General features: G+C 50.4%; 62 protein-coding genes and 1 pseudogene (1 of these 63 cut by a window edge). 18 read left to right on the top strand and 45 right to left on the bottom strand.

What is annotated here, in order from left to right; all coding sequences use genetic code 11:
- Positions 1-272 carry the 3' portion of a hypothetical protein gene (locus ACO0LN_RS23220; RefSeq protein WP_422977921.1) on the top strand. Its footprint begins 166 nt before the window's first position, so 272 of the gene's 438 nt are visible here — the last part of the coding sequence; the start codon falls outside the window, past its left edge; the stop codon is at positions 270-272.
- Positions 273-384: 112 nt separating this feature from the next.
- Here ACO0LN_RS23220 and ACO0LN_RS23215 read toward each other — a convergent pair whose 3' ends face one another.
- From ACO0LN_RS23215 to ACO0LN_RS23125, 19 genes are all read right to left on the bottom strand, one after another.
- The gene (locus ACO0LN_RS23215; protein WP_422977919.1) at positions 385-963 is read right to left on the bottom strand and encodes a hypothetical protein; all 579 of its coding nucleotides are present in this window, start codon (positions 961-963) and stop codon (positions 385-387) included.
- A 113-nt stretch (positions 964-1,076) separates the two neighbouring features.
- Positions 1,077-2,015 (bottom strand): hypothetical protein, encoded by a 939-nt coding sequence (locus ACO0LN_RS23210; RefSeq protein WP_422977917.1) that lies wholly within the window; start codon positions 2,013-2,015, stop codon positions 1,077-1,079.
- Positions 2,016-2,215: 200 nt separating this feature from the next.
- Positions 2,216-3,250 carry a contractile injection system protein, VgrG/Pvc8 family gene (locus ACO0LN_RS23205; RefSeq protein WP_422977915.1) on the bottom strand — a complete coding sequence of 345 codons (1,035 nt, stop codon included), beginning with the start codon at positions 3,248-3,250 and terminating at the stop codon, positions 2,216-2,218.
- Positions 3,250-3,699 carry a phage tail protein gene (locus ACO0LN_RS23200; RefSeq protein WP_422978035.1) on the bottom strand — a complete coding sequence of 150 codons (450 nt, stop codon included), beginning with the start codon at positions 3,697-3,699 and terminating at the stop codon, positions 3,250-3,252. Before ACO0LN_RS23200 ends, ACO0LN_RS23205 begins: the two co-directional genes overlap by 1 nt.
- A 21-nt stretch (positions 3,700-3,720) precedes the next feature.
- The gene (locus tag ACO0LN_RS23195; protein WP_422977913.1) at positions 3,721-6,588 is read right to left on the bottom strand and encodes a phage tail tape measure protein; all 2,868 of its coding nucleotides are present in this window, start codon (positions 6,586-6,588) and stop codon (positions 3,721-3,723) included.
- A 5-nt stretch (positions 6,589-6,593) separates the two neighbouring features.
- Entirely contained in the window at positions 6,594-6,707 is a 114-nt protein-coding gene (locus tag ACO0LN_RS23190) for a GpE family phage tail protein (protein WP_422977911.1), read from the bottom strand.
- An 8-nt stretch (positions 6,708-6,715) separates the two neighbouring features.
- Positions 6,716-7,048: a phage tail assembly protein gene (locus ACO0LN_RS23185; protein ID WP_422977909.1), complete on the bottom strand. Its 333-nt coding sequence runs from the start codon at positions 7,046-7,048 to the stop codon at positions 6,716-6,718.
- Positions 7,049-7,116: 68 nt separating this feature from the next.
- Entirely contained in the window at positions 7,117-7,626 is a 510-nt protein-coding gene (locus ACO0LN_RS23180; protein ID WP_422977907.1) for a phage major tail tube protein, read from the bottom strand.
- Between the two features lie 57 nt (positions 7,627-7,683).
- The gene (locus ACO0LN_RS23175) at positions 7,684-8,859 is read right to left on the bottom strand and encodes a phage tail sheath protein (protein WP_422977905.1); all 1,176 of its coding nucleotides are present in this window, start codon (positions 8,857-8,859) and stop codon (positions 7,684-7,686) included.
- A gap of 116 nt (positions 8,860-8,975) precedes the next feature.
- A complete protein-coding gene (locus ACO0LN_RS23170; RefSeq protein WP_422977904.1) occupies positions 8,976-10,103 on the bottom strand; it encodes a hypothetical protein in 1,128 nt (375 codons plus the stop codon).
- A gap of 1 nt (position 10,104) precedes the next feature.
- The gene (locus ACO0LN_RS23165) at positions 10,105-10,326 is read right to left on the bottom strand and encodes a hypothetical protein (protein ID WP_422977902.1); all 222 of its coding nucleotides are present in this window, start codon (positions 10,324-10,326) and stop codon (positions 10,105-10,107) included.
- Between the two features lie 8 nt (positions 10,327-10,334).
- Positions 10,335-13,526, bottom strand: coding sequence for a DUF4815 domain-containing protein (locus ACO0LN_RS23160; protein ID WP_422977900.1), 3,192 nt, complete (start codon positions 13,524-13,526; stop codon positions 10,335-10,337).
- An 11-nt stretch (positions 13,527-13,537) separates the two neighbouring features.
- Positions 13,538-14,035, bottom strand: coding sequence for a hypothetical protein (locus ACO0LN_RS23155; protein ID WP_422977898.1), 498 nt, complete (start codon positions 14,033-14,035; stop codon positions 13,538-13,540).
- A 9-nt stretch (positions 14,036-14,044) separates the two neighbouring features.
- Positions 14,045-14,989 (bottom strand): phage tail protein, encoded by a 945-nt coding sequence (locus ACO0LN_RS23150; protein ID WP_422977896.1) that lies wholly within the window; start codon positions 14,987-14,989, stop codon positions 14,045-14,047.
- Positions 14,986-15,837 carry a baseplate assembly protein gene (locus ACO0LN_RS23145; protein ID WP_422977894.1) on the bottom strand — a complete coding sequence of 284 codons (852 nt, stop codon included), beginning with the start codon at positions 15,835-15,837 and terminating at the stop codon, positions 14,986-14,988. Before ACO0LN_RS23145 ends, ACO0LN_RS23150 begins: the two co-directional genes overlap by 4 nt.
- Positions 15,834-16,187, bottom strand: coding sequence for a GPW/gp25 family protein (locus tag ACO0LN_RS23140; protein WP_422978033.1), 354 nt, complete (start codon positions 16,185-16,187; stop codon positions 15,834-15,836). Before ACO0LN_RS23140 ends, ACO0LN_RS23145 begins: the two co-directional genes overlap by 4 nt.
- A gap of 19 nt (positions 16,188-16,206) precedes the next feature.
- Positions 16,207-16,476: a PAAR domain-containing protein gene (locus ACO0LN_RS23135; protein WP_422977892.1), complete on the bottom strand. Its 270-nt coding sequence runs from the start codon at positions 16,474-16,476 to the stop codon at positions 16,207-16,209.
- Complete coding sequence (locus tag ACO0LN_RS23130; protein WP_422977890.1) at positions 16,473-16,943, bottom strand: phage baseplate assembly protein V; 471 nt, start codon at positions 16,941-16,943, stop codon at positions 16,473-16,475. The genes ACO0LN_RS23135 and ACO0LN_RS23130 overlap by 4 nt, the downstream gene beginning before the upstream one ends.
- 105 nt (positions 16,944-17,048) lie before the next feature.
- Positions 17,049-17,948 (bottom strand): hypothetical protein, encoded by a 900-nt coding sequence (locus tag ACO0LN_RS23125; RefSeq protein ID WP_422977888.1) that lies wholly within the window; start codon positions 17,946-17,948, stop codon positions 17,049-17,051.
- 49 nt (positions 17,949-17,997) lie between these two features.
- On the opposite strand from ACO0LN_RS23125, the gene ACO0LN_RS23120 reads away from it, so the two are divergent.
- Positions 17,998-18,534 carry a hypothetical protein gene (locus tag ACO0LN_RS23120; RefSeq protein ID WP_422977886.1) on the top strand — a complete coding sequence of 179 codons (537 nt, stop codon included), beginning with the start codon at positions 17,998-18,000 and terminating at the stop codon, positions 18,532-18,534.
- On the opposite strand, the gene ACO0LN_RS23115 is transcribed toward ACO0LN_RS23120, so the two are convergent.
- The 10 genes from ACO0LN_RS23115 to ACO0LN_RS23070 form a co-directional block, all read right to left on the bottom strand.
- A complete protein-coding gene (locus tag ACO0LN_RS23115; RefSeq protein ID WP_422977884.1) occupies positions 18,531-18,995 on the bottom strand; it encodes a phage virion morphogenesis protein in 465 nt (154 codons plus the stop codon). The two genes, ACO0LN_RS23120 and ACO0LN_RS23115, sit on opposite strands and share 4 nt — an antisense overlap.
- A complete protein-coding gene (locus ACO0LN_RS23110) occupies positions 18,992-19,483 on the bottom strand; it encodes a phage tail protein (protein WP_422977882.1) in 492 nt (163 codons plus the stop codon). Before ACO0LN_RS23110 ends, ACO0LN_RS23115 begins: the two co-directional genes overlap by 4 nt.
- Positions 19,467-19,970, bottom strand: coding sequence for a lysis system i-spanin subunit Rz (locus tag ACO0LN_RS23105; RefSeq protein WP_422977880.1), 504 nt, complete (start codon positions 19,968-19,970; stop codon positions 19,467-19,469). Before ACO0LN_RS23105 ends, ACO0LN_RS23110 begins: the two co-directional genes overlap by 17 nt.
- Positions 19,971-19,986: 16 nt before the next feature.
- Positions 19,987-20,484 (bottom strand): lysozyme, encoded by a 498-nt coding sequence (locus tag ACO0LN_RS23100; protein ID WP_422977878.1) that lies wholly within the window; start codon positions 20,482-20,484, stop codon positions 19,987-19,989.
- On the bottom strand, positions 20,481-20,690 hold the full coding sequence (locus ACO0LN_RS23095; RefSeq protein WP_422977876.1) for a hypothetical protein: 210 nt from the start codon (positions 20,688-20,690) through the stop codon (positions 20,481-20,483). The genes ACO0LN_RS23100 and ACO0LN_RS23095 overlap by 4 nt, the downstream gene beginning before the upstream one ends.
- Positions 20,691-20,692: 2 nt before the next feature.
- Positions 20,693-20,896: a tail protein X gene (locus ACO0LN_RS23090; RefSeq protein ID WP_422977874.1), complete on the bottom strand. Its 204-nt coding sequence runs from the start codon at positions 20,894-20,896 to the stop codon at positions 20,693-20,695.
- Positions 20,897-20,909: 13 nt separating this feature from the next.
- Positions 20,910-21,389 carry a head completion/stabilization protein gene (locus tag ACO0LN_RS23085; RefSeq protein WP_422977872.1) on the bottom strand — a complete coding sequence of 160 codons (480 nt, stop codon included), beginning with the start codon at positions 21,387-21,389 and terminating at the stop codon, positions 20,910-20,912.
- A 115-nt stretch (positions 21,390-21,504) separates the two neighbouring features.
- Positions 21,505-22,236: a phage terminase small subunit gene (gene gpM, locus ACO0LN_RS23080; RefSeq protein ID WP_422977870.1), complete on the bottom strand. Its 732-nt coding sequence runs from the start codon at positions 22,234-22,236 to the stop codon at positions 21,505-21,507.
- Positions 22,237-22,238: 2 nt separating this feature from the next.
- Positions 22,239-23,240 (bottom strand): phage major capsid protein, P2 family, encoded by a 1,002-nt coding sequence (locus ACO0LN_RS23075; RefSeq protein WP_422977868.1) that lies wholly within the window; start codon positions 23,238-23,240, stop codon positions 22,239-22,241.
- A 60-nt stretch (positions 23,241-23,300) separates the two neighbouring features.
- Positions 23,301-24,131: a GPO family capsid scaffolding protein gene (locus tag ACO0LN_RS23070; protein WP_422977866.1), complete on the bottom strand. Its 831-nt coding sequence runs from the start codon at positions 24,129-24,131 to the stop codon at positions 23,301-23,303.
- 150 nt (positions 24,132-24,281) lie between these two features.
- On the opposite strand from ACO0LN_RS23070, the gene ACO0LN_RS23065 reads away from it, so the two are divergent.
- Genes ACO0LN_RS23065 through ACO0LN_RS23055 form a run of 3 tightly spaced genes read left to right on the top strand, consistent with a single transcriptional unit; the run spans position 24,282 to position 27,393 of the window.
- On the top strand, positions 24,282-26,111 hold the full coding sequence (locus ACO0LN_RS23065) for a terminase ATPase subunit family protein (RefSeq protein WP_422977864.1): 1,830 nt from the start codon (positions 24,282-24,284) through the stop codon (positions 26,109-26,111).
- Positions 26,108-27,175, top strand: coding sequence for a phage portal protein (locus ACO0LN_RS23060; RefSeq protein ID WP_422977860.1), 1,068 nt, complete (start codon positions 26,108-26,110; stop codon positions 27,173-27,175). Before ACO0LN_RS23065 ends, ACO0LN_RS23060 begins: the two co-directional genes overlap by 4 nt.
- Positions 27,172-27,393, top strand: a complete 222-nt coding sequence (locus ACO0LN_RS23055) for a hypothetical protein (protein WP_422977858.1) — start codon at positions 27,172-27,174, stop codon at positions 27,391-27,393. Before ACO0LN_RS23060 ends, ACO0LN_RS23055 begins: the two co-directional genes overlap by 4 nt.
- A 104-nt stretch (positions 27,394-27,497) precedes the next feature.
- Here ACO0LN_RS23055 and ACO0LN_RS23050 read toward each other — a convergent pair whose 3' ends face one another.
- Positions 27,498-28,073 (bottom strand): PIN domain-containing protein, encoded by a 576-nt coding sequence (locus ACO0LN_RS23050; RefSeq protein ID WP_422977856.1) that lies wholly within the window; start codon positions 28,071-28,073, stop codon positions 27,498-27,500.
- A complete protein-coding gene (locus ACO0LN_RS23045) occupies positions 28,073-28,543 on the bottom strand; it encodes a helix-turn-helix domain-containing protein (protein WP_422977854.1) in 471 nt (156 codons plus the stop codon). The genes ACO0LN_RS23050 and ACO0LN_RS23045 overlap by 1 nt, the downstream gene beginning before the upstream one ends.
- A gap of 286 nt (positions 28,544-28,829) precedes the next feature.
- On the opposite strand from ACO0LN_RS23045, the gene ACO0LN_RS23040 reads away from it, so the two are divergent.
- The 6 genes from ACO0LN_RS23040 (at position 28,830) to ACO0LN_RS23015 (ending at position 33,413) form a co-directional block, all read left to right on the top strand.
- The gene (locus ACO0LN_RS23040; protein ID WP_422977852.1) at positions 28,830-29,132 is read left to right on the top strand and encodes a DUF3892 domain-containing protein; all 303 of its coding nucleotides are present in this window, start codon (positions 28,830-28,832) and stop codon (positions 29,130-29,132) included.
- 1,178 nt (positions 29,133-30,310) lie between these two features.
- Positions 30,311-30,925 (top strand): hypothetical protein, encoded by a 615-nt coding sequence (locus tag ACO0LN_RS23035; protein WP_422977850.1) that lies wholly within the window; start codon positions 30,311-30,313, stop codon positions 30,923-30,925.
- A gap of 46 nt (positions 30,926-30,971) precedes the next feature.
- Complete coding sequence (locus ACO0LN_RS23030) at positions 30,972-31,454, top strand: hypothetical protein (protein ID WP_422977848.1); 483 nt, start codon at positions 30,972-30,974, stop codon at positions 31,452-31,454.
- Between the two features lie 62 nt (positions 31,455-31,516).
- Positions 31,517-31,690, top strand: coding sequence for a putative quinol monooxygenase (locus ACO0LN_RS23025; protein ID WP_422977846.1), 174 nt, complete (start codon positions 31,517-31,519; stop codon positions 31,688-31,690).
- 273 nt (positions 31,691-31,963) lie between these two features.
- A complete protein-coding gene (locus ACO0LN_RS23020) occupies positions 31,964-32,740 on the top strand; it encodes a hypothetical protein (protein WP_422977844.1) in 777 nt (258 codons plus the stop codon).
- A 10-nt stretch (positions 32,741-32,750) separates the two neighbouring features.
- Entirely contained in the window at positions 32,751-33,413 is a 663-nt protein-coding gene (locus ACO0LN_RS23015) for a hypothetical protein (protein WP_422977842.1), read from the top strand.
- Positions 33,414-33,509: 96 nt separating this feature from the next.
- Here the strand turns inward: ACO0LN_RS23015 and ACO0LN_RS23010 are convergent, their stop codons facing one another.
- Positions 33,510-33,722, bottom strand: coding sequence for a hypothetical protein (locus ACO0LN_RS23010; protein WP_422977840.1), 213 nt, complete (start codon positions 33,720-33,722; stop codon positions 33,510-33,512).
- A 664-nt stretch (positions 33,723-34,386) separates the two neighbouring features.
- A complete protein-coding gene (gene metE, locus ACO0LN_RS23005; RefSeq protein WP_422977838.1) occupies positions 34,387-36,687 on the bottom strand; it encodes a 5-methyltetrahydropteroyltriglutamate--homocysteine S-methyltransferase in 2,301 nt (766 codons plus the stop codon).
- Between the two features lie 114 nt (positions 36,688-36,801).
- Here metE and ACO0LN_RS23000 point away from each other — a divergent pair, with 114 nt between their 5' ends.
- From ACO0LN_RS23000 to ACO0LN_RS22990, 3 genes are all read left to right on the top strand, one after another.
- Positions 36,802-37,722, top strand: coding sequence for a LysR family transcriptional regulator (locus tag ACO0LN_RS23000; protein WP_162042392.1), 921 nt, complete (start codon positions 36,802-36,804; stop codon positions 37,720-37,722).
- 178 nt (positions 37,723-37,900) lie between these two features.
- A complete protein-coding gene (locus ACO0LN_RS22995; protein WP_422977836.1) occupies positions 37,901-38,962 on the top strand; it encodes a DUF5694 domain-containing protein in 1,062 nt (353 codons plus the stop codon).
- A 298-nt stretch (positions 38,963-39,260) separates the two neighbouring features.
- The gene (locus ACO0LN_RS22990) at positions 39,261-39,872 is read left to right on the top strand and encodes a hypothetical protein (RefSeq protein WP_422977834.1); all 612 of its coding nucleotides are present in this window, start codon (positions 39,261-39,263) and stop codon (positions 39,870-39,872) included.
- Positions 39,873-40,024: 152 nt separating this feature from the next.
- Here the strand turns inward: ACO0LN_RS22990 and ACO0LN_RS22985 are convergent, their stop codons facing one another.
- The 12 genes and pseudogenes from ACO0LN_RS22985 to ACO0LN_RS22930 all read right to left on the bottom strand — a co-directional run bounded on the left by ACO0LN_RS22985 (position 40,025) and on the right by ACO0LN_RS22930 (position 50,719).
- A complete protein-coding gene (locus ACO0LN_RS22985; RefSeq protein WP_422977832.1) occupies positions 40,025-41,248 on the bottom strand; it encodes a DUF2325 domain-containing protein in 1,224 nt (407 codons plus the stop codon).
- A 77-nt stretch (positions 41,249-41,325) separates the two neighbouring features.
- Positions 41,326-41,598: a hypothetical protein gene (locus ACO0LN_RS22980; RefSeq protein WP_422977830.1), complete on the bottom strand. Its 273-nt coding sequence runs from the start codon at positions 41,596-41,598 to the stop codon at positions 41,326-41,328.
- Positions 41,599-41,617: 19 nt separating this feature from the next.
- Complete coding sequence (locus ACO0LN_RS22975) at positions 41,618-42,445, bottom strand: ChaN family lipoprotein (protein WP_422977828.1); 828 nt, start codon at positions 42,443-42,445, stop codon at positions 41,618-41,620.
- Complete coding sequence (locus tag ACO0LN_RS22970) at positions 42,438-42,821, bottom strand: VOC family protein (protein ID WP_422977826.1); 384 nt, start codon at positions 42,819-42,821, stop codon at positions 42,438-42,440. The genes ACO0LN_RS22975 and ACO0LN_RS22970 overlap by 8 nt, the downstream gene beginning before the upstream one ends.
- Positions 42,822-42,852: 31 nt before the next feature.
- Positions 42,853-43,668, bottom strand: a complete 816-nt coding sequence (locus tag ACO0LN_RS22965; protein ID WP_422977824.1) for an ATP-binding cassette domain-containing protein — start codon at positions 43,666-43,668, stop codon at positions 42,853-42,855.
- Positions 43,669-43,691: 23 nt separating this feature from the next.
- Complete coding sequence (locus ACO0LN_RS22960) at positions 43,692-44,777, bottom strand: FecCD family ABC transporter permease (RefSeq protein ID WP_422977822.1); 1,086 nt, start codon at positions 44,775-44,777, stop codon at positions 43,692-43,694.
- Positions 44,774-45,700 carry a heme/hemin ABC transporter substrate-binding protein gene (locus tag ACO0LN_RS22955; protein WP_422977820.1) on the bottom strand — a complete coding sequence of 309 codons (927 nt, stop codon included), beginning with the start codon at positions 45,698-45,700 and terminating at the stop codon, positions 44,774-44,776. Before ACO0LN_RS22955 ends, ACO0LN_RS22960 begins: the two co-directional genes overlap by 4 nt.
- The gene (locus tag ACO0LN_RS22950; protein ID WP_422977818.1) at positions 45,688-46,800 is read right to left on the bottom strand and encodes a hemin-degrading factor; all 1,113 of its coding nucleotides are present in this window, start codon (positions 46,798-46,800) and stop codon (positions 45,688-45,690) included. Before ACO0LN_RS22950 ends, ACO0LN_RS22955 begins: the two co-directional genes overlap by 13 nt.
- Positions 46,801-46,812: 12 nt before the next feature.
- Entirely contained in the window at positions 46,813-49,011 is a 2,199-nt protein-coding gene (locus ACO0LN_RS22945) for a TonB-dependent hemoglobin/transferrin/lactoferrin family receptor (protein WP_422977816.1), read from the bottom strand.
- 324 nt (positions 49,012-49,335) lie between these two features.
- Positions 49,336-50,010: pseudogene (locus tag ACO0LN_RS22940) on the bottom strand (CHASE domain-containing protein).
- A 48-nt stretch (positions 50,011-50,058) separates the two neighbouring features.
- The gene (locus tag ACO0LN_RS22935) at positions 50,059-50,409 is read right to left on the bottom strand and encodes an MASE1 domain-containing protein (protein WP_422977814.1); all 351 of its coding nucleotides are present in this window, start codon (positions 50,407-50,409) and stop codon (positions 50,059-50,061) included.
- Between the two features lie 43 nt (positions 50,410-50,452).
- Positions 50,453-50,719, bottom strand: coding sequence for an MASE1 domain-containing protein (locus ACO0LN_RS22930; protein ID WP_422977812.1), 267 nt, complete (start codon positions 50,717-50,719; stop codon positions 50,453-50,455).
- A gap of 691 nt (positions 50,720-51,410) precedes the next feature.
- On the opposite strand from ACO0LN_RS22930, the gene ACO0LN_RS22925 reads away from it, so the two are divergent.
- From ACO0LN_RS22925 to ACO0LN_RS22910, 4 genes are read left to right on the top strand one after another with little or no spacing between them, the layout of a single operon-like run.
- Positions 51,411-51,827 (top strand): hypothetical protein, encoded by a 417-nt coding sequence (locus tag ACO0LN_RS22925; RefSeq protein WP_422977810.1) that lies wholly within the window; start codon positions 51,411-51,413, stop codon positions 51,825-51,827.
- Complete coding sequence (locus ACO0LN_RS22920) at positions 51,824-52,144, top strand: hypothetical protein (protein WP_422977808.1); 321 nt, start codon at positions 51,824-51,826, stop codon at positions 52,142-52,144. Before ACO0LN_RS22925 ends, ACO0LN_RS22920 begins: the two co-directional genes overlap by 4 nt.
- On the top strand, positions 52,134-53,381 hold the full coding sequence (locus ACO0LN_RS22915; RefSeq protein ID WP_422977806.1) for a PBSX family phage terminase large subunit: 1,248 nt from the start codon (positions 52,134-52,136) through the stop codon (positions 53,379-53,381). Before ACO0LN_RS22920 ends, ACO0LN_RS22915 begins: the two co-directional genes overlap by 11 nt.
- A gap of 8 nt (positions 53,382-53,389) precedes the next feature.
- Positions 53,390-54,007, top strand: a complete 618-nt coding sequence (locus ACO0LN_RS22910) for a portal protein (RefSeq protein WP_422977804.1) — start codon at positions 53,390-53,392, stop codon at positions 54,005-54,007.
- Positions 54,008-54,118 lie beyond the last annotated feature (111 nt).

Genomic DNA, 54,118 nt, shown 5'->3' with positions numbered 1-54,118 from the left:
TCGGAGGTATATTGAATTTCCAACTTGGAGAATTCGGGCAAGAATATGCGCGAGGCGCTATGTCTTTAAGGTTTCATTTTCGTGAGCCAAGTAAAATTTATATCAGTATTAAATCTCAGGGATCGTTCGAAGATTTCGGGACTCAAAAGGTAGCAAACGAAGCGGCATTTTTTTTGATTTCCGAGCCTGTTTTACTTGATAATTTTATTGACGATTTAAAAGCCTTAATTGCGAATGAAAAAAATGACGCGGCATTTGAAACGATAAATTAGTTGGACTCTCATTGAAAGCTATTTATTTGGATTTTTTCTAGCAGTAAAAAAATGCCGCGATTTAAAGCGCGGCTTAAAGAATAATCTAAGGAAATTAAAAAACTATGTAGTACTATTTTTTAATGCCAACGCAGCCTGATTCGTAAGAGGTTTTAATTTTCATTTGAAAAACTTCTTTTGTAGCAACGTTAAACATATAATGTACTACGATTTTTAATCTCGTTGTGTCCGCATCTCCTTGAGTCCAGTACGATTGAATTGATGTGGCTTCATACTTAAACCATTGCCCATCTGGAAAATTTGGATCAGATATTGGTATGGAAAGAAAAGTGCCTTCTGCTACACCAGTTTGCGCAATTTTCGAAGCAATTTCTTGCAGATATAACTGTTCTCTTAAGCATTGTGGTGGACGATTATTATTTTCACTTTTACCTGTTGATCCATCTCCCGCTGCGCCAGAACCACCACCACCACCATTGCCACCGCCACTGTCTCCCGGTATATAGATTGGTCCATCCGGCCATCCACACAGGGCCGAATAGTGATCTGAGCAATCTACATGATCAGTTATCGTTACCGTGTCAGTTGCATAAGTAATCGGTGTGGATATGCACATCGATATCAAAAGAACGGTGCTTAGAAGGAATCTAGTTCCTTTGCTTCTTACCAGTGAATCGAACAATCGTTTCATATGGAACCTTCCGTATTAAAGATTTAATTTTTGTGTAAATTTCCTTCTGAGGCATTTAAACTGATTTTTTTTTGCGCATTATTTCCTTTCTTTCAAATTATGCAGAGGTGCTTTTAAATTTGAGAGGTGAACGGATTTACTGTAATGCTGTTGTCGATTTTTTTTGGACATCCAAAAGCCATTTGCCGGGCAATTTGAATATCATTTTTCGATAAATTTCTGCTTAATGAATTGACGTATTCATTTGATTGATCAGATGGATTGATTTTCTGAATGGGAAGGGCATATGCGTATGCAAGTAGCGGGTTGCGGCTTCCAAACATACCTAATTGATATGCGCGAACCATGAAATGATAGGCTTCCTCTATCCCACCGGTTGCAGCTTCCGCGCCATATACTTCAGATTTTTTAATGATATCCGCAGCATATGAAGTTGCTTCATTCGTACCCAATGTTCTATAGTACTGTGCCAATGGTATGGCATTCATTGCATAAGTCAATTTGGCACTAGAATCACCCTTTTTTGAGGCGGCATCCAGTAACCATAACCTATCGTTCAATGTGTCTTTGGGAAACGCAGTACATCCAGATTTTTGCTGCGATTCAGCCTTACTTTCTTCAAAAATTTTAGCGGCTTTAGAATCTCCCAATGGGAAACACGAAGCAAATATTTTGTATGCAGCAATTGCCGCTGCACCATCGCCAGCTTGGGCTGATTGGATTAGCTTAGTGGGATCTGTGAAGTTATCGTCGACTAATGCGCTTATTTTCCCATCGCTCTTTGCTATGGATTGAATTGGTTTCTGGGATGAAATATGCAAAACCTTTTTTTCATCACATCCTTGTTCAGGTAATGAGTTATCTGATACTACTGGCGATTGATATTCATTTTGTTTAACTGATGGCGCGGGTAGTGATAATGCCGGCTTCTCAATATTGTTAGAAGGCAATTCTTTAGGGGCTGTTAAATAAAACGTGTAGTAAATACCATATGAAAAGATAATTATTAATATGAGAAATGCCAGCGTATGTCTAGTGTATTTATTTTTCAATTGTTTTACCCATTCAAAAAGTGGCAATTAAATCAATTGATATATAGTCTAGATTGCCTTAATGTAAATTTCAAGATTATTAACAAAATTATTTTTTTTTTCGCAGGCACCGTGCTTGTGAAATGTGATCATTCGGTTTGGTAGTAGTGTTGGAGTAAGAATTGGGTTGATATCGATTTTTTTATCGCGTAATCAAGTATTCAATGTTGTTGACCAGATTCATCTAAAGTCCCGGCATCGTTCTGATTCGGCCCTTTTTTCGTTTCCATCTCCAATTGAGTAGTGAACCCCTGCGCCGTGACACTGTGCGTGGTTTTGATAATGATCCAGTTTGTGTCTCCGATAGGTGCTTTCAGGCTGGGAGTGCGCACGCCCATCATGGGGGTGATATCTGGCCTGCCCAGGGCCAGGGTAAATTGCAAGGTGGCCTTGCCACGTTTAACCCGGTTCAACTCTGCTTTTGCTGCTTGCTCTGCTGCTTCCTGGTTTGGGTAGGTATGGCGTAGGCGTTTTGGGTTGTCGTCTTCGCCTATCAGCTCGCTTTTTTCCTTCGCGTCATTGGGGTCATGCCATTGGGCGCGTACGCCACTGTAAGCGTCGCGGCTGGCGGTGTGGTAGCGGTGTTTGTCGCCGTCGCGGCGTTCCAGGGTGATGGTGGGTAAGCTTTCGCCTTTGCTGTTACTGCCTTCATCAATACGCAAAAAAAGCAAGCTGTCTTTTTTGATGGTGGCAACAGCATCAAAACGCTTGCCTAGCCGGTTTAAAAAATTCACGTCTGATTCGTTAGTCTGGTCGATGTGGTCAATGGTCTTGCTTTGCAGGGATTGGCTGACGCGAGGCATTAGACCGTTATCATTGGCGATCTGGCCCACGATATCGGCGACTGTTTTTTGATCAAAACTGCGATCTTTTCGGGTGCGTACCTGCTTTGCCATCTGAGCACTACGGGCGCGTAGTACCAGCATATCCGGCGCGCCTTCGTGCTCCACTTCGTCCACCACAAAGGTGCCTTTGTCCACCATGGGGCTACCTTGCCAACCTAGCTGCAAAGTTATCTTGACGCCTTTACTCGGTATCGCCACACGGCCATCACTATCATCAATGGTAATATTTAATTCGTCCACGGCGTCTTCTCGTGATTCTGTTAGCGTCAGACTGACCAGGCGAGAATATATTTTGCTGGTGATATCTTGGCCGTCCAGCGTCACGGCAAATGCAGGTTTTGGAGTTTTCATTATTCTAATTCGATGTCTTCCCAGTTAATAACGTCTTCGCCCTGGCCTGGGCCGCCTGCATGCGGGTCCACCTGGTCACCCAGGTCGCACCGCTTCAAGCTGATAGAAAACTCTATCCGGCGCGGCAAGCCATCCACATAAAACAGACTTTTGCCTTTTGTCAGGTGAGTGATGAGAAATTGCCCATAAATGCGGCCTGTGCCTTCTACAAGTACATAAGCATCGCCAATGTTGCCCATTTCCTCCAGATCATCCAATGAAGCCGGGTCACCGGCAAAGGCAGGTGCCATCCAGCCGCTTAAGTTGATGGTGTTATCACCTGGCCCGGTGAACTGGTAGGCGTCCCGTTCGCCCACCCGGCTGGTGTTGGGGTGCTTCCACTCTATTTGCTGCTGAAAATCTTGATAGGTCGCTGTAGACATGCTGAATACAAACTGACTTAAACACATCATCATTTTTATAGTCCTTAATCAATATTCGTCATAGTCATGCATGGCAGATCGTTTTTGCTGGGCCTTCTGGCGTTCGCGCTTATCCAGTTCTGCGGCCACGGCTTTGGCGATTGCTTGCGGGTCCGTGCCTGCCGGAGGGTTGATGATTATCTGTATGCTGTCTGCACTATGGTATTGATTTGCCGGTGCATTGCCAGCCTGGGCCACTGGCGGGCGACGGTCAAACTGGATAGGCGCAGCCTGGCCCGGTGCCTCTGTTGCCAGGCGTGGCGCTGCAAATTGCATCATGGCGACTTGCTGCGGGTTAAACAGTGGCTGTGGCATGTCCATGGCAAAAGCAGGCGTCATAGCTGCGCTGAAGGCCAAGCCTGTGCCAAGGGCTGTCATTTGCTTTGTGACAGCGTTCAACTTGTTTAAGGGCATCAACTGGCCGCGCTCGATGCCGATGGCCAGTCCTTCCATACTGAATTGCCCTAACTCTGCAAACACAACGCTGGGGCTATGGATACCTAATTTTTCTTTAAACCAGGACACTACGTTATCTGCCATGCTGCTGATGGTATCGCGCACTGTGCTGGCTGCATTGGTAATGCCGTTGACCAGGCCTTGCATCATGAAGCTGCCAAACTCGGTAAACTTGGCCGGGATATCGATGCCGAAATAACCCAGTACGCCAGCCATGGCACGGTGAAACAAGCCTAAAGGACTCCAATTCACCAGCAATGCAGCTACGCCAGATATACCGCCGTTAAATGCTTCCTTGATTGATGACCATATACCGTCAAAAAATTGCTTTGCTGGTGCCCAATGGTGGTACAGGTAATACGCACCGGCGGCCAGCGCGGCAATGGCCGCAATTGCCAGGAATATGGGGTTAGCCATCAAGGCAGCACCAAACGCTAAGGATGCACGGCCAGCCACCATCAGCGCAGTACCAACAAGGCGCAATGCTGGCAGTAAGCCGCGCAACCATCCAAGCATACGGCCTATGAATGGGCCTATTCTGGCAAAGCCCGCACCTACCCTGGCGAAAGTACCAGCAAGGAAAGCACCTTTGATGCCTATCATTGCCATGCCAAAGCGCAGCAAGGCGAACGGCCCCAGCAAGGAAGCCAGCGCCAGTGTCAATGTCCCCATGACAACTAGGCTACCTGCCAAGACAGCAACACCAATACTTAAGGCCTTGGCAGTGGTGCTATGTTCTCGGAAAAATTCTGTGACTGTTTTTATGGTGGACGTGAGCATTTGAAGCCCAGAATTAACAATAGGCAATATATGTTCGCCTAATTCCTGTTCTAAGGTATTACGGCGCGCTATCAGATCAAGATATTTGCCATTCACGCCAGCGCCAGATTCTTGATTCAACTGGTCAATACCAAATGCACCTTTGGCCGCAACCCTATGCTTTTGTATATTGGCGCGTTCCAGATACATGGATGACATCAAGTTTGCAGCATTGCGGCTAGAAAACAGCGTCGTGATTTTGCTGACTACCTGGTTGTCTGTCATTCCCGGTTTTTGAATTTTTGGTAGTACATCTTCCATCAGATATAAAAATGGATCTGATTTGTATTTTTCCGCGTTTTTGAGTGCATCCGGCATCAGTTTGGTAACGTGGCCAGTCTTACCGTATTTAATTGAATCTGGATTGATTAAACCGTCTTTGTGCAGTTCTTCTGCTGTTTGCTGAGTGGTCCGGCCTACAGCCCAGTTTTGATATGCGCTCATCATGGCCGTGCCGGTGCGGTCGCCACCCATTTCTTGAATGCTGTGCAACATGCCAAAGAAAAAACTATCATCCGACAATTGTTTTGCAGCTACACCGCCGGTTTTGATCATGTTGAGCAAGTCTTCTGGCTTGACCAGGCCACCAGAAGCGACATAGGCTTTTGTAGAAAAATCCAGCACGCGTTTAAATGTGTCCATGTCTTTCAATGCGCCGCGCAGCTCGGCCACTTTGATCAAGTCCATGAACATGCGTTCTGCTGCTTCGCCGTGTCCTTCGCCACCACCGCGTTTTTGCATAACGCCCTCAATGCCAAATTTCATTTGCGCCAGCATGGGTGTCACGTCTTTGGCGTGATGAAAATCTCTCAATATCGATTGCGCCTCTGTCAGCAGCTTCAGGTTTTCAAGGCTGCTGCTGCCCATGATGTCCATGCCTTTGGCGAACTTGACACCTTCATTCACCATTTCGTCACCAATGCCCAGGGCGCGCAGGCGGGATACTTGCTGCTGGAACTGGGCGGCCTGGTCTATGCTTTTAACGACTGGAAAGCCCATTGTGGTACCGGCCATGGTCATGCCCATGCCGGATACCGCCATGTCACCAGCGCTGCCGCGTGTTTTCTTCATTCGGTTTTGTGCTGCGGCCACCTTGTCATTGACGGCGGCGAGTTCTGCTAATTTTCGCTTTTGGGCATCTATCTGACTATTCGTAGATGACATATTGCTGCGCAAGCTGCGTTCATGGCTGCTCAGGTTGTTGGTGCTGATACCGGCGGCGTTCAGTTTGTCGCGCAGGGCTTGCAGTTGCTGGCCTTGCTGCTGGTGCTGTTCTTTGATGAGCCGGGCCGCTTTGGTTGCCCGGTCAAATTCCCGCGTCATGGTGCGCGTGGGGTTTTCTGTGGCCTGTAGCTGTTCAGCCAGACTCTTTGCCCGCTGGCGGGCTTCTTCCAGCCTGCCAGCGGTGTGTTTGATGTCGGTATGCAAATGCCTGAACGATGACAGGTTTTTTTGCTGGCTGTCCAGGTCCTTCAAACGATCACGCAAGGCCTTCAAGGCTTTGCTGCTGGCGGTTGATTCGCCAATGATGCGTTTTAGGGGCGCTGTAATGCGCTCTATCATGTTAAAAACGACTTGCAGTTTCAGGTCACGTTCAGACATCTGCTTTACTCCGTTGTGCTGCGTACTCTGGCTCGTTCGCGCCAGTCCATTAATTCCAAGACACCTAATTCATCCATGGCAGACGGCGGCCAGTGAAACACTACCGCCACGTCTGCCATGGCGTCTTCTATGAACGGGGGAATGCCATGCGGTCCGCTTTCTTGACTAAAAAAAGCGACACCTCCGAGGCAATCTCTACCAGGTCTGCCGGGTCGAGGTTGGCAACGTCTTGGGCTGTAAGGATAGGCGCGGTGATACGCGGCAAAACCTGCTGCAAGGCAACTACGTTCATATTGCCCAGGTCAATCAAGGACACGCCGCGCAGTTCGCCGGACTTTGGTTTGCGCAATGTGATTTCTGTGATTTCTGTATCGCCGCGTTTCAATGGCTCATCCAGAATGATGACTTTTGTAAAAGGGGCTGCAAGTGATGTTGCTTGTGTTGTTTGAGTGTCGCTCATTTTGTCTACTTTCTAAATGTGTGCAAGGGTGGTTTGTGCTGCGAGTGCTGCTAATGGTGATTTGCTGCTTACATGCCGATTGCGGCGCGTATTTCTGCGGTGCGGTCGATGCCGCCTATAATTTCTACGCCGTTAATGAAGTCCAGTTCAATGATTTCTTCGCCGTTGACGGATAATTTGTAATAGCTGCATGTGGTCTTGAATTTTTGTTCGCTTTTGTCGGCCATTTTTGCATTGCCCATTTCGATTTCTTTATGGCGGCCACGTACCACAATTTCTACTGCATCTACTGCGCCGTCCTGATCGTTCTGATAGGCACCGGCAAAACGCAGCATGATGGCGTCGTGGGTGATAGCACCGTATTGCGCCAGCGCGTCCACCAGCAGGCCACCCGCCGTCCAGTCGAGTTCAATTTTTTCATTGTGGTAGTCGATTTCGATAGGGCCAGACATACCACCGGCAATATAGTCTTCCATCTTGCGGCTAAGCTTTGGCAATGTCAGTTCAGGTACAAGGCCAATGTATGAAGCACCATCGTTGAACAGGTTAAAGTTTTTGAGTTTGCTAGGTAATCCCATGTTTGCTCCTGGTTGTTTGGTGGATGGCCCGCTATGGCAGCGGGCTGAATTCAGTTGTTAGTTATTGATGCGCTTGGCAAAGTCGGCCAGGTACTTGTCTGTAATGCGTTGTTGCAATACCAGGTCTTCCAGTGGTGGCACTGGTGTGTAGTCGTAGTCAATCGTCAGTGAACCGATTTTCAGACTGTCCTTGCCGTTTGCTGCTTCGTCATACCAGGCTTTGCCGTCGATGATCAGCCCGGCTGTTTTGAGTGCGCGGAATTTGGCGTTGATGGCTTCTATCAAGTCACGCACTAAGGACGGATGCAACGGCTTATCTACAAAGCTGAAATGCACTTCTGCAATGGTGTCTGCCAGCACCTGGGCCGTGCGGGTGTAGTTCTCGAAAAAGAAGAATTCAGCTTCTTCAGCGGTACGACTGCCCCAGAAGCGATACCCGTTCTTATTAATCAGGGTGGTGACACCGGCGGCGTTCAATGCACCGGCATCAGTCGCAGGTGATTGCAAGTCCCAGAAAACGTCTCGTGCAATGCCTGTGGGACCATTGACGACGATGTTGGACAGGGATTTATGCCAGCCTATGTCATTGTCTATCTTGGCGCGCAGGCCCAGGGCATACGCTACCGCCGGTATTGACGCGCTGGCATTGGTGGCAGTGTCGAAGTTCACAAAGTCCGGCCAGATCACCATCACTTCACGCTGGCCGAAGTGACCGCGATATGTAATGGCGGCTTCTTTCGTTTGTGCGCCCCAGGCAGATGCGTACACAAAAGCGCGCAGCTTTTGGGCAATGCTTGCAAGTTCTGTGGTTACTGCCTGCGTATCAAGGCCAGGCGCGCCCAGAATACGTGGCTTGATACCGAACTTGGTTTGTGCGGCCAGCAAAGCTTTTGCGCCGGTGTATTGGCCGCTTGGTGTGACTGTTCCCACCACATTGGCGGTTTGCGCTGCTTCGTCGTCTTCCTCTTCTACGCGCACTACAACGGTCAAAGCATTGGTTTGTTTTGAAATGGCATCCAGCACCTTTGCCAGCGTGCCGGTGTGGCCTGCCTTGCCTTTGGCGGCCAGTACGTTGGTAATCAGCACCGGCGTATTCAGGGGGAATACTGTTGCGTCTGCATCGTCAGCGGTGGCAACCAGGCCTATAACGGCGGTAGACACTGAGCGTATCGGACGCGTGCCTTCGTTGACTTCAATAACGCGAACGCCGTGGTGGTAAGTGTTTGTGGACATCGTTTATATGCTCCTGTGGTGATGAAACAATGGTTCCCATGCTTGCAGGCTGTCGTCTTGGCTGTAGCCTGTGATTTGATTGGCTGTGTCAATAATCAGTTGTGTCATGGTGTGCCTTAAATTGCGAGATAGCCGATAGACATATAGAAAATGCCGGTGCTTACATCATTGAAGTACATTGCGCCGTTTTGGCTGCCTACTTGCTTATTGGCAGTCGTCAAAGTGGGGGAAGTGGAACCGTTTGGGGTGGCAGCAAATTGGCTGGTGGTGCTGGTCAAATAGAAATTGCCTGCGCCGCTGTTATACGTGCCTGCCATCGCCAGCGTGAGGAACTTGCCGCCTATACCTGCGCTTTGTTGTGCTGTGTTGGCGTTATAGCTGCGGGATAAGACAGTCATTTTATTAGTGAACAGCCATTGATAAAGTGCCGTTGCTGTAGTGGTCAGCGCTGTAGTAATGCCGGTATTGCCATGCAATGAAGTGCGTATACCAGCATCAGCAAAGAACGCTGTCGGCATCACCGTGCGGCCTGCTGTGATTTCGCTCGATACAAAGTTCCAGGCATCTATCGATGCCGTGGCATCTGCGAACAGATAGACCATGATGCTGGTCAGCTTGGTGTACAGCGCGGTCATGCCAGGACCAGACTTGCCCAATTCGCGCAAGGCAGTCAGGCTGGCCCCTATGGCGTCTTGTGCCGGTGCGTTGGCTGCAATCGCGGTTAACCAGTTGGTAGACGCATAGATCAGCGTCATAGCAGCTTGAACACTGGCAAATTTGTCCATGGTGGTGCGGTTGGATGCGGTCAGAGTGAGGCAACCAGGTATCGCGGCAATGTATGGCACCAGATAGGCTGCTTTGGTCTGTATCCATGTTTGCATGACAGATGATGCAAGGATGTCTGTCCATGCCAAGGCACTGCCCAGCAGCTTAGGGCGCAGTACATCGTCTTGCAAGGCCACTTGTATGGTCTTGGATTCATCACTGCACAGACGCTGCCATACACTGCGGTGGCTTGCGTCTGCCAGCCAGACATCGATATCTGCGCTGGTCATGGCGTCAAACAGGGCCAGGGTGTCGCGGCCTATCAATGGCGCGTTAATGACTTTGTCCAGTGCACCAAACAACGCGCCATTGATGACCATGATGTTTGTGGTGGCTTGGGCCAGGTCCACGCCTTGCAGCAATGCGCGGGCGCGGGCTATGTACTGGTCGCGGAAGTCAGCTAAATTGTTTGAACTCATATCAGATCAATCCTGCAAAAATTAGGGTAGTCAGGTCGTCAAGCTGCGCTTGCAGGTTGTCGGTTGTGGCTTTGCTGGCCTTGGTACCCAAGCCCACATTCAGCGCGGTCACGTCGGCATCTATCGCCGTGAACGCTGTACGCATGCGGTCAACCTCCTGCGCACCGGGGTTTTGGATGTGGGGCAATGGGTATTGCCGGTTAGCGGTCTTTTGATCAAACATGGCAATCCTTAAATGACGATGACGCGTAAATTGCGGTGACGTGGACGGGCTGCGGTGTTGCCGCTTAATTCCAACTTGGCGCGCAGGCGGTCTGCATTGACACCGTTCAATTCATACGTGAGTTCGTGCCAGTCAGCGGCGATGTCCCGGCTGGATAGAAACGGCACTGGTGTGTAGACCGGTACGCCTGCTGCCTCTGGTGCCACGCTGACGGTCAGGGCCGCACCGGCTGGCAAATAGCAATCCACCACAATGCGCACCCGGACGTTTTGCCCGGCGGGTACCAAGGGACTGATGTAGTTGCCCTGGTTGGAAACCGTACCGGCCAGCAGCGTGACGCCAGGGTGAAGCACCGGCGACAGGTTGGCAGCACCGGTTAGTTTAGCCGTCACACTGAATTGCCCGGTCATGGGTGTAGCCAGGCGCACCGGCTGGCCGTCGTCCACGTTTAATACGCTGCCACCTGGCAAAGTGATTTGATATTCAACGCGGGTCTGTGCGCTTGGCGTTTCCGCCAGGCTGAGCAGCATCAGGTCTGTGACGTTGTTCAATGCTGCATTGCCCAGGGCTATGGTGCGCGTGGTGGCGCTGAATTCTGCGGCCAGCAGGCGAAACGCCAGGTCACGGTCTTGGTGCGGTGTCCAGGTAGTGGCGTTGCTCGATGACAGCAGCACGCCCACGGTGTACGGCTGACTTGCTACCCATTGGCCTTTGTGGTCGTCATACTTGCCCAGCTCGGCAATGCTGGTGGCCGTGGTGGCATCGTCACATAAAATAACCAGGGCGTAGTCCACACCACCGGTCAGGCTTACCGGGTAATCAAAATTAATCCTTGTGGCCTGGCCGTCCACGTTGATGGTGGATGCTGCAATACGTGCCTGGGCAACTACTTTTTGATTCGGTACGCCTACGCTGGTTTCACGTATCTGCACGGCCAGCAAAGAACTGCCCTTGGCCGTGAACCACAGGTCAAGCCCGGCAATCTGGCGATCTGCTGCCAGGGTGAATGTCTGGGCCAGCGGGTCTGCCTTCAAAAAAGTTACCCAGCCGGACGCGTGGACTGTCACCAGCTGTTTTACATCCTGAATCTCTACGCCGGTGCCGCTGTAGATGGAAACGCCAAAGCTGCCATGGCTGCCCACGAATTCAACGCGCTTGCTACCTGCTGGCACCTTGGCTGGTATTTGAAACGTGCCGGTGATGGTGCCGGGCGTTGGCGTTGCAATGTTACCTGGTACTACGGTGATGCCATCAAAGCGCAGGCTTTGTATGGTTTCGCCCGCTTCAAAACCCTTTACCGTAAAGCTGACACTGATTTGACGGATGTATTCCGCAGCCTTGCTGGTGTGGCTGATGTCGCGTGTAATCTCGTTGGTGGTGTCGTAGGCTTCGCCGTTTTCCACGATCCAAAGGCCCACGCGCCGGGTAATGTTTTCTGTGATGGTCTCAGTGGTTGGGCTGTTCCATTGCGTATCTACGTCAGTCCAGCGGTCAATTGCCGGGGTCAGGGTTACATCACTTGGCAGCGGGTCGAAGGCATCATAAGGGTTAATCTTCATGCTGCTGGTGCGCCATGGTTGCTCTAGAAGCGTGACCGGGTTGAATGGCAAAGTCTGGGGGGCGGTCAAGGTGATGGACAGCAAGTTAGGCTGTACGGACACAGGCAAGGTCAGTTCACCGCCAAAGATAGCGGCGGTTTGGATTAAGCCCTGGTCGCGCACACTGTCAGACATGAACGGGTCAACCAGCATGCCGCGCTTGGCTGTGGCATCGCGCAATTGGGTATTGCTTACAAGCGTTTGCTGTGCGATCAATTCGCTAAGCGTATCAAGGCGTTTTGCGTAGGCAGCAAGGGTATCCATGGGAACCACGCGCACACTGTCTGTCATGACGGTACGCGGCCCGGTGCGCCAGCTTTGGAATACTGACGCCAGCGGCAACAGGTTGGCCGGTACTGTTGGCGGGCGTGGGTTGCGGTCAGCAGCGACACCAGACAGCCAGATCAGCGCGCCAGTACTGTCCATGCATAAGCGGTCTATGCGCGGTTGCATGCGGTTATAGCTGACCAGTATCGTGGTGCCTGCTACCGCGCCGGTGACGGTGCAGCCGTCTGCATCAAATGCCGTCGCCGGTACGGTGGCCAGGTATTGATATGTCACTTTGTAAGTGCTGCCTGGTGCAGGTTCTGCGCCTGCCGGTGTCCAGTCCATTTGCTGGGCGGTAAATTTCCAGTCCACGTCTTTGGTGTAGGTGGTTGCGCCTTGCTTCACAGACAGTACAGCTAATACAGAACCATCTTCCAGCGGGTCCAGCGCGCCAGTAAAGCCGCCATGTGCCACGTCTATGGTCTTTTGTGCTGTGATGGTCACATGGGTGACGTTCGCGGCTGGTGCGCGGTCAAAGTTCACGCGCTGGGCTGCTGGTCCAGTCGACTGGTGCGGCTCGTTCTCTACAAAGCGCAAATCAGGTGCAGCAGCGCGCACCAGGCGGCGACTGGTGGGGAGTTCTACGGCAAAGCCGGATACCCTGGCGCGGCCTTCGCTGACGGTGTAGACCTGTTCACCGCTGGGCAGGTTATCTGCGGCTGTCACGTTCAGGCCGTTGACCACATAGCTGCCGCCGGATGAATCGCGGTCATAGCGGGCCAGTGCCTGGGTCACGCCATCCAATTGCGGCGGTGGTTCCTTGCTGCGTACTGTGCCGTCTTCTACGGTATAGACCGGGAAAAAATCACCTGTCTTGCCATCACCGGCAAAGCCCCATACAAGCAGCTTTTGCAGGCGGCCTGCGCCTGGCTTGTCTTCACCGCGCACGTTCTTGGCGCGGTTTCTCAGGCTGGGGTCTTCCAGTTCGGTAATGATGTGCGGTTGCAGGTATACACCAACAGTGACCAGGCCGACAATCGCAATAGAGAACATAGTCGGGGCTACACCGCGTATAGCGCCATCAACGTACAAAGCGCCGGATTCGCATGTGGTGGCACCGGTCAGCGGATTAACCACGATGCGGGCATCACGGATAACAGCAGCGTCAGCCATCATTACATCTGCAATCCCTTTGATGCGGGCTTGCAGCAGGCTTTGTACTTCGTTCATTTCATCAGACTGAATTACTTTGTCTGCGCGATACAGCACTGTATCAAACTGCTTTGCTGGGTCGTACCTGTTCAGGTAACCAGGTAAATTAATGTTTTGGTCCATGGATATCCTGTTTAGAAAGGCACAACGTAGCGGTAGACTTGTTCGGTAGCACCGGAACGTATCAGGCGCGGGATATGGTCAAGCATGTACATGCGGCCTGGCGAGGTAACCTGCGCCGGTGTGAAATAGCGTTGACCTACTGGCAGGCCTGCGGCCACTTCTGTGCCTACAAATAAGCCAAGTTCGCGGATGCTTTCGCCGGTGCCGTCGCTGTAGTCAAAAACAAAATCAACAAGAACCCAGCGTGATGGCGTATTGACGATGCGGTAAAGGTCACCGCTTGGCACCTTGATGGTGTTGGCCGCGTTGGGGTCAGTTTCTGGTACGACGAATTGCTTTTGTGATGCCAGGCGGCGGCCTATCTCATCCACCAGGGCTGTGGCGGTGATAGTTTCAGAATCTGGTGCGGCGTCCCATGCAACCAGGCCACGGCCCCAGGCCAGGTGTAATGGACGATTTTTAAAAAGCTCGGCCAGCTCTATGCGGCCTTGGTCTTGCAGGGTTGCCATGTCAGTTCCTTATTGTGGATTCGGTGGAATAGCAATTAATGGGTATGTCACTGCCCAGCCGCTTGTCCATTGGTCTGCCCAGCCATAGACAGGCAATGCAGGTTTACAGACGCTAAGAGACGTGCTTGGTGCAATCGCTTTTATCGGGGCAAGCATTTGCTGGGCGTTCAACACGGCGCAATAGGTCGCGTGATGCGCGTTTCTCAGGGGCTGCAATGCCGGTTGATTGACTATGCCGGTGGACAGGTCGCTGATGCTGACAACGCTGTTTAAGCGGATTTCGCTATCGAGTACCCAGCTATCAAGCTGCATCATTGAATCGTCAACGATGGTGTTTAACTGGCGCGGGCGGTGTGCTGCAATAGGTGCCAATGCTGGCGGCGCGTTGACGGTGGCCGTGTGCGTTTCACCAAATGACAGTTTTACGCCATCAGTTGCAGGGTCACCGGACCAGATGCCAGAATCGTCATCAAACAAGCATTGATCAAAGCTGGTGCCATCAAAGCGGCCAGCGCGCAGGTCCAGGCCGTGATACAGGCGATAAAAACGGCTATGTGCTGGTATGGATGCGTTCACCACTTGCCGTATGCGTGCCAGGTCCAGCGCGGCCAGGGTAGTTCCTGGGTCTATGTGGACATAGAACTCGTCTTCTTCTATCGTCACATTGTCGTAGCCAATCCAAGCCAGGATACGCAACACACTGGCCGCGCTGCCGCGTTCACGCAACCAGGGCAATCCTGCATCGATCAAGTCGGCTGTGCTGTCGAAGTGCAGCGAGAATTGCGATAAATTCCACTCTGCTGCAAGCCATGGCTGAAAACTGGCGGGCAAGCTGGTGAACAGGTTGGCCGGTGCGTCTGCGGCGGTATCCATGACAGCACGCGGGGCGATGCGTACCAGATTGCTTTCCAGTTCGCTGGCGTTGGGTGGCAAAAGTTGGGCAATGTCGGTCATGCGACACCGCCATCAGTCAACTGTATGGCCCCGGCCACAGCGTATTGATCAGCAGCCAGGACCGTATTACCTGCGGGCTGGCCGCTTACTGGAAATTCCACCCGGCTTATGCCTGGTTGCTGCAATTGTGTTGTTACCCAGGACAGCGGCACACTGCGGCCCAGGCTTGCATATGTGGAAAGCGAAGCAGTAAAAGAGGCGGTAATTTTTGTGACGATATCAGCCGGGGCGCTGACATCGCGCCACAGTGTTGCAGTCACATTCAGTGCCAAGGGCTGGGCCACGGCCACAAGTACAGGTATCCCCAGCGGCCTGGCATTGGGTGCATTGAGTGCAGTCAAAACAGCGGCGCTCGTGGCTTGCGCCTGGCTGACATCAATCAACCACAGAACGACGCTTACCACGCCTGCGCTGGGGCTGCTGATGCTGGCGGCTTTTACATTGGGGCTGGCAGACATGGCGATCAGGCGGTATTGCTCAGGAGTGCCATTGCCAGCAAGGGCAGCAATGCGCAACTGGATGCGCAAGCGGTAACGCTCGTCTGCTTCGCCTGGCATGCGGGCCAGGTCATAGAATGCGCCTTTGTGGTCAAGGTCTGTGCCGGTGGCAAATGCCAGCAGGTTGGCGCGTGCGGCCTGGTTGACGCGATTGCGTAAGAGCATTTCACGATAGGCAAATGCTTCTATTTGCTTGACCAGCGGTTCTGATGGCAGGCTCAGCACATTGGCCGCACCTGGCTGGCGTTGCAGAAAGTCTTGCTTATGGGCGGTTACCAGGGCTTCAAAATCTAGTTCTTCAATGATGGCCGGTGCTGGCAACTTAGTTAAGTCAACCTTCAGATCAATCATGCTTGCCCCCGGATGGTCAGCGGCAATGACAAGTTAAAGGCTTTTGATGCGCGCACTAGTTGGCCTTTCAATTCAATGATGACTTTGCCGGGTATGCCGGTGCGATAAATTTTTACCTGCGTCAATTTGATGCGTGGTTCCCATTTGAGCAGTGCTTCAGCGGTGGCGGCATACAGGCGTACTTGTGTCGCGCCGTTGTCTGGTTGGTCGATCAGCTCAAACAGCAAGCTGCCATAGTCTCGGCGCATGACGCGGCTACCTATCGGCGTGGTCAGTATGTCGGCAATGCTTTGGCGCAAATGCGCCAGGCCTGCTATACGTCCACCGGTGGTTAAATTCATGCCTGCCATGATTTTTATATCCCTTGCCTCAGTCTGGAATGACAAACCAGTCACGGCCTGTGCTGGGATGCGTGCAGCTTGCGTGGTGGCCTTCACGGCATGCAGGTATGCCGTTCAAGGTCATCCATGTGGAACCCTCAACCATGACAGGGTTAGCGTGTGGCACAGGGCCATGCGGGACGATGCGATCACCCAGCACCACGACAGGCACGCCATCAACGGCAAAGAAGTCTTGACCACCGGCGCGGTGTGGGCCGCCTGCACGGTCAAGGGTCTTAACTGCGATACCGTGGCTCATGACTTGACGCCCTCAAATTTAGGCGTGCGCAGCATGGTGCCGTCTGTGGTCAGTTCAAGCGTGGTATTGCCCACAACAAAACTGAATTTGCCATCGGCTGGCAATGTGATGGTGTAGTGATGGTCTGCGTGGTTGTAATCAACTGTCGCGCCGTCAGGGTATTGAATGCGGTGATTGTCTGGATTGTCGTCTGGTGCCTGGTTGTGATTGCTGGCTACACCGGGAAACACAACGCCTGCGGCCAGATCACCAGACGGCGAAAAGATGATGCATTGTTCGCCTACTGTTGGCGGGCACCATGTTTTTGTTGCGCCTGCACGCGTGGCAGCAATGGGGATTAATGCGGTAGTGATGTCGCCAAATTTGACACGCGCCAGCGGTACGCGTCCATGCTTTACTTCAGCAATGACGCCGTAGCGAACTATGTTTTCTAAGCGGCGAGAGAGGTCGGCAAGATTGAAATTCATGCTGACTATGTTGAACTGTCAGCAGAACATAGTCATCTAAGAGAGGGTTGTTAATTCGATTAGCAACTTACAGCACTTCTAAAATTAAGGTGTATAACGTGATTACTATTTTAAAGTTTTATATTGTGTCCCACGTGATGAATAGGTTGGAAATACTCCTTTAAAACCAAGCAATCGAAAAAAGTATTCCCTAATGATGTCGTGAATTTCACAATACATTTCAAATTGTTGTCCATGTGTTTTAACTGATAGACCTGAATGAACGATTTCGTTTCTCAGATCAATTATGGTATCAAGTATTGGGTTCATCCCAACTGATTTAAACATCATCTCTAATAGTTCCTCGAATTTATAAGCATCCTCAACCATTCTTTTTGATTTTTTGCTGACACGTGCATTTTTTCTAAAAAACCCTTTTTTAAACGGAATATTTAATTCTTCCGCGTATGTATGCTTTAAATTTTCAAGTGTTACAAACAAGAGAATCAACTTTACTTCCGTTGGCTGTGCTTGCTTATCTGATTCAACTAAATAATCTATTACGACATTCAGTTTTCTAGTTGTCACAGAAAATTTGTAATTATCGAAAACTTGGTCAACGAATTCTCTAATATTTTTTCCCTGCATTATGTCTAGAGAAGGTCTGAAGAAATTTGCCTTACCAACAATTCCAGTACTGGTTTTATGCCCATTTGAAATTTCATAACTTGGGCACCCAATTTTTGATAAGCATGCAAAAGAAAGTAACCAGCAAATGTCATCTAAAGTTCTACCCAATTTTTCTACATCTTGAAGGTCTTCAAATTCTACTGACACCTCAGTAGTAACCGTGCAGGTGTCCCTAAAATCGATTCTGTTTTCAATAATTTCAGGCTTCTGTATGAATGTCAATTTGAAACTATTGCAATTGAAAATTACTTTGTCTCTATAACTTCTTTCGCCATAGGTTGAAATTTCTTCGCCCATCATCAAACAATTCGCCACTGCCGCTTTAAATAGGTACATTAGTTTCTTTCATTTATGATAATTTAATTCGATTGTAGGATAGAATTAAATGCATATCAATGATGACTCTAAAGGCACTTATATGGCTGATACATCCTTTGTACCTGCAATTGCTGCACTCCTAGGCGTGGCGTTAGCGCAAGGTGTCGCAATGTTTCAAGGTTGGCTTGATAGGAAGCATAAACGCCGGATTTTACTAAGGGAGAAGTACGAGGAATTTGCGTTAATTTTTCTTGAGTCGAGAAAACAAAGTGTCAAATTATATAATTGCGCTTCAAGTGCTGAAATTTTAGAAATCATGCTTCTTGATGATGCAAATAAAGCATTGTTGATTGCAAAATTGTACTTTCCTGAACTCTGTGAACCAGTAAAAAGATACATTGACTCATTTTCAATTTTGATTCAACTTACAAATAATTCATATGTGTCATGTGGTACGAGTGCAATTCTTGCGGCAACAACGGGTTATCTACAAACCGAATCGAAAAAAATTAAATATGCAGAAGCCGGTAAAGCCTACGGTGATGCAAGTGATTTCCTAAATGATGAAATTGTTAGAAATTCCAGCACATATACTCAAAACTAAATTCTCAGATGATTGAGTAATAAAGTTTTTATTAGTTGCTTATCTGTTGGAGTAAATCCTAATAATTCCCTCTTAGAGTATTTGATTTCGGGGCCATCCTTACTAACTCTATCGCTTAAACCAAACTGATGCACTCGCGCAATTCTTGCCACCCTGCCGAAAAATCCTATTGCTAATTCGTTGCCGTCAGCCTTCACTTTCAAGTGCGTATTGGTGCGCAGCTTGGCAAACATGGCAGCCTTCTGTTTTTTGATGCGTCCTTTCTTGCCGCGCAAATCCTTACGCGGCTTTCTTGGCGTATAGGCGATGCCCTCCGGCGTCATTTGTGATTTGATGCGCTGCTGCTGGCTGCGGCGCAAATCCTGTGCAACCTGCAAATTCACTTTGCGTCTTTGTGCGGGGGCGAGTTGGGCAAGCAGGACGCTTGCCCATTGTTCCAGGGCTTTAAGGTCGTCACTCATTGTTCTGTGTCTGTTTTGAGTACCTGCCATTCAGCCAGCAACTTGTCACCGTTGAATAGCTGCCAGTATGGTGCGGCATAGTCAGGGGCTGGGGCTATCTCTCCTGCATGGGTGATATCAAGCCGGTTTTGATTTTGCTTGACAATGACGCGTTCAGATAATTCTAATTCAAGCGAGATATCTACAGAGTCGTGATTGTTGAAGTCCACTACAAAGCGAATGCCTTTTTCTCGCTTGTCTGGGTTGCCCAGCAAGTCTGCCTGGTGGACGGCCACCCAGTCCAGCAATGGCACCATCAATCCGTCTTCATCGCCGCCAAAGTCGGTAATGATGACATTGAGCTTGTAGGCGTATTCAAACGACCGGGAAGCTGTACCGGTGCCAATTAAGCGGCCTTCATCAGCAAAGACAAGCAACTTGTCTGGGTTGCGCTTGAGGTCTGGATTTGCTGCGGTGAGGTGGTTGCGCAGGCTATTTGGTTTGTACATTGATGACGGTCCTGATGGCCTGGTAACTGTCTATGCAGGCGTTTAATTGCCTGATTGCGTTGTCGCCGTCTGTGGCGATGGCTGCAAGAGCACTTCCAGCCGCTGGAGTAAGTTCGGCTCGCGCTTCTGGGATATCGCCGGGTCCAGGGGCGGTATTTGCACCGGCACCGGCTGGGCAAGCTTTAACGGGGATTGACAGGCGCACAGTGCCATTGCGCACGCCACTAATAAACTTGTCTTGTTTGTCCTTTTCATCTTGCATTTCCTTTTGGTGGTTGGAGGCTATGGCGGCCAGGCTGCGAGACATCAGCCTTTCGTTTTCCAGTGTGTTGGCTGTTGCTTCTGCCTGGTCCTGGGATATTTGTGCCTTGAGCTTGGTTGTTTCGTTGATAGCGTCTTTGTATTTGACGATACAAAAGAGAACAGCGGCAACGACTGCAAGGGCTATCCATGGGCGTGGGTCAAGCATGGTCAAGAATTTGGGCATGTGTCACCTGATTGTTTTATACGGGTTTCAAACATAGTTCACGTTCTGCGGCCCGGCGTTTGGTCAGGCCTGCATAAACTACGCCGTCTACTGTGTTCCAGAATGGAAACTGGTTGCATGCGCCGGTGTAATCCTTGTTGTTTAGCTTTGTGATCATAGTGGATGGTCTACCATCTTTCAGCACGCAAAAACCATCTTTGACGCCTTTTCTACCTGGCCCCACGTTGTAGACAAAGCTTGTGAATGCGGCGCGCTGGTTGTCGTTCAATGGAACTTTCAGGCAGCTTTCCATAGAGGCTTTGGCAATGAGCAAGTCATCTGCTGTCATGGCGTCGCACTGGTCCATGGTTGCAGTTTGTCCCATTTTGACGCCGCTGGTGTGGCCTCTGCATATGGTGGGGATTTTTACCGGGTCCAGATAGGCGGTTTGCCTGGTGCCCTCAAACAACACGATCAGGGGCAGTGCTGCGGCAATACCGGCGGCAATCAGTCTTTGCTTGATGTTGGTAGTCATATTTGTTGTTTTCCTTTCTGCGCATTTGCGCGACGGTGCAGCCAAGGCTTTATTACCTTGTCACGCACAAAGAAGGTGATTTGCAGAACCGTGTAAATGATCGTGAGAATGAATACCCATTCGTTCAGTGGGATGCCCAGCAGCGTGATGGCGCTGATGGCTACAGGGGGCGATGCTTTCAAAGGTTCCATGACGTTGGTATTCATTGTTAGTCCCACAAATTAATCATTTGCAGCACGGGCGCTGCCGGTGCACGGTCTGGCAGGTTGATGGCTTTGCCCATTGGAAGAAACGCACCCAGGCTGGCGATATCGGGATTGATGGCAAGCACGGCGGCAATGCTGCTGGTGCTGCCCAGATACCGCCATACCAGCAGGTCTAAGGTGTCGTTTTGTTGGGCGCGGACAATCATAGGGTTAGCAAACTCAGATCAGTTCTACAGTGACGTGATGACGGCCCAGCAGATCAGATATAGCCCATTGCGCATTGCGTCGCTGGTCTTCGTGACCATTGGCAAGGAAGCCGACCAGTTTTTTATCGTCCAGTGATGTGGCGGTGGTGTCGTAGTCTGCATAGCGTTCTATCAAGTCTGCTTTTGCTGTGCAGTAGACGGCGCGCAGGTAGTGGGCAACGAGAATGCTTTTGCCGTCCACCTGATCAGCCGGGATATCTGCCAGGCGCGCATTGCCTGCGCCGGTGGCTGATGCCTTGAGGCTTCTTACCTCGCCGTTGACGTGGATGATGGCGGCCACAGTGGCATCACGCAGGCGCGTGTCTGTCACGGTGCCATCAAGCCGGATTGCATCGCGCATGGCGATCAGGTCAATGTCTGGAAAAAATCCATCATTGGTAACAGGGATTGATTGCGGCGTGCCGCCGCCTGGCGGGTTGGCATTAAATGGCATGGTCGGACCTGGTCGATTGTCAATATATGAAAGTGGGCGGTGGGCGGGCTTCATGCTGCATGATGGCTAGTCATTGGCAATCAGCCCGCGCCGCCCGGCACGTTGGGGTGCTCGGTTAGGCTTGCGCCTGTGTTTGTGTCTTGGCGTCAGCCAGTTGCTTTAAACGACGTTCCAGACGTTCAATGTCTTTTTTGACGCCTATGCTGTCGGTCAGGTCTAGGGCTTTGCGCAGGTATTCAAGGGCGCGGCTGGTGTCGTCTTCGGTCAACTGATCAAATTCGATATCTCCGTTACCTATCTTGCCGATTTGTGCATAGCCCAGGGCTTTGTACAGCTTTGCCATGGCCTGGTCTGGTACATCCTCATCCACCGTCATCAATTGCACGGCCTTGAGGGTTGCAAGTGCCTCTGCGGGGTTTTCAAACCGGCCAGCCAGGTATTCGCCTGGGATTTCATCCAGCAGCATGGTGGCAAGATTGCGGTTGTACTGGTCTGGCAGGCTCAGGTTATGGAACATGCAATAGTGCGCGACTTCCAGGGCGCGGGCATAATCGCCGGTATCGATGTACCAGACCAGCACGGTGACCAGTACGGTGTCTTGCGCGCCTTTGCCATACTTGAGGGTGCTTTCTACCCATTCGTTGTAATCCGGCAGAATTTCGCGTTTTACTTCGATTTTCTTTTTGATGGATTGAATTTGCTTCAGGCGCTGGCGATCAGTGATGAGTTTGGCGCACATCAAATCATAGGCACTGCCTTGCACTGGTTCGCCGTGTATCGATGTGGCCGCCGCCTTTTCTGCTAGGACGCGGGCCATGTGTCTTTGAGCTGGGCTAGTAGGTTTCATGATCAGACCAATTCAATGTTTTCAACCAGCGCAGTCATGCCGTATTCTTCTACCACGTAGGCATCATTAGACGACTCATAGTTTTCAATACGGTCACGTTTGGCGTTATCGACGATCTGACGACGGCGGGCGCTGTCTTGGAAGTAGATAGACAGGTTATCCAGGCGCGTAATCAGGAATGCATTTGCCGGGAAGTACGGCACACTGATTGCCTGGAGGCCGCCAAGACGTTTTTGGCTGATGATGATGTCTGAGGCAAGTGTTTCTGTTGGTGCCTGTTTAGTGTTCACCAGTGGGAAATACTTGTCATGCATCAGTTCACGACCGACGATGACGACGAGGCCAGCATCTGCGCGGAACCATGGGTCTATCAGTTCGATGGCGTCAAAAACGGCGGCGTCAAGGTTTGCATAGTCACCGTTGACACCAATTTTGACTTTGCCTGGTGTAGCACCGTGGCTCATGACACGCTGCGGTGCATCTTCGCGCATGTGTTGCAGCCAGCCTATGTTCACATCTTGCAGCAGAGGATGAGCAACGATATCAGTATCAGCGGCAATGCTGACACCGTGAAAGCCCATAATCATACGGTCCAGTGCCTGACGCTGAACGATGACGTTACGAATACGCGTTTGAAAGTCTTTGAATTTAGCCCAGACATCCAGTTTGGCATATGGAATATGAGTGTCGTAGTTGGTTTTGCTGCATTTGTATTTATTGCTGTCCAGGCCGGTCAAGTCACGGGTCTGGCGGTCTTTTGTGTTTGTGTCAGTGCGGCCGGCAACAGGGCCAGAAATGCCCAGGTGCAGCTTTTCGCCTTCCATTTCAGTGACGCCGATGATGTTGATTTTGGTCAGAAATTCGCTGGATTCTTGAATCTTGTCTTCCAGTGTTTGCTGAACACTGGGGGTGACGCTGAATTTTTCCGTGGCGTTGTCAATGCCATTGATTTCACCCAGGCGTTTAACCAAGGCATTAAATTCAAGGCGGGTATTATTTTTCATGCGTGAAACTCCAAAATTTATTAGGTTTGTTTACAGCGGTTTTTTGCGTCGGCTTTAGATTTAGCAGTCGGTCTGTTCCGCTCCGCTGCTGCCGGTGGCTGTTGGCCTGGTGGTTTGCTTGCCGGGTTCCTTGTCCAGTTGTTCTTTCAGGCTGTTGAAATTTCCTGTGACTGTTTTGAGGTCTTTTTCGAGTTCAGCAATGCGCTTGTTCGATTCGCTGAAGCGTTTTTCCTGGTCTGTTGTGTGTTCCAGCATTGTTTCTAAAGCCTGGCCCATGTCGTTAAAACGGGCATCGTCACCAGCTTTTTTACTGCCAAAGCTTTTCAGCAGGTCTTTGACTTTGGTAGCAAGACCGGTCGTTTCAGTGTCGATTTCTTCAAATTCCAAAACGGTTTCTGCGCCCTCAGAAAAGAGATTACCGGGGCTGGCTTTGCGTGACGCGTAAGGATTTGCTGCGGGATTTTGTGCTGCAAAGGCCAGCACTTCGGTACCCAGGCTTGCGGGGCTGTCTGTTACGCCCAGGCCGACAAGATAGGCTTCGCCGGTATCGGCAAACTTGTCATTGATTTCTACGCTGGTATAAATCTTTTGCTTGGCCTTGGTCATGGCAATCAGATCGTCTGTAGGCTCGATTTGAGCGAACAAGGCCAGTTTCTTTTTGCCGTCAATGGTGACTTCTTCGGCTTTTACCGCTGTCACGTCACCATAGGCGCGGAATGGACTATCTGCCAGGGTGCCGCGTATGTGTTCCATCCAGATGCGTGCGCCGTATTTTTGCGGGTCGAAGTTCTTAGCCATTTGCTGAATCCAGCTTCGTTCAATTTGACGGCCATCTGTTGTTGCGCCTTCCAGCGCCACGCGAAAGAATTTTGATTTGAATTTTTTGGTCATGATCTGGTGGTGTAAGGTTTAATCGGGTTTGGCTGTGAGGTTCCCATACTCTGCTTTGCTGTCATAACCATCAATGACAAGGGAGTTGTTAAGTTTGATAACAACTTGCTGGGAGTGCCTTCGCGTGCGCGATGCCCCTAAGCTGGCGGTATGACTGATCTTGATGACGTAATCACCGCTGAACCTTCAACAGAAAACGAGATAGACGCGCTTGCTGATGGCGCGGCTTTCGCGCCTACCTACGACATAAAAAAGCAAGCGCAGGCCTTGTACTGGCAAGGCTGGCGGATATCGTCTATTGCCCGGCATTTAGACATTGCGCGCACGACTGTGCAGAGTTGGTGTGACCGTGAAAAGTGGGACAAGACGCCGCTGATAGAAAAGCTTGAATCATGTCTGGAAACGCGCCTGATTCAGTTGATAGCCAAGACAGAAAAAACGGGCGGGGATTATAAAGAGATTGATTTGCTGATGCGCCAGGTGGTGCAAACGTCACGCGTGCGAAAGTATGAAACGCCTGACGGCAATGAAGTGGATTTGAATCCTAAGCTGGCAAACCGTAATGCCGGGCCAAAGAAAAAACCCACGCGCAACGACTACAGCGAAGAACAACGCGACAAACTTTTTGAAGCCTTCAAAGACTCACTGTTTGATTATCAAAAGGTGTGGCTGCGCAACGGGCACGAGCGCACGCGGGTGATTTTGAAGTCGCGGCAAATTGGTGCTACCTGGTATTTTGCGCGGGAAGCCCTGGCGGACGCCATGGAAACCGGGCGTAATCAGATATTCCTATCTGCGTCCAAAGCCCAGGCGCATGTCTTCAAACAATACATTATCCAGTTTGCCAAGGAGTCGGCGGGCATTGAATTGGCCGGGGACCCTATCGTGTTGCCGAATGGAGCGCACCTGTATTTTTTGGGTACCAATGCGCGTACTGCCCAGGGCTATCACGGCAATTTCTATTTTGATGAATTTTTCTGGACGCATAGTTTTCAAGAACTTAATAAGGTGGCGTCTGGCATGGCTCTGCATAAGCAGTGGCGCAAGACCTACTTTTCAACGCCGTCCAGCATCACACATCAGGCTTATCCATTCTGGACAGGTGAACTGTTCAACAAGCGCAGGGCGAAAAAAGACCAGGTAAGCATCGATATCAGTCACAGACGGCTTGCCAGCGGCTTTACTGGCGAAGACAAGATGTGGCGTCAGATTGTGACGATTTTGGACGCTGAGCGCGGCGGCTGCAATCTGTTTGACATCGAAGAGTTACGTACATACGAGTACAGCCCAGACCAATTTGAAAATCTGCTGATGTGTCAATTTATTGATGACACCTTGTCTGTTTTCCCATTGACGGCCTTGCAAAAATGCATGGTCGATTCGTGGGAACTGTGGACGGATTTTAAACATTTCACTACACGGCCATTCGGTGACGCCCCGGTATGGGTGGGATATGACCCAGCTTTTACGGGCGACAGTGCCGGGCTGGTTGTTGTGGCGCCACCGCTGACACCAGGCGGTAAATTCCGCGTGCTGGAACGAATCCAGTTTCGCGGCATGGACTTTGCCGCCCAGGCAGAACAGATACGCCAAACCACTATTCGCTTTCACGTTGGGTATATCGGCATTGATGCCACCGGCATGGGTGAAGGTGTTTATCAACTGGTCAAAAATTTCTATCCAAACGTGACCAAGATCAACTACGACCCAGCAGTTAAAAGCCGCATGGTGCTGAAAGCGCAAGACGTGATCAGTAAAGGCAGGCTGGAGTTTGACGCGGGCGCAACGGACCTGGCGCAGTCGTTTATGACGATCAAAAAGACACTGACGGCCAGCGGCCAGCATGTGACGTACAAGGCAGACCGTAGCGAGGAAACCGGACACGCTGACTTGGCCTGGGCATTGATGCATGTACTTGATCATGAACCGCTGGATGGTGGCATCAGTAACAGCAGTTCATTTATGGAGGTTTATTCATGAGTAACAAAAATCGACGCGGCCAGGTGAGTGGCACGTCATCCAGCACACCAAACAGTACGCCGGTAATGTCGCCACCGTCAGGCGTAGAGGCGTTTTCATTTGGTGACCCTTCGCCGGTGTTGGACCGGTCTGAAATTCTGGACTATATCGAATGCTGGTCAAATGGCAGGTACTACGAGCCACCTATAAGCTGGGACGGCCTGGCTAAGTCTTTCCGTGCCAGCGTCCACCATAGCACCGCTATTTACGTCAAACGCAATTTGCTGGCGGCCACCTTCATCCCGCATAAATATCTGTCACGCCTGGCGTTTAGCCGGTTTGCGCTTGATTACCTGATATTTGGCAATGGCTATCTGGAAAAGCAAACAAGCCGTACAGGAAAGCTTTTGCAGCTTGCACCGGCATTGTCCAAATACACGCGCCGGTGCTGTGACGATCTGGACAAATACGCATTCGTGCGTGGCTGGCAGCAAGAACATGAATTTGCCACTGGTTCAATTTTCCATCTGATGGAACCGGACATTAATCAAGAGGTGTACGGCCTGCCGGAATATTTGAGTGCCTTGCACTCTGCCTGGTTGAACGAGGCTGCTACGCTTTTCCGGCGCAAGTATTACAAAAATGGTTCACATGCCGGGTTTATTTTGTACATGACCGACGCGGCCCAGAATCAAACAGACGTTGACGCCATGCGCCAGGCACTGCGGGACAGCAAGGGGCCGGGCAATTTCCGCAATGTGTTCATGTACGCGCCAAACGGTAAAAAAGACGGCATCCAGATTTTGCCGGTATCTGAAGTGGCAGCCAAGGATGAATTTTTCAGCATCAAGAACGTGACGCGTGACGACATGCTGGCGGCCCACCGTGTGCCGCCTCAACTGCTGGGTCTGGTGCCGAACAATACGGGCGGTTTTGGTGCTGTTGAACCGGCGGCAAAGGTCTTTGCCATGAATGAACTGGAACCGCTACAGGCACGTTTCAGAGAGTTTAACGACTGGCTGGGCGAGGAAGTAATCCGATTCAATCCATATTCTTTAGCAGATGCAGGAGGGGCAGCAAAATGAGTGATGTTGCAGATATGTCAGATAAAAATGTTGAGACCTTTATTTCTTCGGCGATTGCCAATGCGTGCAATAAGCCATTGATGAAAAGTACCGGGCGCTGCCGTTTTTGTGATGAATCTGTGGCACCAGGTCTACTGTTTTGTAATCGGGACTGCAGGGATGATTTTGAGATAGAGCAAGCAGCATTTTTGAGGGCTGGAATTAAACCCTCAAAATAAAAACACTGCATATTTTTGCGATAAATTGGTTAGTGTCAATTGAAGATGGCTCTATATAAAATGACACAAGAGCGAAAATTCATCATTTTGCACATATGCCGAATCTAGATTAAATGTATCGCATCTCTAAGAAGGCTACTGAATTGAGTCAAGCCGACAGATTCATACTTGTCAATTAATTCCTTAGCTGACATTTCGGGGTTTTTTAATCTGGCCCGTGCTTTTTTAATGGCGGTAACAACTTTAAGAGGTGCAAGCTCGAATTGAGAAACTAAAAAATCATCTGGATGCAAAATTTCAATTCCATGTGTTGCCGCTGTGCTTGCTGGAAAATCCTTTAGATTAAACGTGACAATGGCATCTGCGTGTCCAACAATTGCAGCAGCTAACACATGGCGATCATTTGCATCCGGTAAATTTAAAGAGTCAATCACATATTCATAATTTTCAATCAAACAGTCGTCAATTGTTTCATTCATTAATGCGACAGTCAGTTTAACCTTATCTGCTAATTCGGGCCGATTCTTAATTAGATTTCTTGTCCACTCGTCATGAATTTGATTTGTCCAACGTGCACGAAAAAGTCCAGCGTGAGCAAAACTTAAAAGAATATCGCGCACTGAGGCAGGATACAAAACACACGCATCCAAAACGACTGTATAAGTTATTGAGCCCGCCATTAATATCCCATTCCCAACTCTTGAGCCTGTTCTGCCAATTTGTCCAAAGCGTCTTGCGATGTTTTATGTCTATCTTCCTTATAGGCAAGTACGTCTTTTAGTAAAACGCGCCTATGCCGCCCCACTTTGTGATGAGGGATTCTTTCTTCTTCAAGAAGCTTTATCAAATAAGGTCGCGAAACATTCAGAATTACGGCGGCCTCTTGCGTAGAAATGTACATTTCACGAGGCAAAATTGTGACAGTTTTACCTTGAGCCACTTCACCAAGGATATCTGCAAACATCCGTAAAATTTTAGGCGGTAAGCGCAAAACAGGGGAATCTCCTAAACGCTCTACATCATCGTCTTCCGCAATTGTGATGTTCATTGCTTTCGAATGATCTAGCGCGGCAATAATGCAGCGTTGCGCTTCTTTAGCTAATTCAACTTCATTTGAGTCCAGAGCAGATGGATCAATTGTCATATTCATAAATTTTCTCCTTTTTGTATTTATTTACTATTGCTATATCGAAAACAGTAAATTTCGGAGGAGGCCTATTTAGACCGTCCATAGGATGATGGTTTTAATTTCACAAACCATCATCCTATGGACTTAGCATCAACCCAAATGAATTATATGAAGCAAACGAAATATTCGCAACATTTTTACTATAAATTACAAATATGGGTATACAATACTGTACAGGTAATCAGTTAAGTCCGAATTTTTGAAAAAATGTTGATTGCCGAACTTTCTTTTTTAAAGAGGCCTTCTAATGGATTTGAAAATAACACATGTAAGAATTGAAACATTTGGTGGCGGACTCCTACGATCCGGTTCAGAATTAGAGCGAGTTACTCACGTAGCGAACCCTGATGGAGGTTGGATTTATACAAAGGAGGACGCGATCAATAGAATCAACCTTGGGATTGATACTTTCTACACACATCCAGATGGACTTTTAGCTGGCGGTCGAACAGACGTGGAAGTTGTAAATCCACAAGGACGCGCAGCATATTTACGAACAAATCCGAACAATGAAAAAGCAGATAATTTGCTTTCTCTCCCAAGATGCTAATGTAAGAGTCGCCCTGTGCGGCTTTTTTGTTGTCCGCCTGGTATCAAACCGTTACACAATCACATGGCCGCACGCCTCCGCGGCCCTCTATGCCCTTCCAAAACCATTGTGCCCAAGCAATTTTCTGCGTTTTTTCCCATTTCAAGTCCCGGCGCGCAGACATCCCCCCACCACGCCTGCCCGCTAAATGGGCCGCTTTTGACTCAAATCTGCGTCACCAGTTAAGACTAAGCCCAGCCTACGTATGCGGCCAGATTGAAGGCCTTAAAAGCTGACGCAATTAGACGCATATTTCATGCAGTCTTAGTGAAATTTTCGCCCATGAAATTTACGCAGTTGTTGTATTTCGGATTTAAGGGATTTGAGGCGTACTAGGGGAAAAGGTAACTGAGGTATGGGCAGAAAATATTCAATCCTAAGTGCCTGATTTGAAAGGAAATAGCTGGTTACTTTAAAAGGTATTTTAAGGTAATGCAAAAGGTAATAAAAATCTAGATCGTTGATTTTAAAGACTATTCATAAGTGAAATAAATACTATAGGTATAGGTAACTAGAATACTTATATATTACTTATTTATTACCTTTATCTAATCTCTTGAAAGCCTTATAGATCAATGCTTTGCATGCTTTCTTGAATGTCCGTTACCTGCGTTACCATTTTCCCGATGGGTACTTTATTTTAGAACGATTGTCTTATTGCACCTGAATCTGTTCCAATGTATGTAGCACTGGCCAATGTATATGTACATGCATATCTATATTGACCACTGCATGTAGACCTGAGTCACACATGCAGCAGGCACCTAAAACCGGATGAATAGGGAGAGCGAAGAGCGGACGAGTCGGAATCTACATGCACATCGCATCGTCTTTGTGGACAAGCAAATTTAAACTAAAAAACGTTCAAAACATATCGCTTTTTTGTCAAAATATTTTTCCGCAATTCTGTAAATATTTACGTTACTCAGACGGGGATTATTTTCCGAATTACTTCTTTTGCGGAAATGAAATCAGGCGGGAAGCATTGAATTTGCTGGATTCTTAGTAAAGCTTGGGAAGCTTCAGGTGAAACGGGGCCTGGAAATGCTTCAGAAAGTGAGCTCATCTTTGTTGGGCAAATAAATGGAAAGTCAGTTGATGATTTTCTTGAGAAGAATAAAGATACCCAGGCGAAAAGCATGATCATTTTTTCGACTGGTGGAGAAATTTTTTCTGCTTTGAAACTGGGGCACTGGGTTCGTGAGCATGGCCTGGATTTAAGAGTCAGGACCCTGTGCATGTCTGCATGTGCAAACTATGTCTTTCCCGCTGCAAACAGAAAAATCATAGAGCGCGGAGCACTGGTAATCTGGCATGGAGGTATAGAGCAAAAAGATGTTCGCGAAGGAATCGCTTATTACGATGCTTTACTTGCCAAGACCAAGATTGGCGACAATGCCTTGACTTCAAGTGAAAAGGAATTCCTAACCAATAATCAAATCAAATATGAAAGTGCAAAGAAAATCAGGCTTATGCAAGCTGAATTATTTTCTCAATTAGGAATAGATGAATATATAACCCGGCTAGGCCAGGAACCGATTTGGTATAAAGTCGATGGCTGGACTGCGACGATAGAGTTGATGAATAAAATGGGTATAAAGAATGTAGAAGCGAACCCCAACTATGCATCGCCAAATTATTTGAAGAGAAATCTGATTGCAAACATACAGTCTGGTGGAGAACCTGTTGTATTTGGTCTGGATAGCGCAGGAAAAATTGTCACCTTGAACCAGATTCCTCCTGAACCTCAATAAAGCTTTTACTTCCAGCCAGGTTGATGCGCTTAAACGAGAATTTTTAATGAGACTAAAAAATACAGCAACTCTCCTGACTTTGGTTGCCAGTGATGATCATGAAAAAATCATTGCCGCGCTTGCCCAGATACTGAAGTCGCTTTCGTTGGCACACAAGAAAATAGCACAAACAAACCTGCTCTTGCACTACTTTGAAAGAGCAAAAGAAGAGGGTGGGGAAATCGTCATCGTTAGTGAAAAAATAGTTGAAATTGATGGGCAAGACAACTCATTTGATGTCTGTGCCAGAAAAATTGCTAAGGCATCGTTTCTAACTCTTCAGAGGCGCATGCCCCGGTTGAGATTATGTGCTGTGCAGGTCTTTGATCTCGAAAACCCTGATGTTGCAATAGGCATTGATGATGGAGAGTTGACTGTCAGCTACTGGCAATGGCTGGATGAAGTTAACTATACTGAAGCGCAATTTGCAGCTCATGTATTGGCACTGAAAAATGAATTTAGAAAATATGTGGTCCTTGCTGAGGTTTAGCACAACAGTTTTAGCGAGTACCTTATATAAACAATTAATGCAAACACAGGACTGAAAGCTCTATGAACACTTTTGCCGTCATCATTAAACACAAAACCCAGCCAGGGAAACGCGACGAAGTGCGCGCTGTCTGGGAAAAACATATGGCCCCGGCTGTCGCAGCTAATCCTGGCCATTTGGCCTATTTCTATTGCTTTGACAATGCTGATCCGGACGTGATCTGTGCGTTTCAGTAATACAGCAGCGCAGAAGCCTCACAGGCATTTTTGCAGACAGCCAGTTATGCTGCTTATCTGGTCGATGTCGAACCTTTGTTATCTGGCCCGCCGCAGGTGACGGCGTTGACGCCGACGTGGGTGAAGAATCCCTCATTTTGACGATCGTATTAACATAGCTAGAGCTCATAATTTTAATCTGTACTTTAAGATGAAATATCGCCTTCCTGCAGGAGATATATATTGAGACACCAAACAGACTTACCTCAAAAAATTAATTTGAATTCCAAGTGCATGAAGACATATAAACAGACCGTGGTTGCGCTGATAATGGCCGCATTATCAATTAGTGCAATGGCTGATGAATCTAAACCTGAAAAAAGCAGGACGCCTGCAAAATTCTATTTTATAGATAATGTTGGTCTTTATTTTGGTGTTATTGATGAAACGGTCAATGACTTTATTTCTGCTGCGGCGGATAAAAAAATAGAACGTTTGTTCATTAATTCCCAGGGAGGAGATGCACACTTCGGCATCCTCTTTGGACATTGGGTATACGACAATCAGATTGAGGTCGAAGTGCCTAGTTTGTGCATGTCTTCATGCGCAAACTATGTATTTACCGCAGCAAAAACAAAAATAATCCGGCCTTCCGCATTGGTTATCTGGCATGGTAGCGCGGAGCAATGGACTATCAGGGAAATGAATAAAAAGTATGAGGACTATTTGGCGCTTTCTTTAGCTGGGAAAGCGTCCACGGAGCAAATAGCGTATTTGGATAGTGATAAATTGCGATATGAGGGTTCCAATCGACTATTGTCTGAACAGCGGCAGTTTTTTAAGAAAATAAATGTGAATGAGTATATAACCAGGCTAGGGCATGAACCTGTCTTTTACAAGCGGGTATGGGTTGCAACAGTCGGTGTAATGAATAAAATGAATATCCAGAATATTTCTGCACCAGCAGGATATGGGAATATTGATTACTTGCAAAAAAATCACCCTGATCGAATGGAACTCTTGGTGTCATTTGGCCTGGATACTCAGGGAGAAATAAAAAAACTGGATTAGCTGAAACTGAATGTCTTTTATGAGTTTAAAGCGGTGTCAGACAGTTTCTGAAGACACCGCTTTAACTTTAATAACAATTCCGATACTCTTTATCATCCGTCGTGACAGTCGTCCTCAACAATCTTGCGTAGTTTCAGTGCAAACCTATTTCTCGCTGACGCGCTGCATTTTTATTTCTTGCCCACCCTGGCGCAAAATGACATTTAGTCAAATTCTCCGCTTAATGGTTGCCTGCCTGTTTTCTGGAACTAGTCTTTTTGCCACTGCGACTGAAGCCGATGTCGAAAATCGCTTTCAAAGCCTGTCTCTCATTAATCTGATCGCGACCCCTGAACGTTACGATGGAAAACTTGTCTTGGTGACTGGCTATGTGACTGTTGGTCGGGAAAATATGTCCATATGTTTGACAAAGGTCAGAAATTCCAGCAAGGATTGCCTTTGGCTGAATGTCGATTCCGGGCCGTATGAAACGGAGGAAGACAGGAAGCGAATCGATAAAAAATATAAGGTACTCTATAAATTTAACGGCAAGGTGGCAACGATAGAAGCGATATTCGACCAGAATGATATGGGGCATTTTGGTATGTGGTCAGGTGCTTTGAAAGATTTTGTCCGTATTTATGATTTCAAAAATAAATATTATATGTTTGACGATAAGGCTGTACCAAAATAGTTGGTTGAGCTGTTGAATGCTTACATTGCTACGAACGAGTTGATCAGTAAGATAGGTATCCGAAATGCTGCTTCTTGAACGGCGCTGAAAGTGACTTTATGGGGTCTGAAGCGGTAAGCGCGTAACTTGCGAATAGTGAGTCAGCTCGAAGCTGCCATCCGTAGCATTGCTGTTCGCATGGACCAGGATGTGCTCACCTGGTTTGATGAATTCAAAAATGCGCATGCCGCCTGGGCCAACACAACCGGAATGGTAACTGAAGGCACTGCCAGTCAGTTTGAATTCCTCAGGAATATGCTGAGTGCCCATGTCTTTGACTTTGCTTGCCGTAAGCTCAAATCTGACTTCTGTTTTGCAGTTGTCTGACGCCAGGGTTTTTGAGCTTACAGAGATTACTTGAGCCTCAAATTTGAATGGCATGGCATCAAGCACAGCGGCTTTAAGCGGAGGCGCTTCGGCGCGACTTGCAGACGTAAACAAGGTGAGACAGCATATGGAAAATATCGCTACGACGCTGCGGACAAGGTATGGCATGGGATAAGGCTCATTGCATAAATTTGGCTGCTGATCAGCATTGTTTTCCGGTTCAGGCACATCAACAGCAGAGCTGTAATGTGAGCATGACAGAAAAAATATACCATGTATTAAGTCGCATTGATATCATGGAATGGGACGTTTTTACCAAGGCATAAGGTATTCCGCGTGTGAATGAAGGGATCGCGGGTGGTTTTCTGAAGTTGAACGGCTATTACTCACTCATCGGATGGCGATTGCACCGCTTGCAGGAGCGGCTTTAACCGCGAAGATAAGGGCAATTGCGGGCTTGCGAGATTTTGAAGTTACGGTAAAACTTGTTCGCGGCTGAAGCCGCTCATACAGGATGGGTAGCTTTGCGCTTCAATGCAGGCGGGCGCATCTCATCAAAAGCTGAGATGCGCCCGGGTTTTATTTCAAATTGCCTGGTCTGTTTTTATCAGCAACAATCCTGATGCTCTTCATCATCCGCCGCCACGGTCGCTCTTAACAACTTGGCTGCCTGCACCATGTTTTCCAGAGCAGCTATCGTCTCTGGCCAGTCGCGGGTTTTGAGGCCGCAGTCGGGGTTGACCCAGAGGCGGGCGTCGGGGAGTACGCTGCGGGCTTTTTGTAGCAGCCTTTGCATTTCGCTGACTTTGGGTACGCGTGGTGAATGGATGTCATACACGCCGGGGCCTATGTCGTTGGGGTAGGCGAAGTCGCCGAAGCCGTCGAGCAATTCCATGTCCGAGCGCGAGGTTTCTATGGTGATGACGTCGGCATCCATGGCGGCTATCCAGGGCAGGATGTCGTTGAATTCTGAATAGCACATGTGGGTGTGGATTTGCGTATCGTCCCTGACGACGGCTGAACTCAGTTTGAACGCACGCACTGCCCAGTCCAGGTAGGCGGACCAGTCTTGCTGCTTCAGCGGCAGGCCGTCGCGGAAAGCGGGTTCGTCTATCTGTATCATGCCTATGCCTGCTTTTTCGAGGTCGGCGACTTCATCGCGCAGGGCCAGGGCTATTTGCAGGGCGGTGGTGGAGCGTGGCTGGTCATCGCGCACGAAGGACCATTGCAGCATGGTGACGGGGCCGGTCAGCATGCCTTTCATGGTTTTGGCAGTCAGGCTTTGAGCGTACTCACTCCAGCTGACTGTCATGGCTTCCGGGCGATAGACGTCACCATAGATGAAGGGCGGTTTGACGCAGCGTGAGCCATAGCTTTGTACCCAGCCATTCAGGGTGAAGCCATAGCCCCAGAGTTGTTCGCCGAAATATTCGACCATGTCATTACGCTCTGGTTCGCCATGGACCAGTACGTCGATGTCGAGCTTTTCTTGTTGCTCAACGACCAGGCGGATTTCTGCGCGCATGGCTTCGAGGTATTCGAGGTGCGACAAGTCACCACGTTTATACGCTGCGCGGGCCTGGCGTATGGTCTTGGTTTGCGGGAAGGAACCTATGCTGGTGGTCGGGAACAGGGGCAGCGCAAAACGCTTTTGCTGTTCGCTGATACGGCCTGCAAAAGCATGGTGACGGGTGACATCCTGTTCTGTAACCGCAGCCAGGCGTTTTTGTACGATAGGGTTGTGGATGCGTACCGAAGTGCGGCGACTGGTAGCGGCCTGCTCTGCAGCCTTGAATTGCTGGGCGACGCTGGCAGCATTGCCATTCAGGGCTTGCTTAAGGGCGACGATTTCATCGAGTTTTTGGGTGGCAAAAGCTAGCCAGCTCAGGGTTTCTGCATCGAGTGCTGTCTCTGCTGCGAGATCCACCGGTACATGCAGCAGGGAGCAACTTGCGGCCAGCCACAAGTTATCACCCAATTGGGCGTGGGTAGTTTGCAGGCTGGCCAGCAAGCCTGTCAGGTCTGCCCGCCAGATATTGCGGCCATCGATGACCCCGGCAGACAATACGCGGTCTTGCGGCCAGTTGACCAGCAGTGCAGACAGTTGCTGAGGAGCGCGTACCAGGTCCAGGTGAATGCCTGCGACAGGCAGGGCATGCAGCAGGGCGGCGCGTTCCTGCACTGATTCAAAGTAAGTCGATAGCAGCAATTTGGGTGTGTTTTGTGCAAGGGCATTGTAGGCCAGCACAAATGCATCCAGCCAGGCATTGTCGAGGTCCAGTGCCAGGATAGGTTCATCTATCTGCACCCATTCCACGCCTTGCTCTTGCAGGCGGGCCAGCAGGCGCTGGTAGGCGGGGATGATTTTGGCTAGCAAATCGAGTTTGTTGTCCAGGCCATTTTTGATCTTGCCGAGGTAGAGCAGGGTCAGGGGGCCAACCAGGGTGGCTTTGGCTTTGTGACCCAGGGACTGGGCTTGTGCGAGTTCTTCAAACAGCCAATCTACACCACCATCAAAGCTGGTATCTGCCGTCCATTCTGGAACGAGGTAGTGGTAATTGGTGTCAAACCATTTGGTCATTTCCATCGCAAAGTGCTGGGGGTTGCCACGGGCTGCGACGTAGTAGTCTGCCAGGCTCAGTTTTTTTGCATCAAAGCCAAAGCGCGTTGGCAGGGCACCCAGCAGGGCCAGGGTGTTCAAGACCTGGTCATACCAGGCAAAGTCACCAACGCTGACAAAATCGAGGCCAGCCTGCTTTTGCAAACCCCAATGGCGGGCGCGCAAATCGCTGCCGGTTTCATGCAGGGTGGCTTCGGTGATATCACCGCTCCAGAAGGATTCTTGTGCGAATTTCAATTCTCTTTGGGCGCCTATGCGGGGGAAGCCCAGGGTGTGTGCAGTTGTCATGTCAATCTCCTATCAGGTTTGAGTATGATGGGTTAGAATTGACTATGATTCAAACGAGATATTTTAAGAATCATCTTGAATTTTATTCATAATGGGCCCTAAGGCTCTGAGAACATGCAATCCATACTAGAGCTACGCCACCTGAAAACCCTGCATGCCCTGCGTGAGTCTGGCAATTTATTGCGTGCCGCCGTTCTGTTGAATGTCACGCAATCAGCACTGTCGCACCAGATCAAGTTGCTGGAAGAACATCACGGCACACCCTTGTTCGAGCGCAAGACCACACCTATACGCTTCACGCCTGCTGGTGAGCGCCTGCTGCAACTGGCAGACAGTGTCCTGCCGCAGGTGGCCAATTGCGAGCGCGACCTGGCTCGCATGGCCCAGGGGGTGGCGGGGCAATTGCGTATCGCGGTTGAATGCCATACCTGCTTTGACTGGCTCATGCCCGCGATGGATTTATTCCGCCAGCGCTGGCCTGAGGTGGAGCTGGACATCGTGTCCGGCTTCCAGGCGGACCCTGTAGGGCTGTTATACAGCCACAAGGCGGATGTGGCCATCGTGTCAGAAATGGATGCCGATGAGAGCGTGGCTTATCACCCCTTGTTCCGCTTCGAGATCATTGCCTTGATCGCCAAAGACCATGCGCTGGCAACGCGCGATTATCTGGTGGCACAGGACTTTGCAACTGATACCCTGATCACCTATCCTGTGCCTGATGAAATGCTGGATGTGGTGCGCCAGGTCTTGAAGCCCGCCGGGATAGATACCACACGCCGCACGACCGAGCTGACAGTCGCCATGCTGCAACTGGTCGCCAGCAAGCGCGGCATTGCCACCCTGCCGGTGTGGGCCGCGCAAAATTATGTGAATCGCGATTATGTGCTGCCCAAGCGCATTACTGCGGATGGTTTGACTGGCAGACTGTATGCAGCCTGCCTGCCGGATTTGTCGGCCAAGGCTTATCTCAGTGATTTTGTGACGACGATACGGGAGAGTAGTTATTTGAATTTGCAGAGTATAGAGTTGATTTGAGTGCACTGCGATTGAGTGATAGTTCTGGTGTCCTCACGAAATGGATACTATTAGCACTTCGTCCTGTTCTGCCGTTTTTGCATTCCAGACTGCTGTAACTGCATCCTGTCCTCTTCTTCTTGTTCACCCCCACGCTATGCCTTACATTCGCGAGATTTGATCAATCTGGGGAAATTACATGGAACAATGGGCAAAACGGATTTTGTTTGCCGGTGCAGTGATGCCAGTTCTGGCGCAGGCGCAGCTTGATTTGACGGCGCTCGATCGCGATATGACCGGGCCTCGTGCAAAGGTGCTGGTGTTGGGGACGGTGCACTTGAACAGCATGCCAGCCAGCTTCAATCCTGCATCGCTGGGCGGTGTGCTCGATAAGTTGGCGAAATTCAAACCAGAGATTATTACGATAGAAACCGAGTCTGGTGAAGAATGTGATATGGCCGCCCGCCATGTCGCCAGATATGGTGCTGACTATTGCGCATCGAACGAAGCTGCCAGGATGGCTACGGGCCTGGATGCACCTGCGGCGATGGCTGAAGCAGACAAATTGTTGAAAGCATGGCCTGGGCAGACAATGCAGGTAAAGCCAGCGCAACGCCGTCGTCTCGCGGCCTTGTTCCTGGCTTCGTATGATACGGCATCGGCTTATGTGCAGTGGCTGCAATTGCCAGAGGCGGAGCGCCATGCGGGTGATGGCTTGAATGAGGCCTTGGTAGAAAAGCTCATGCGGGCAGAAAAACGCAATAATGAAAACTACCTGATCGCTGCGCAACTGGCTGCGCGCCTGGGTTTGCAGCGTGTCCATGCCGTGGATAACCATACTGGTGACCGTATTGATGTGGCGGATATCAAGGCTTTTGTGCGTTCCATAGAGTCTGCCTGGGCGGCAGGTAATCAAGATATGAGCCTGCGAAAAAAACATGAAGTGGAGTTGATGCAGGCCAGCGAGCTTTTGCCTTTGTACCGCTATATCAGCGAACCAGAAGGCTTGCGGATTTATGCTGAGGCCAATGTCGCCGCTGCCATGCGTGCCAAATCACCAGAAGGCTATCCGCAGATATGGGTGGCTGGCTGGGAGATACGCAATATGCGCATGGTTGCCTATATCCGGGAAACTTTCCGTGAACGCCCGGGTGCACGTGTGTTGTCTGTCGTCGGTGTTTCACACAAACCCTGGTTTGATCACTGGCTGGGGCAGATGCAGGGTGTTGATATTGTGGATGCGGCTGATATGTTGAAGTGAGGTACTCACTGTTGATGGTGTTGATTTTTCGTAGGAGCGACTGCAGCAGCGATGCGTAGTGCTGGCATTGCTGTTCGCGACTGAAGCCACTCCAGCAAGAACAGACTCGTTTTATCGTGAGGCCGCGGTCATTTTCACTTTGCCGCTGTGGCCACTTGTGCACCAGGGAGTTTTTGCTTCAGGCACAGGGTATGGCGCTGGAATTAATAAGCTGGCATACTCCGCCCGGCTATATCGATAGCCAAAAAAACATGACTTTTCAATCAGTGCATTCATGCCTCTTTACTCTCTCATCTTAATGAACACGATCATTCGCAAATTTGTTTTATTTTTTTTCATTCTCGCACTTGGTGGGTGTGGGCACCTTCCTTATGTTTCCAAGAGCAGTCTGAAGCCATCTATACCAGGCCGTCCATCTATTGAGTTGGATAAAGACGTCAGTTTACAAACACGTCTGGGCTGGAATACTGGTTTGGCTGTTGGTGTAACAAAAGGAGTGTACGTGCCGGTCTTTGAGGCGGAAGGTGGGGTTTATTATCGTGGTCCTGACGATTGCGTGGTGCTGATCAATACGAAGGACAATAAGATTGTGGATACGCGTGATGGTGGATTTTGGTTGCCACGCGATCCTGCATCAAAGTCTTTATCAAAAATTTATTCTCATGAATTTTCGGGCAGCCGCTATCGTTCGCCTGCCAGTGGATCGTCAGGTGACATTTCAACAGTTGCGACACAAATTGCCTTGAGCAACCCTAACGGTGCCTCGCCAGTTGCAGCAGGAGCCACTGGTGGTATTGTCGGTGGCGTTTTGGGCGCAATGATAGAAAACGCAAAAAAAGAAAAAGCGATGGTTCTTATGACGGATATCTTTCCGACCGAGCTTTTGAGAGGCGCGATTAAAAAGAACTGACCTGTGATCAATAAGGCGTTGGAAAATGCCGGAGTCTGGATGTTTTTCGCATGAGCGGCTTTAGCCGCGAACACTTTGCTGCATGGGGTATGTGTAGTACTGGCCATTGCTGTTCGCGGCTGAAGCCGCTCCTACAGGAGATTGCGCGTGTTTTATTGACTGGCCGTTTCTGTATTTACTGCTTCATCTTCCGAGAATTTTTCCAGCCCGCGTGCCAGTGATGAGACGCTGGGGTTTTCTACGAAGACGCAGCGTTTGCCGGTGCGTTTGCAGAAATCCTTGACGCGCCAGTAGGCAGTGTGGCTGATGCAGCCGGTCTGGCAGATGACGAGGTCGGCGGCGGCCAGGCTGGCGTCTAGCAGGCTCTGGTTGTCTTCGAGGCCGCCATCATGGTGAGCGAAGCGGCCGCCTATGCGTTCTATGAGGTCGCGGTAGGTGGGGACATTACCGCTGCGGCCACCTACGCACAGTACGGTTTTTTGCTTCAGGTGCAGGGTGATGGGATAGACTTTTTCTTCTGGCTGTTGTCTGCCTTGCTCGGCTGCCTGTTCCTGTATGTCGGCGACGGCTTTGCTGGCTTCTGCGAGTTTTTGTTTGAGCTCGCGCACATGGTTTTCTGTTTCGGTTTGGCGCTCAGCCATTTGCTCGATTTTCTTGAGCAGGCGCTGGCGGGTTTCCAGTTCGGGGACTTCTGCTTTCAGCGCGGCGATGTCGCAACTGAGGAAGTGGATACTGCTGTCCTTGCCTATGTTTTCTGCACGGAGTTGTATCAACTGGGTGTTTTGCTTTTCGATTTCGCGGGTTTTTTCTGCCAGGGCGCGATTATGTCTTTCCTGCACGCGGCCCAGTTCGCGGGTCAGTAATTTGTTTTGTTCAAGCAGGGCATTGAAGCGGGCGATATCGATGCGTACGCTGGCACCAGCCTGGTGCTGCAGCATGTGCATGTCGCGGCATAAGCCGTCTTGCAAATCGGCGTCGCAACGCGGGTGTGTCAGTGCGGCCCAGAATGCGCCAGCGACATCGCCTTTGTCGATCGCGGCGAGCCACAGGCGGGTGACCGCTTCTACGGTTTTTGCCGCACGGAATTCCTGTATGGTGCGGGCATAGCGTTGCTCCAGCTCTTGCTGTATGGCTTCTGACAGGCGGTTGCGGCGACCACATTCTGCAATCGCACCGACATGGATTTCATAGTCTTCGGCAATGGCCTGGCCATTCATCGCCTTGTTGACGATGCGTCGCAAGGTTGTCAGTGGTATGCAGACACCGATGACGGGGCAATGGCATTCATGCGTCAAATCCCAGATGCGGCGACGGCGTGAACCTGCCGGTGTGGCTTCCGGTGTTAATGCAATACTATGTTTGTCATGTTCACACATACGGTACTCCTCTTGATACTTCTGACCAGGTGATGTTGCATAAACTTGCTTGATGATTTGCTTAATGATTGATTTGCTTAGTGCATTTTTTTACCCGGTGCTATTTCAAAGCCGGTGACGTGGGGCGCTTCCGGGGTTTGGGGCAGGCGGGCATCATAGCTTTCTATATTCAACTGCGCTTCTGCCAGCATATAGGCGAGGACACGGAAAGCTTCGACATCAAAGCGCAGGGACACATGGTTCAAAGACAGGTGGACTACCCCGCATTCAGGGCAGATCATGACTTCGCCGACTTTGCTTGAGGCCAGACCCAGGTGCTGGCAAGCGTTGGCTGATGGCTGATGTTTCATGTGTTCCTCTGCGCTAGGCTTAAATTGGTTTTTTTGGGGCTGGGATACTGAGGCATGGATCGGGACGGGTATGCGTCTTGACGACATGGCTGACGTCGTACAGGGCCGCGTTTCCTGATTTACTGTCATCTGCTTCTACATAACCATGGATTTGCAGGCTCGTTTGCTGGCTGGTAGACAGCCATACCGGCACACCGAGATCACGCCTGACGTGGCCATTACCCGCCAGCAGGACGACGCCACGGTCTGCATTTTCAGTGACGATTTTGGCCATCACAACATCACGCGCAACTTGTGCCCTGACCATGCTGGGGACGATATTGTCTGGCATCTTGCCGCAATGGCCGTTTTCCATGGCAGCGCGCTGGCCATCGACTACCACGGCAGGCAAGGGCTGGTCCAGCTTGTAGCCGCTGATGGTGTTCTTATCAAGCACGGCGGCATAGCCTTCACGCATGACACGGGCGGCATCTGCGCGGGACAGGTTGGCAGCAAGCAACGGCAGTTTGTAATCGATGGCGAGCTGGATGACGGGACGGTAATGCGGCCACGCCCAGCGTTTGTTGCCAAGCTTGCTGATGATGCAGTCTGCATCTGTACAAGTTGCCTGTGCCTGGCTGAGTTCGGCCTGGTTTTCGCGGTCGAATTGCTCCATGGCGATGGCGGGACGCCAGCCTGCGACGACCATTTTTTGCAGGTCGGCATAGCGTTGGGCATGTCCTTCGGGATTGTCATGCACTTCGCCCAGCAATAGTATTTTGCTGCTGACTGATTTTTCAGTCTGGGTCGCGCATGCTGATAAAAGGCCGGCGGTGATCGCAGCGATGAGCAGGTTTGATTTACGCATTGTCGCAAGTATCCATATTCTGACCTATGAACCACAGAACGCCGCTCGGGTCCGTTAGCGTGAAATCGCGCATGCCATAAGGCTGTTCCACAATTGCGGTCAGGCGCACCTGGTATTTTTCTGCAATGCCGGATGAGACGATGAATTCATACCAGATGCCGACATCATCGACCAGGATATGCATCATGAAATTATTGGTGTGATCAGCGACATAGAACTCTTGCAGCATGAAGCTGCATTGGGCATATTTGAGATGGGCATAGCCATCTTCACTAAAGACGACCTCAAATCCCAGGTCTTGATAAAAGGCCAGGGAAGTGTCAAAATTTTTGGCAGGCACATAGGCCTTGATTTCCCGCATCTTCAGTTTTTGCATGTTCTCTCTCATTCAAATATGTTGTGATTAGCTATGCGCTTTTCCTGGCGCGTGACGATGCGCGCAAGGGGGTGACCAGAAAATCACCTTCTTCATTGTGCATGCAGGTCAGGGCGATATCATACAAGTCTTCCAGCGCCGGTACTGCTTCGCGGTTGCTGGCGATGTCGGCGACGAGCTGGCCATTCTTGACTAATAGCAGACGTTCGAACGCCTGCATCGCATGGTTGATGTCATGCAGGATGGCGACGATGGCATGCTGGCGTTCTGTCGCATATTCTTCCAGGCTGGCGAGCAGGTCAAATTGCAGGCCGGGGTCGAGTGCAGCAAGGGGTTCATCGACGAGTATCAAGCCATCGCGCTGGTCCCATAGCTGGGCAAAGATGCGTGCCAGTTGTATGCGTGCCTGTTCACCGCCAGAGAGGCTGTCAAAGCGGCGGCCCAGCAAGCGGTTAGCATGGGCCATGCCTGCTGCTTGTCTGACGATGTTGGACAGTTCAGGATCATGGGCTCGGCTGACTCGTCCCAGGCTAATGACCAGGTCGGTTTCCAGGCCAAAGGCCACATCACTGTTTTGTGGCAGGACTGCACGCAGGCGGCTGAGTTCCATCAAGGACCAGCTTGCCAGCGGGCGTGACTGAAAAGTGATGTTGCCGCTGCTGGTTTTCAATTCACGGGACAGCAGTTTCAGCAGCGTGGATTTGCCTGCGCCGCTGGGGCCAAGGATGGCGACTTTTTCTGCCTTGGCTATACTGATGTTAAAGGGCCCAAAGTCTTTCTTGCCCAGCCTGGCGCAGACGGCGTCAAGCTGGAGCAAACCCTGTGGTGTGGTGGTTTTCATTAACATGATACGATTCTCAACCATGTGATTCAGGCTAAACGACCACGTGCATTACGCAGCAGGATCAGGAAGAAAGGGCTGCCCAGCAAGGCAGTGAAAATACCCACTGGCACTTCAGCCGGGATGGCGATGCAGCGTGCCACGGTATCGGCCAGCAACAAGAGCAAACCACCCATGAGCATGGAGCGTGGTATCACCTGTCTTTGATCTGGCCCGCCCATGGTGCGTACCAGATGCGGTGCAACCAGGCTGATGAAGCCTATCATGCCGCACCAGGCTACCGCAAACCCGGTCAGTACCGCGACCAGGACAATGACCTGTGTGCGCAGGCGGCGCACATCGATGCCGACATGGGCAGCCGCTGCTTCACCCAGGGCCAGGGCATTCATGGCGCTGATCATGCGCCTGACCCACCACCAGGCAGGCAACAGCAGCGTCAATAGCAAGCCAGCAGCCAGCCAGCTGGCACCTGCCAGGGAGCCCAGGGTCCAGAAACTCAGGTTGCGCAATTGCTCGTCCGTTGCCAGGTAAGTGCACAGACCCAGCACGGCAGCGCTCAGGGCGTTCAAAGCAATGCCTGTCAGAAGCAGGCCGACGATGGAACCAGGTGAAATCCAGCGGGCGACACGATCAAGTGCAAAACAAACCAGCAAGGCACCGCTGAACGCGGTGACAGGCAAGATCCACATGCGCCAGGACATGGGGATAGGCAAGTGCATGCCTGACAAGACGACGATACTCAAACCCGCAGCCGCAGCAGCACCGGCAGTAATGCCCAGCAAATTGGGATCTGCCAGCGGATTGCGGAACAGGCCTTGCGTCAGTGCACCTGACATGCCGAGTGCAGCACCCACCAGCATGGCAAACAGGGCACGTGGCAGGCGGATATTCCACAAGACATAGCTGCTGCCAGTCAAAGTCTGGTCGTCGCTGAAGTCTAGCAGGGTCAGCCAGTCTTGCAATGTGACTGGCACGGCACCGAATTGCACACTCAGCAGTAAAGCGGCAAGCAGGGCCATACTCAGCACCAGCAGCAGGCCAGGTCTGCCGCCTTGCAAAAGCTTTGCCTGCAAACTTGGTGGCAATTCACCAGACACGGCTACTGAGGATTTCATGCCTGCATGGCCCGGGTGATGGCGCTGTCAAGCTGGCTGATTGCCGATGGCAGACGTGGCCCAAAGCCCAGCATGAGCATGGCTTCCTGTGACAGCACGCGGCGCTTGCGGCCTGCCGGTGTTTGTTCCACACCCGGCAATTTCAACACAGACTCTATGCCGCCTGAGGCTTTCAGGCCCTGGTCAGTCACGAGGATGATGTCAGGCTGGGCTGCGATCATGGCTTCTGGTGTCAAAGGCTTGTAACCACTGAACCCATTGCCGCCATTGGCCGCGGTCAGGGCATTGCTGGCACCTGCATATTCAAGCACGGCATGGGCTGCGGTTTCACGACCAGCCACCATGATCTGGTTGGGTGCATGGGCGAGGATGAAGACAATTTTTGGTGCCTTTCCTTTGCGCTGCTCTATCGGTGCGCGGACCTTGCTCCATTCCTGCTGCAGGCTTTGCGTCAGGGTAGCTGCCTGGGCTTGTGTGCCAGTAAGTTCACCAATCTGCTTGATGCGGTCGAGCACGCCTTCAAACTTATGATGCGCAGGCAAGACAGCCAGCGGGATGCCAGAGGATGTCAACTGGCGTATTACGGCAGGTGGACCGGCATCTTCGCTGGCGATGATTTGCGTTGGTGCCAGGGCGAGTACGCCTTCTGCCGACAGGGCACGCGCATAGCCGACATTAGGCAGTTTTTGCACACTCTCAGGGAAGTTGGATGTGGTATCAACGGCGACCAGGTCATTGCTGGCATTGAGGGCGAAGATGATCTCGGTGATGGCTCCACCTACGCTGATGATGCGCTGCTTGCCTTTGCCTGTTGCGGCTTGTGCCCACGGTGCCAGCATGCTGGAGCCAGCCAAACCCGCCAGGCTAGCAAGTTGCATCAATGCCTGCCTGCGCAAGCGATTTGTTGGGCTTATGCTGCGCATGTCTGGCTTTCTGACAAGAGGTTGTCGATCAGCGCACGCCATTCGCAGAGTTCGGGTTTGCCGGGTTTGCGTTCACCAAAGAACATGGCGATGGTTTCGCCATCGGCATCAAACAATTCCAGTGATGTGACGAGGCCATCCGTGGTTGGTTTTTTGACGACCCATGCACTGGCGATTTGGTCTTCACGCAGATGCAGGTTGAAGCGTGGGTCGAGTACGTTCACCCATGGACCCATTTTGGCAATCTTGCTGACCGGGCCGGAATGGATTTGTATCATGCCGACGTTGCCGGTAAATACCATGATGGGCACGGCTTCGGCAGCGGCTGCCTGCAACAGGTCCTGGCAACTGCTGACATCAATTTGCTGGACAAACCGGGCATCAGCCAGGCGCAACGCCTGGGTGCGTGTCACGGCAAATTTTTTCATGAGGCCAAAGAACTCATGAGTATCACGCAAGGATGCCCAGGCCTGACGGAAGCCGGTGACATCGATGTCCTTGTCAGCTAGTTCCAGTATTTTTTCTGCGCTGTCTTTGGTAGCGATGCCACTTTCTTGCTCGACTGCGGCGAAGCTGGCGACCAGGGCTTCATAAGCCTCTACATTGCTTTGTGGCTTGATGAAAATCTTGTGGATGGCTGTGCCGGTGGCATCATAGAATTGCAGGCTTTTTTGCTCGCTGCGCTCTTCGCCGCTTCCTGTTTGCTCTGTCACGGCAAAGCCAAATGCCCATTGCTGATAAAAAATCCGCAAATCGATTTCACCTGCCAGCACCAGGCCGATATGGTGGTTGTGGCTGATTTTGCTGTAGGTGCCCGTTTTTTCATGGACGCAGGAAGGATTGCGGGTCAGGGCCATGACTTCGCCCAGGCTTTCTACTGCGGCGATAATTTCTGGCCACTCTGCGCGCAGGCAGGTGGCACGCAACAGGCAATTGCTTTCTATGGCTGCTGTGCCTGCGTGGGCGGCGATCAGCTCGCCTTCACTGATCTCTAAAGCTTCTGCGATGTCACGATGTCTGGCTTTTTTCTCTCGGCGCATGCTGGCGAATTGTTCACGGACCTTCGCATTTTGTTGCGGGTTCAAATGTTGGGCTGGCATGACGGTTCCTTCTTAAAAGTCGTAACGAACTGATACCTGGGCATTCCGGCCAGGGGCGGTGTATGCATCTTTGACATTGGTGTTATCGGCCAGGCCGCTTACATCAGACCAGGCCCAGTATTTGGTATCAAAGACATTGTTGAGGTTGGCGTTGACTGTCAGGTTTTGCATGGGCTTCCAGTACACACCGAGGTCAACGACGTGGTAAGAACCTGGTGCAAACTGTGTTGCTGCTGCTGGTGCGATCCTGTCGGGCTGCTTGCCTTGATGATGCTGGAATTGCGCACGCGCACCCCAGGCTGCTGTGTCATAGCGCAGGCCTGCCAGGAATTTCATCGGGTTGATGGTATCGAGTGGCGTTTTTACGCCAGCAACTTCGCTATCGCCCTTGGTGTAGGAGACACCTGCAGTGGCTTGCCAGTTACTGTCGATTTGCAATTCTGCACGGGCTTCTGCACCACGGATTTGCGCCTTGGCCAGGTTGATGTACTGGAATACCAGCGGGTCGACTGCAGTGCCTGTGCCGCGCACTACCTGCTGGCTGATGAAGTCTTTGTAGCTATTGTCGAATGCCGCGAAGGAATAACGCAAACCCTGCACTCTGCCACGAAAGCCAATCTCAAAGCTGTCAGCACGTTCTGCTTTCAGTTGCGAATTGCCTATGCTGGTGTAGCCCGATGCCAGATTCGTGAATCCATTGTTGACCTGGTCTGGTGTCGGTGCACGGAAGCCCTTGGCGAATTGTGCATAAGGTGCAAAGGCGGCGTCGAGTTGCCATACCAGACCCAGGCGTGGTGTGACTGCACTGTCAGACAGAGTTGCGACTGCGCCGCCTGTGTAGCCTGCACTGGAAGGAGCGAGCTTGTAATGGTCATAACGCAGGCTGGGGATGATGCTCAGCTTGCCTGCTTCGATTTCATCCTGGATGAAGGCGCCTGTGACTGTGTAAGTCGTATCCGGGAAAGGCTTGGCAGGGAAGGATTCGCCAAACGGCGCTACCGTGCCATCGCGCAGGCCGGTGACTTCTGTGCGGTTCCAGTCAAAGCCGTAGCTGAGTTTTTGTTCAACAGCACCAGAGAAATTGCTTTCCATGATGTTGGACAGGCCGACGATCCTGGTGTTGTAGTGGTTGTCGCGGGTGCGGTCAGCGGCGGTGTTTCTATCTTCGGCAGAGTATTGGCTGACCTTGGCATCTTGCCAGTACAGACGTGTCTCGGCATTGTGCAACCAGCTGGAATTCAGGTTTTTATAGCGGTGCGCCAGGCTGAGTTTATTGCGCTCTACCTTGTCGCGGGTATCCAGGTCCAGGGTGCTGGTGGATACCAGTGGCGGCACGGCGCGGGCAGAATAAACATCAGTTTCCTGCGTGCGTTTTTGTGCTTCTACACTGGCTTCTATTTGCTGATTGCTATCGATTTTGAAGATGGCTTTACCCAGCAGGTATTGGGCATTGAAATCTACTGGATTTGGTTTGGTGCGGTTGACGTTTTTTGCGTCATTGTCTGCACGGTTTTCTGTTTCATGACCACGGCGGTCGCTGACCAGCAGCAAACCTTGCCAGCTACCGTTGTCGTCAGCGATAGCGGCAGTATTGCGCCATGAGCGATCGACTGTGGCGTAGCCAGAACGCACGAAGCCACCAAAAGACTGGCCTTTTTTGAGCAAATCAGACGGGTCCAGCGTGCGGAAGCTGACTGCACCAGCCAGACCATCGCTACCGAACTGTGTGGAGGTAGGGCCTCGCAAAATTTCTACTGCCTTGATGCCATCGAGTTCAAGAAAATCACCACGGCCTGTCGCAAATGCGCCAAACGAAAAACTACCCGGTACACGCGTACCATCAACCAGCATCAAGACCTGGTTACCTTCCAGTCCACGAATATTGATGCCTTCATTACCAGCACGACCAGTGGAGCTGCCAGCCGCTGTAAAGCGGGTAGGGGCAGCACGCACGCTGATATCGAGTTCATTGCGGAACAGGTCCTTGATGTCGCGACCACCTTCCTGCTCTATCCTGGCAGCAGGGATGACGGTGACGGTATTGGGCACACTATCGACTGTCCTGGCGGTACGCGTAGAGGTGACAGTAATGTCTTTGAGAGTAGTTGCTTCTGTCGGCAGGACCGGGCCTGGAGTTTGTGCAAAAGTAGTTGCCGGAGCCATGCCCCATGCCATACCCAGTGCCAGGGCGATTTGCGTCTTGCTTAGCATCGTGTTTCCTAATTTTAAAAAATTGGACACTGGCTAGCGGCGACTGGCTAGTGCGTATCATGATCTACTCCATAGCCCGCATGGACTTGCACCATGCTTAAGGCTGGGAGCATCGTAAAAAGGGGGAGTTTTTACGAATAATATATTTTAATCGGATTTATTATAAATGAGAATCATTCTCAGTCGCAAGTGCATTTGGAGTTTCTTTTATGAGGATTTTGAGCTGAAGCGATACGTAGAGGCAGCTTGAGAACGCGAAAAAGTATTTTTGTGGCAATATTTAACAGACCTAATGTCTGGTATGGTTGGAGGTGCAAAGTCAGATTAATAGCAACAGCTTTTGAAGAGAACGGGAATGTGTGTGTTTGCTAGCTGAATTGACCTGGTCAGTTTGATCCACCTTTCACTTCCTGGCGAAGGCGGCAGGTCATCTACCTGCAAGACGCTGAGTACAACGCCACGAAATGCCGCACGTCTTTGTTCCATGGTGGAGATGGGCAGATGGCGCATATACACAGGTGCAGAAATCAGGCTACCGGTGACATTTTTTGCCCTGTCTGTATTGATGATGCTGACTGGGGAGCTGATGCTCATCTGGCCGGTGTCGCGTGCTCTTTCTATCGCGACCCGTCGGCCTGGTTCAGAAAACAGGTCAAAACCAAGGGCCGGTTAGTTGGCCAGGTAAGGTTCGATAAACTCAACAGGCAGATAAAATTCCCGCGCACTGGCAGGTGCGAGTGCGCCTTGATCGCTGCGTTGTTTGATAATGAAGGAGGTGTCACTTTCTTTTCTCAGCCTGGCTTCAAAACTTGATCTGTCGCTGTGCATGACCAGAGGGGCCCAATCGACTGCGATGATAGTGCTTTTTCTTTGCAGTGTGGAGCCGACAAAGCTTTGGAAATCTGTTCTGGAGACATGATCAGTGCTGGCAAAGAAGCGTTCCAGATTGCGCAGTAATTCACTCTGTAAATCGAAGTGTTGCTGTATGGCTTGTACCATGCGGCGGGCCTCGGTTTCGAATTCCTGTTTTTGCCGGTCGGATTCTGATTATCGTACATAGAGAAAGACAGAGACAACAACCGATAGTGTCAGCAACAAAGGCACGTCTGCATTAAGACCGCGCGACTTCCAGATAGTGCGCGGATGGCCCGCCAGTATCATCATCAATGGGGCGACATTGAGAACGCCAAGAATGTCGCCGCCCCACCATGTAAGCCAGTTGCCAAACATGTCTGCTGCTGGCAGCAGGCCCAGGATGAACAGGGAAAAGATGCCGACACTGGCATTGACGAGACAACCAACTTGCCCAGCCAGCAACAGGAAGAGCACAACATGGCGTTCGTCATCAAGCGCGGCTGGATAACCAACAAAGCGTTTCAGCAGATAAGCGCTACTCATCGCCTGCAGCATGGCACCAGTGGCAACCAGCAGAGCCAGGCCGCTATTTGTGAGCGTTAATTGACCCTGGGCTTTCCCAGCCTATCCACAGATTGAAGAGACATGAACCCAGAGCCACGCCAGGCAGCAGACGGTATCCACCCGTTAACACGGCAATCACTGCCACGCCCGCCGGTGGAAAGACGGCAATGGCATAGCCGGGAGGAATCGCGAGCAACAGTGCGATGCGTCCAAGCATGATATAGACGAAGGCCAGTAGCAGATTCCTGACTAGCAAAGAGGAGACATTGTTCAAGGACGATGTGGGCAAAATACCTGGCTCCCCATGGTGAACAACTCACAGCGAAAAATTTGCTTTGAATAATTATATGACCGAAAGCAAGTCATTGTGATTTTATTCATCTGGACGAATTTGCGCTTTGTCGGCGTGCTTGCTTGTGCACCCAATCAGGCTTGGTTCCTTGCTGCGCCAGCTGTTTTTATGGAGAAAATATGCATGAGAAATAAGCTTAATAAAAATTTGTACTGATTAAATAATCAGTGTATAGTTTTGTTCAGGGCGAGTTGCGTCCTATTGCTATTTTGTAGTATCCCTCAGATAAAAACTACGGACCCTGCTTTGTGAAAAGTAGGGTTTTTGGTTTTTAAGGCCTTGTTTTTATTGATTATTTTATTTTTGTTAATGCGTGTGCCGGGCTGAATTCAGATGTTGCTTTCTTGCTGCGCCTGCGTACTCTAATTTAATAAGAAAAATTTGTACTGATTAAATAATCAGTGTATAGTGTTGTTCAGGGCGAGCTGCGTCCTGTTGCTATTTTGTAGTATCCCTCAGATAAAAACCACGAACCCTGCTTTGTAAAAAGTGGGGTTTTTGGTTTTGAGTTGATGGATTTTTCTTAAACTTTTGCGCTATTTTTACAGAGAATTTTCCTGTAAATGCTGGAGCTTAAGAAAAATTTGCACTGATTATATAAGCAGTATATAGTTCTGTTCAGGGCGATTTGCGTCCTGAAGAATTTGATTTGTTAGATATGATCTGGCCCCGCTACTGTAAAGCAGCGGGGCTTTTTGTTTTCTGCGTTTTGTTCATGAATTTTTGTTCGCAAATTTTGTTAATGAATCTTGTCGATGAATGCAGAAAATTGACAGAATCGCGCCACGCAATTTGCTTGTGCTGGCGCTCAGGCTTTTACCTGTTTGTGATTGCAAGCGTATCACCCTTTCACATAGTGCTGACCATACTGAACGCAAAGCAGCAGACAGGTAAATCTTTTTGGGCGTTGACGGGAATCATGGGAATGTGCGCCTGCAATTGCAGTTTATGCAGCCGTGCAGATGCGCTGCCCATGGTTCCCGGGCAGGCCAACGCTGATAATCCTGGAGCAGGACAAGCCGCAAGGCATCCTGAAAATAGATGAGCGAAAGCAAAATTGTGAAGGCAGCTATTGCATCTGAGATGGTAGCAAAGCCTGCCGCCAAGACGCGCGGACGGCCAAAGAAAGCAGTCAGTCAATCTACATTGACGGTCAGGGATGCGATTGCCAAAGCTGGCGAAGAACTGGGCGGAGCCTTGCGCCTGGCGCAATGGGCAAGAGAAGACCCGACCAATGAAAAAGCCTTCTGGACAGTGTTGTATCTGAAGATTTTACCCCTGCAAGTTAATGGGGCTGGAGAAAACGGCGAACATCTGATTAGCGATATCGCCATCAAACTGGTCAAGCCGAATGCAGATTGAATGCGAGTTTCCTGAAAAGCTGGAATTCTTGTTCCAACCAGCGCGTTACAAGGTGGCGCGTGGTGGGCGCGGCAGTGGCAAGTCCTGGGGCTTTGCCCGCGCCTTGTTGTTGCTGGGTGTGCAGAATGTGGAGCGGATTTTATGTGCACGTGAATTGCAGAAATCGATCAAGCAATCTGTGCATCAGTTATTGCGTGATCAGATTGCAGCGCTAGGCTTGAGTCATTTCTACCAGGTGTATGAATCAGAAATTCGCGGCATGAATGGCACGCGTTTTTATTTCAGCGGTTTGTCTGACCAGACGGCTGACAGTGTCAAGTCCTTTGAAGGTTGCACCAAGGTGTGGATAGAAGAAGGCCAGAGTGTGTCAGACAGGTCATGGAGTATTTTGATACCGACGATACGCACGGCAGGCTCAGAAATCTGGGTAACTTATAACCCAGAGCTGGAAACTGATCCTACCCATCAGCGTTTTGTCGCAAGACCACCGCATGATTGTGTCTCTATCTTGATGAACTGGCGGGATAACCCCTGGTTCCCTGAAGTGTTGGAAAGAGAAAGGCAAACCTGCATGCAGCGCGAACCTGAAGCTTATAAAAATATCTGGGATGGTGAATGCAAACCGGCAGTGAGTGGGGCGATTTATTACCACGAAGTGGCTGGGGCACAGGGCAGGATTTGTCATGTGCCGTATGACCCTATGCTGAAAGTGCACGTGGTGGTTGACCTGGGCTGGAATGATGCAATGGCGATCAGCCTGGTGCAAAGACAAAGTTCGGAATTGCGGGTGATTGAATACCTGGAAGACAGTCATCAGACGCTGGATTATTACTCAGCCTTGTTGAAGCAAAAAAATATGAACTGGGGGAAGTTATTTTTACCTCATGATGGTCGCAACAAGGACTTCAAAACCGGCAAGAGCGCAGAAGAAATCATGACAGCACTGGGCTGGGATGTGGCGATCACGCCCAGCATGAGTGTGGAAGATGGCATACGTCTGACGCGCATGACATTTGGACGCTTGTGGTTTGATGCGGACAAAACTGCGCGCCTGATTGAATGCGTAAAGCGTTATCGCCGTGTGATCAATCAAAGCACGAATGAAGCTGGCGCGCCTTTGCATGATGAGTTCAGCCATGGTGCAGACAACCTGCGCTATATCTGCATCAATGCAGAAACGATGTCGAACGAAGAATGGGGCGGCAAACTGACTTACCCTAAATTTACTTATGCATAGAGGATGGAATGGCTAAAGCTTTATCTCAAGACGAATTGAAAGCACTGGTGCAGACAGAAATGCGCCAGAGCCTGGGTTATTCATCTTCGCGTTTGTCGCAAGCCAGACAAAAGGCGGAATATTATTATCTGGGTCTGGCGGTGGGCGATCTGTCACCACCAGAAGTGGATGGTCGCTCGTCGGTGGTTTCTACTGATGTACGTGACACCATAGAGTCTATGTTGCCGCAATTGATGCTGACGTTTTGTGGCGGTGATTCGATTGTCGAGTTTGAACCACAAAACCCGGACGATGAAGCCAGGGCCAAGGCAGCGACGGAGTATATTAATTACCTGTTCTTTAAAAAGAACAATGGTCACAAGATAGCTTATGTGTGGATGAAGGATGCCCTGTTGCAAAAAAATGGCATCGTCAAGGTGTGGTGGGATACCCGCTTTGAAGAAGCCAAGGAAGAATACAAGGGTTTGAACCAGATAGAGTTGGCGCAAATCCTGGATGACCCGGAAATTGAGGTGATAGCCCAGCAGGCTTATCCGGATGAGGATGACGCCAAACAGCGTCAGCAGGCAGTCGAACAGATCAACCTGCAAATCAGTCAGCAAATGCAGCAGGGAGCCTGTAAATAAAAGTGTGTAAGTAATTCTGGCAGATGAAGCTCCTATAATGAGGAATTGCCAAAATGACGACAAACGCAATGGAAAGAAGCAAACTGCAGGCGCTGGCCAAAGAGCTGGCGA

Source organism: Undibacterium sp. TC9W (assembly GCF_049339865.1).
Classification (GTDB): Bacteria; Pseudomonadota; Gammaproteobacteria; order Burkholderiales; family Burkholderiaceae_D; genus Undibacterium.
Note: the sequence above shows the minus strand (reverse complement) of the source record. Positions and strands in the feature narration are given on the sequence as shown.

Excerpts from the sequence above, each read along its gene's own strand:
- ACO0LN_RS23215 (WP_422977919.1), bottom strand. The coding sequence starts at position 963 with ATGAAACGATTGTTCGATTCACTGGTAAGAAGCAAAGGAACTAGATTC.
- ACO0LN_RS23205 (WP_422977915.1), bottom strand. The coding sequence starts at position 3,250 with ATGAAAACTCCAAAACCTGCATTTGCCGTGACGCTGGACGGCCAAGAT.
- ACO0LN_RS23200 (WP_422978035.1), bottom strand. The coding sequence starts at position 3,699 with ATGTGTTTAAGTCAGTTTGTATTCAGCATGTCTACAGCGACCTATCAA.
- ACO0LN_RS23195 (WP_422977913.1), bottom strand. The coding sequence starts at position 6,588 with ATGTCTGAACGTGACCTGAAACTGCAAGTCGTTTTTAACATGATAGAG.
- ACO0LN_RS23190 (WP_422977911.1), bottom strand. The coding sequence starts at position 6,707 with ATGGCAGACGTGGCGGTAGTGTTTCACTGGCCGCCGTCTGCCATGGAT.
- ACO0LN_RS23185 (WP_422977909.1), bottom strand. The coding sequence starts at position 7,048 with ATGAGCGACACTCAAACAACACAAGCAACATCACTTGCAGCCCCTTTT.
- ACO0LN_RS23180 (WP_422977907.1), bottom strand. The coding sequence starts at position 7,626 with ATGGGATTACCTAGCAAACTCAAAAACTTTAACCTGTTCAACGATGGT.
- ACO0LN_RS23175 (WP_422977905.1), bottom strand. The coding sequence starts at position 8,859 with ATGTCCACAAACACTTACCACCACGGCGTTCGCGTTATTGAAGTCAAC.
- ACO0LN_RS23170 (WP_422977904.1), bottom strand. The coding sequence starts at position 10,103 with ATGAGTTCAAACAATTTAGCTGACTTCCGCGACCAGTACATAGCCCGC.
- ACO0LN_RS23165 (WP_422977902.1), bottom strand. The coding sequence starts at position 10,326 with ATGTTTGATCAAAAGACCGCTAACCGGCAATACCCATTGCCCCACATC.
- ACO0LN_RS23160 (WP_422977900.1), bottom strand. The coding sequence starts at position 13,526 with ATGGACCAAAACATTAATTTACCTGGTTACCTGAACAGGTACGACCCA.
- ACO0LN_RS23155 (WP_422977898.1), bottom strand. The coding sequence starts at position 14,035 with ATGGCAACCCTGCAAGACCAAGGCCGCATAGAGCTGGCCGAGCTTTTT.
- ACO0LN_RS23150 (WP_422977896.1), bottom strand. The coding sequence starts at position 14,989 with ATGACCGACATTGCCCAACTTTTGCCACCCAACGCCAGCGAACTGGAA.
- ACO0LN_RS23145 (WP_422977894.1), bottom strand. The coding sequence starts at position 15,837 with ATGATTGATCTGAAGGTTGACTTAACTAAGTTGCCAGCACCGGCCATC.
- ACO0LN_RS23140 (WP_422978033.1), bottom strand. The coding sequence starts at position 16,187 with ATGGCAGGCATGAATTTAACCACCGGTGGACGTATAGCAGGCCTGGCG.
- ACO0LN_RS23135 (WP_422977892.1), bottom strand. The coding sequence starts at position 16,476 with ATGAGCCACGGTATCGCAGTTAAGACCCTTGACCGTGCAGGCGGCCCA.
- ACO0LN_RS23130 (WP_422977890.1), bottom strand. The coding sequence starts at position 16,943 with ATGAATTTCAATCTTGCCGACCTCTCTCGCCGCTTAGAAAACATAGTT.
- ACO0LN_RS23125 (WP_422977888.1), bottom strand. The coding sequence starts at position 17,948 with ATGTACCTATTTAAAGCGGCAGTGGCGAATTGTTTGATGATGGGCGAA.
- ACO0LN_RS23120 (WP_422977886.1), top strand. The coding sequence starts at position 17,998 with ATGCATATCAATGATGACTCTAAAGGCACTTATATGGCTGATACATCC.
- ACO0LN_RS23115 (WP_422977884.1), bottom strand. The coding sequence starts at position 18,995 with ATGAGTGACGACCTTAAAGCCCTGGAACAATGGGCAAGCGTCCTGCTT.
- ACO0LN_RS23110 (WP_422977882.1), bottom strand. The coding sequence starts at position 19,483 with ATGTACAAACCAAATAGCCTGCGCAACCACCTCACCGCAGCAAATCCA.
- ACO0LN_RS23105 (WP_422977880.1), bottom strand. The coding sequence starts at position 19,970 with ATGCCCAAATTCTTGACCATGCTTGACCCACGCCCATGGATAGCCCTT.
- ACO0LN_RS23100 (WP_422977878.1), bottom strand. The coding sequence starts at position 20,484 with ATGACTACCAACATCAAGCAAAGACTGATTGCCGCCGGTATTGCCGCA.
- ACO0LN_RS23095 (WP_422977876.1), bottom strand. The coding sequence starts at position 20,690 with ATGAATACCAACGTCATGGAACCTTTGAAAGCATCGCCCCCTGTAGCC.
- ACO0LN_RS23090 (WP_422977874.1), bottom strand. The coding sequence starts at position 20,896 with ATGATTGTCCGCGCCCAACAAAACGACACCTTAGACCTGCTGGTATGG.
- ACO0LN_RS23085 (WP_422977872.1), bottom strand. The coding sequence starts at position 21,389 with ATGCCATTTAATGCCAACCCGCCAGGCGGCGGCACGCCGCAATCAATC.
- gpM (WP_422977870.1), bottom strand. The coding sequence starts at position 22,236 with ATGAAACCTACTAGCCCAGCTCAAAGACACATGGCCCGCGTCCTAGCA.
- ACO0LN_RS23075 (WP_422977868.1), bottom strand. The coding sequence starts at position 23,240 with ATGAAAAATAATACCCGCCTTGAATTTAATGCCTTGGTTAAACGCCTG.
- ACO0LN_RS23070 (WP_422977866.1), bottom strand. The coding sequence starts at position 24,131 with ATGACCAAAAAATTCAAATCAAAATTCTTTCGCGTGGCGCTGGAAGGC.
- ACO0LN_RS23065 (WP_422977864.1), top strand. The coding sequence starts at position 24,282 with ATGACTGATCTTGATGACGTAATCACCGCTGAACCTTCAACAGAAAAC.
- ACO0LN_RS23060 (WP_422977860.1), top strand. The coding sequence starts at position 26,108 with ATGAGTAACAAAAATCGACGCGGCCAGGTGAGTGGCACGTCATCCAGC.
- ACO0LN_RS23055 (WP_422977858.1), top strand. The coding sequence starts at position 27,172 with ATGAGTGATGTTGCAGATATGTCAGATAAAAATGTTGAGACCTTTATT.
- ACO0LN_RS23050 (WP_422977856.1), bottom strand. The coding sequence starts at position 28,073 with ATGGCGGGCTCAATAACTTATACAGTCGTTTTGGATGCGTGTGTTTTG.
- ACO0LN_RS23045 (WP_422977854.1), bottom strand. The coding sequence starts at position 28,543 with ATGAATATGACAATTGATCCATCTGCTCTGGACTCAAATGAAGTTGAA.
- ACO0LN_RS23040 (WP_422977852.1), top strand. The coding sequence starts at position 28,830 with ATGGATTTGAAAATAACACATGTAAGAATTGAAACATTTGGTGGCGGA.
- ACO0LN_RS23035 (WP_422977850.1), top strand. The coding sequence starts at position 30,311 with ATGATCATTTTTTCGACTGGTGGAGAAATTTTTTCTGCTTTGAAACTG.
- ACO0LN_RS23030 (WP_422977848.1), top strand. The coding sequence starts at position 30,972 with ATGAGACTAAAAAATACAGCAACTCTCCTGACTTTGGTTGCCAGTGAT.
- ACO0LN_RS23025 (WP_422977846.1), top strand. The coding sequence starts at position 31,517 with ATGAACACTTTTGCCGTCATCATTAAACACAAAACCCAGCCAGGGAAA.
- ACO0LN_RS23020 (WP_422977844.1), top strand. The coding sequence starts at position 31,964 with ATGAAGACATATAAACAGACCGTGGTTGCGCTGATAATGGCCGCATTA.
- ACO0LN_RS23015 (WP_422977842.1), top strand. The coding sequence starts at position 32,751 with ATGTCTTTTATGAGTTTAAAGCGGTGTCAGACAGTTTCTGAAGACACC.
- ACO0LN_RS23010 (WP_422977840.1), bottom strand. The coding sequence starts at position 33,722 with ATGGGCACTCAGCATATTCCTGAGGAATTCAAACTGACTGGCAGTGCC.
- metE (WP_422977838.1), bottom strand. The coding sequence starts at position 36,687 with ATGACAACTGCACACACCCTGGGCTTCCCCCGCATAGGCGCCCAAAGA.
- ACO0LN_RS23000 (WP_162042392.1), top strand. The coding sequence starts at position 36,802 with ATGCAATCCATACTAGAGCTACGCCACCTGAAAACCCTGCATGCCCTG.
- ACO0LN_RS22995 (WP_422977836.1), top strand. The coding sequence starts at position 37,901 with ATGGAACAATGGGCAAAACGGATTTTGTTTGCCGGTGCAGTGATGCCA.
- ACO0LN_RS22990 (WP_422977834.1), top strand. The coding sequence starts at position 39,261 with ATGAACACGATCATTCGCAAATTTGTTTTATTTTTTTTCATTCTCGCA.
- ACO0LN_RS22985 (WP_422977832.1), bottom strand. The coding sequence starts at position 41,248 with ATGTGTGAACATGACAAACATAGTATTGCATTAACACCGGAAGCCACA.
- ACO0LN_RS22980 (WP_422977830.1), bottom strand. The coding sequence starts at position 41,598 with ATGAAACATCAGCCATCAGCCAACGCTTGCCAGCACCTGGGTCTGGCC.
- ACO0LN_RS22975 (WP_422977828.1), bottom strand. The coding sequence starts at position 42,445 with ATGCGTAAATCAAACCTGCTCATCGCTGCGATCACCGCCGGCCTTTTA.
- ACO0LN_RS22970 (WP_422977826.1), bottom strand. The coding sequence starts at position 42,821 with ATGCAAAAACTGAAGATGCGGGAAATCAAGGCCTATGTGCCTGCCAAA.
- ACO0LN_RS22965 (WP_422977824.1), bottom strand. The coding sequence starts at position 43,668 with ATGTTAATGAAAACCACCACACCACAGGGTTTGCTCCAGCTTGACGCC.
- ACO0LN_RS22960 (WP_422977822.1), bottom strand. The coding sequence starts at position 44,777 with ATGAAATCCTCAGTAGCCGTGTCTGGTGAATTGCCACCAAGTTTGCAG.
- ACO0LN_RS22955 (WP_422977820.1), bottom strand. The coding sequence starts at position 45,700 with ATGCGCAGCATAAGCCCAACAAATCGCTTGCGCAGGCAGGCATTGATG.
- ACO0LN_RS22950 (WP_422977818.1), bottom strand. The coding sequence starts at position 46,800 with ATGCCAGCCCAACATTTGAACCCGCAACAAAATGCGAAGGTCCGTGAA.
- ACO0LN_RS22945 (WP_422977816.1), bottom strand. The coding sequence starts at position 49,011 with ATGCTAAGCAAGACGCAAATCGCCCTGGCACTGGGTATGGCATGGGGC.
- ACO0LN_RS22935 (WP_422977814.1), bottom strand. The coding sequence starts at position 50,409 with ATGAGTAGCGCTTATCTGCTGAAACGCTTTGTTGGTTATCCAGCCGCG.
- ACO0LN_RS22920 (WP_422977808.1), top strand. The coding sequence starts at position 51,824 with ATGAGCGAAAGCAAAATTGTGAAGGCAGCTATTGCATCTGAGATGGTA.
- ACO0LN_RS22915 (WP_422977806.1), top strand. The coding sequence starts at position 52,134 with ATGCAGATTGAATGCGAGTTTCCTGAAAAGCTGGAATTCTTGTTCCAA.
- ACO0LN_RS22910 (WP_422977804.1), top strand. The coding sequence starts at position 53,390 with ATGGCTAAAGCTTTATCTCAAGACGAATTGAAAGCACTGGTGCAGACA.